Raw genomic sequence first — 57,200 nt, forward strand, 5'->3', positions numbered from 1 at the left:
ACAACGCGCCTGACATGAGCCAGACGGATGAAGCCTGGGCCGAATCTTTCCTCCCGGTGAACGCACCCCAGGAATGCAGAAGTCCTAAATCATAATAGAACTGCAGGCCGCCATCTCAATGCACAGGCACTGAGATGGCGGCCTTTTTATGCGCAGGGAGATTTGACGGTTACGTTCAATACGTTTTCCGCGGTAACACGCGGTTCTAATATGACATAGTGGTTCTTTTTTCGGCGTATCACGGCCTGCATATGTACACTTTTCATCAGGCGGTAAATCCGCTTGTGGTTGTAGTTCCTTTTGAGCCGGCTGTTCACATTCAGCGTCATACGGCGATAACCGTAGATGCCTTTTACTTCGCTGTACAAACGGATGATCTCTTCCAGCAAGCGGGTATTTTCTTTTCCTGAGGTGCTTTCCTTCCGGTGAATCCATTTGTAGTAAGAACAGCGGGGAATCCCGGATAACGTGCATAACGATGCGATCTCATATCCTTTTTCCTGATGAAGCGTATGGATCGCCTCATAGACCTTTCTGCGGCGTGTGAGCCTGTTTACCGCCTCCCATCGAGTTCGTTCAATTTTTTTAAGAAATCGTTCTCCATTTGAAGCCTTCTGTTTTCCGCTTCCAGCTTCCGCAGCTTTGCCGCAGCTTTTTCCTCCACGCTGTATTCGGCAGGAGGGCGGCGTTTCCCACGGCGGTCAAGCAACCCGGTTTCTCCCTGCTCCTGATATTTTTTGACCCAGTTATAGATCTGCTGGTAGGTGATTTTGTACTGCTCGCTGGCCTGCCGGTAATCCAACCGGTGCCCGATGCAATATAACACTGCCTGCAATTTTTCTTCGTACGATAATTTCTTCTTTTCGGCCATACCGCTTTCCTCCTGCGCTCTGCGCGTTTTGAAGTCCCTATGGCCTTGATTATACAACGTAATCCATTGCTGCAAAACCGCATGGGAGGATATCCCGTATTTGCGGCACATGGCGTCCAGCGACCCTTCTCCGCTTAAATAGTCCTCCACGGCCGCCAGCTTGAGCGACGACGGGTAACTGGTAAAACCCTTTTTCGGATGCAGACCCGCAGGCCCCTCCGTCTGATATTTCCGCAGCCATGCCTGGAAAGTGCTCAATCGTATGCCTAACTCTTCCCGGATCTGTGTGGAACCCTTACGGATCGCTAGGTAGTCCTCCACAGCCTGAATCTTTACCTACGGCGGTATTCTGCCTTTTAAACTCATGATAATTGCTCCCTCCGTTTCGACAGTTTTGTTTTTTCGCTGTCTACTTTAAAGGGAGCATATCAAAACAAAAAGCCGCTGTTTCCGAAAGGAAACAGCGGTTTTTTAGATGGCGCGGAGCTGGAAGGCCCTGGTTTACCGATGTACTGACCTCAGTGGGTACGGGCTTTTCGCCTTTTGATCCTGGATTGCCATTTTTATTTGACAGCAGGCTATTATGGCTAAAAATAAGGCTAAAAACTGTTTTGAGCAAAACAAAATCCCCTGAAGCCTTGCGGCTTCAGGGGATTGATCTGGTGGACGATACAGGACTTGAACCTGTGACCTCCCGCACGTCAAGCGGATGCTCATACCAGCTGAGCTAATCGTCCAGACAGCGTAGATTATATTACCACGCTTCTGGACAAGTGTCAAGCCCTCTGGAGAAAAAAGTGAAAAATTTATTTGGGGTCAGCCGCCCATGTAGGAGAAATGCATGTAGTCGTGGTAGCCGTAGGAGATATCGGAGTCCCACTCCCAGGCGTCGCCGCCCCAGCTCCAGCCGTGCTCGGCGAAGATACGCACCACAGAGCTGTCAGGACCGATGGAGTAGGGGTCTGTGCCCGGGGTCCAGTGGCTCCCGGCCAGTACCTGTCCATCCCGGATCTGGCAGTTCTCATTGGCGTTGATGTCGATGGCGGTGCCGCAGTTGTGCTCGCCGGTGGCGGAATCGCCCCGCCAGGAGTAGCCGCCCACATCGTGGATGGGGAACTGCTCGGGGTCGTTGTAGATCTCGGTAAAGATCTCCGTCACGTCCTGGGCCAGAGCGGCGTGGACAGTGAGAGACATGGTGGAGGGGGTCTTGACGCCGTTTGAGAGCTTCCACACCGGCACGGTGATGGTGGTCATGGCGGCCTCGGCATCCTCCTTGCTGGAGAAGCGCCGCTTGTCCTGGCTACCGAAGAGGAGGAGATACTTTCTGGGATTCTCGCCCTGGTAGCCCAGCAGGAAGTCCTGGGTCCAGTAGTCGTCATAACTGGCCTCACCGCGGTCCACCTTCTCCCAGAACTGGGCCTCCTGGATCTCGGCTTGGGTCATGGGAGCGAAGGCCAGGGTGTAGATGTCGCAGGCCGTGCTGATGGAGGTGACGTAACTGCCGTCATAGTTGTAGTAGCCGGGCTCCACCTGGTAGGCCAGATAGGACAGAGAATCGCCCACAGAGACATTCATCTGCTGGTCGGGGAGGATGGACTGGCCGGTGGTTTGATCCACCACCCGGACGGTCACCATCTTCTGCTCGCCGTAGTGGACCTGGTCCACCAGGCTCAGCACCCGCATGAGCAGCACGGCGCCATCCGAGCGCTGGATGGTATCGGCGCAGCCGAAGGAGCCGTCGGTGCGTCCGGAGACCACACCGTGATCGGCCAGAGCCGACACCGCCGCCTGGTGGAAGGGGTCCATCTGGTTCCAGTCGGTGAAGGAGGCGGCATTGGCAGGCTGCCAGCCGTAGACGCCTGCGTTTTCGGGCAGGGCTCTGGAGAGGATGATGGCGGCGTCCTGACGGGATACAGGGTCGGAGAGGCTGCCGCCCTGGAGGACGGGCAGCGGATCACCGCTGTCCAGGTAGCCGGCGTACAGAGCCGCCTGGAGCCCGGCCTGATCCCAGGCCAGACCAGTGCTCAGAGCGGCGGCGTATTCACCGGGGGCAAAGGTGCGGGCGAACATGGTGAGAAACTGCCCCCAGCTCAGGGTTCCGGAGGGGTCGATACGGCCGTTGCCCACGCCCTGGATGATACCCAGATCGGCGGCCTGGGTCATGTCGTCATAGGCCCAGTGGGAGACAGGCAGGTCGGTGTAGGACTGCGCGGAGGCGGCGGCAGGGAGGACAAGAAGAGCAGCCAGGGCAAGGGCACAGACGCGTTTCCAGATCCTCATGATTTCTCTCTCTCTCTTTTCTCTTTTTAATTTTGGGTCACTTCAGTGCCTTGGATACGGTTTTGAAAGCAGGGGTGCCGGAGACCTTCAGCAGGTCGAAAGCGGCGCCCTCGGCGGTGAGGACGCAGGCGCCCATTCGGTCCATGAGGGCCAGACCGCTCTGATAATTGTGGGGGAAGCGGGAACAGATGGCGTCCCCGATGGGGAAAACCTTGTAATCCTGCTCCAGCAGGCTGCGGACCGTCTGGTAGACGCACACGTGGGTCTCGGTGCCGCAGACCATGACGCTGTGCCGGCCCAGCTCCTCCAGCACCGGCAGCATGCCGTCCCGGGCGGCATCAAAGGAGGACTTCTCCAACATGCGGACGTCCGGAGGCAACAGCCCGGCCACCTCAGGCACGGTGGGCCCCAGTCCCTTGGGGTACTGCTCGGTGACCACCACGGGGATGTTCAGGGCCTGGGCGGCGGTGAGGAGGATGCCGGTGTTCCGGCAGACACGGGCCTGCTCCTCCATGGCAACCATGAGCTTGGTCTGAACGTCGATGATGAGGAGAACGGCGTCCTCCGCGTCCAGGTGGAAACGGGTAAGCGGATTGGTTCGATCCATAAGCATGTCCTTTCCGGGGCGCTGCCCCTCTCATATTTGCCCGGATGGTACGGGCGGGTCGGCCTGGGCACCCTCCTCGAAGGGCCCCAGCTCGTCAATGGTGTGCTTGGCCAGACGGACCAGAATGTGCCGCAGCTGGCTCAGGTACTCCTCCGGCGGGATCTGCGCCCCCTCAGTGAGCCAGCGGATGATAGAGATGAGGATGGCGTCGCTGAAAAAGGTGACATAGAAGTCCACATGCTCCACGCCGTCAAAGATGTCTTGGGCGAAGAAGGACATGATGGGAGCGATGGCCTGTCCGAAATACTCCCGGAAGGAGTTCTGGCCGGAGATGAGCAGCGCGCTGCGGTAGAAGGTCTGCTCCCGGTAGAAATAGGCACACATGTCCGCCAGGAGCGCCCAGCCGCTGTGGTAGGCCTCCGGACGGATGGTCTGGAGAAACTCGGAGTCGAAGATCCAGTTCACCAGGTCGTACTTGTCCCGGAAGTGATAGTAAAAGCTCTTCCTGCTCATACTGCAGGCCTGGCAGATATCGCCCACGCTGATCTTGGAGAAGGGCTCGGTGCGCATCAGCTCCTTCATGGCCTGCGCCAGAGCGCGCTTTGTGATGTTGGAATCCGGCATGACATCACCTCCCGGCGCGGCAGCCGCGCCTTTGGCCGGGACCAGACCCGGACGGCGGTCCGTCCCTCCGGATGGTCAGAATCCGGCGGCACAAAAAAGGTGCCGTCAGGAATGATGTGGAAAACAATGAAAAAGAAGCTGCCTGAAAATATGGACGATGTTCCATAAAAACAGCCCCGGACCGCAGGTCTAACAGGCATTATTATAGCAGTCTGGTGTGATTTTTTCAAGCCGCCGCCGGGGAGGGTCAGGCCCGGGTAATGTCGTTGATCCACACGCGGGAGCGAAACCGGCGCACACCGGCGCCGAATTTGGTGACCTGCTCCATGGTGATGCCCACGTAGACCCAGAAGATGCCCCATTTGAGGACCAGGCCGAAGAGGACGGTCAGGGGCAGGGCCACACACCAGAGAGGGAGGGTATCAATGCGCATGGCGGCCCGGACGTCGCCGCCGCCCCGGAGAACCCCCACGGTATTGTTGCTGTTGAAGGCCCGGAGGGCCAGGAAGACGCCGGTAAAGGTGAGCATCATGGTAGCCGTCTGGGAGGCGGTGTCGGAGAGGAGGAAGCGGGGATACACTGCCCAGGGCAGCACCCACCAGGCCGCCGCCGCCAGAAGAAGACCGATGATACCGCCGGCGGCCAGGGCCAGGGTGTCCATGACGGCCCCCACCTGATAGACCGACTCCTTCCCACGGCCGGCGCCGATCTCCCGGCCCACGATGATGGCGGTGGTGCCGCTGATGGCGAAGATGACCACGGTACAGATGTCCTCAATATTGCCGGCCAGGGCACGGGCAGCCAGGATCTCGGTGCTCCCCTCCATGTGGCCCATGACCACCTTATAAAGGGAGGTGCCCAGGCCCCAGAGGGTCTCGTTGACCACCACGGGGCCGGAGTAGCGCAGAAAGCGCCACAGCAGCTCGGTGCCAGGGCGGAGGAGCAGCCCCAGCCGCAGGCGGAAGCGGCGGTTGGCGAGGGCATATACGACCATGACCAGGAATTCCACCACACGGGAGAGGAAGGTGGCCGTGGCGGCGCCGGTGACCCCCAGTTGAGGGGCGCCCAGGTTGCCGAAGATGAGCACCCAGTTGAGGAAGGTGTTGGTGCACATGGAGATGGAGAAGATGATGAGCCCCAGACGGGGATGCTCCATGCTCCGGTGGGCGCCCACGTAGACGCCGGTGATGCTGTTGAGGATGTAAGAGGGCCCTACGATACGGGCGTAGCTCGCCGCCAGCTCCACCAGGGCAGGGTCGTTGGTGAGCAGGCCCATGAGCTGTGTCGGGAAGCCGCTCATGGCCAGGGCGAAGAGGAGCGAGATGGCGCCGGCCACGTAACAGCCCACGCCGATGACCCGGTTGATGCTGTCGGTGTCTCCCTTGCCCCAGTACTGGCTGATGAGGACGGAGGAGCCGCTCTGGAGGCCGAAGATCACCAGCTGTATCACAAAGACGGGGATGTTGGCCAAGGTCACCGCCGCCAGTGGGGCCTCTCCCAGGGCGCCCACCATGAAGGTGTCCACCAGACCCAGGGACGTGGTGATAAGGTTTTGGGCCACGATGGGCAGGGCCAGGGTCACCACGTCCCGGTAAAAGGCCCTGTCCCGCCTCATATGGGCCAGCACGGCCTTACCGGGCGGCGACCCGGGCGGAGGTGATCTCCACCAGGGCCTGCACCAGGGCGTCACACTCCTCCGTTGTGTTCTCCGGAGAGAAGGATACCCGCAGCGCCCCCAGCAGCTCGGCCTTGGGCCGGCCGGTGGCGGCAAAGACGTGGCTGGGCTTGCCCCGGTGGCAGGCCGAGCCGGAGGAGACGCAGATGCCGCGGTCGCTGAGCTCCCGCACCAGCATCTCGCTGGGGTAGCCCGGCAGGGAGACGGCGCAGATGTGGGGGGCGTCCCCGTGGCTCACCACCACGCCCTGGGGCAGAGCGGCGGAAAAGGAGTCCAAAAAGTAATTTTTAGTATCTTCAATCCGCTTTGTATACTCCTCCCGGTGGTCCAGCCAGGCCTGGCAGGCAGCGGCCAGGGCGGCGATCTGGGCGGTGGGCTCGGTGCCGGGCCGCATGCCGCTCTCCTGACCGCCCCCCAGCATCAGGGGTTTGAGCTTCAGGCCCTTGCGGATATAGAGGGCGCCGATGCCCTTGGGGGCCCGGACCTTGTGGCCGCTGATGGTGAGCAGGTCCACCCCCAGGTCCTTGGGGGTGAAGGGCACCTTGAGAAAGGCCTGGACGGTGTCGGTGTGGAGAAGGGCGGGGGAGCCGGAGGCGCGGATGGCCTCCGCGGCCTCCTTCACCGGAAGGATGGTGCCCAGCTCGTTGTTCACCAGCATCATGGACACCAGCACCGTGTCCGGCCGCAGGGCGGCGGCCAGGTCCTGAGGATCGATACGGCCCCACCGGTCGGGACGCAGGTAGGTCACCTCATAGCCCTGATTGGCCAGGGCACGGACCGGCTCCAGCACGGCGGAGTGCTCGATGGCGGTGGTGATGATGTGGCGGCCCTTCCGCTTGCCGTACTCCACCGCGGCCCGGATGGCCCAGTTGTCCCCCTCGGTGCCGCAGGAGGTGAAGAAGAGCTCCTCCGGCAGGCAGCCCACCGCCGCCGCCACTGTGGCCCGGTCGGCCTGAAGCCGCTCCGCCGCTGCCGCGCCGTGGGCGTACCGGGAGGAGGGGTTCCCAAAGCCCTCCGTCATGACGGCCATGGCGGCCAGGGCCGCCTCAGGGCACACCCGGGTGGTGGCCGCGTTGTCCAGATAGATCATGTGCTCCTGCGCTCCTTCTCTTGTCTCAAAACAGATGGTTTTCGGGCCGAAAAGAGGCGTGTGCGGCCCGCAGATAAACAATATTCTACCGCCGCTGGGGAAAACCGTCAAGAGGCGGCGGAACGGGGTCGGTGAAGGGCGGGTTTTTGGTAGATTTGCGGCGGGATAACGGTTGACAGACCGGCTCAGGGAAGATATACTAAATTCCGACGGAATTACAAGGATTTGCAGGGCGGGCCAAGCCCCCGCCCGGGAAAGGAAGGACATTCATGAGCGCAATCAAGCTCCGGGAGAACATCTGGTCTGTAGGCATCCAGAACCCCGCCCTGCGGGTGTTCGACATCGTGATGGAGTCCAAGTACGGCACCAGCTACAACGCCTACCTGGTCACCGGCGGGGAGAAGACCGCCCTCATCGAGGCCGTCCACAGGGACTACTTCGACGAGCTGGTGCTGAACGTGGAGGAGGTCATGCCCATCGAGAAGGTGGACTACCTCATCATGAACCACACCGAGCCCGACCACTCCGGCGGCGTCCGGGCCCTGCTGGACCGCTGCCCCAACCTGACGGTGCTTTGCTCCGCCTCGGCCAAGAAGTTCCTGAGCGCCATCGCCAACGAGACGTTCCCCTGCCAGGTGGTGAAGAACGGGGACACCCTGGACCTGGGCGGCAAGACCCTCACCTTCATCTCCGCCCCCCTGCTCCACTGGCCCGACTCCATGTTCACCTGGGACGAGGCCGACAAGACCCTTTTTACCTGCGACTTCCTGGGCGCCCACTTCTGTGAGCCCTCCATGGTGGACACCGGCATCCACGCCGTCTACCGCCGGGCCTACGAGGGGGAGCTGCGCTACTACTTCGACTGCATCTTCGGGCCCTTCAAGCCCGCCGTGCTGGACGGCCTGGACAAAATGCCCGCCGAGGCCGAGCTGGTGTGCACCAGCCACGGTCCCTGCCTCACCACCGCCACCCTGGCCCAGGTGAAGGAGTGCTACCGCCAGTGGGCCACTCCCGCCCCCCGGCCCGCCGTGAAGACCGCCGCGGTGCTCTACTGCTCCGCCTACGGCTGCACTGCCGCCCTGGCCAAGGCTGCCGCCCAGGCCCTGACCGACGACGGCTGCCAGGTCACCACCGTGGACCTGGTGGACCCCCAGGGCGCCGACGTGGCCGGCCTGGTGAACGGCTGTGACATCGTCCTCTTCGGCGCCCCCACCATCAACCGCTCCGCCCCCGAGGCCATCTGGAACGCCGTCCACGCCGTGGACGCCATCAACACCCGGGGCCGGGCCGCCGGCGCCTTCGGCTCCTTCGGCTGGACCGGCGAGGCCGCCGGCATGGTCCACGAGCAGCTCAAGCAGCTGAAGTTCGCCGTGCCCGAGGCACCCTTCAAGGTCTGCTTCACCCCCACCGAGGACGACCTGGCCGCTGTGGCCGCCTGGGCCAGCTCCGTGGCCGCCCTGGTAAAGGACCCCGCCCCCGCCGCTCCTGCCAAGAACCAGAAGTACATCTGCAAGCTGTGCGGCTACATCTACGACCCCGCTGCCGGTGATCCCGACCGCGGCGTGGCCCCCGGCACCGCCTTTGACGATGTGCCCAGCCTGTGGACCTGCCCTCTGTGCGGCATGGACAAGGCCATGTTCAAGCCCCTTTAAGGATCGAATGACAAAACCGAAAACCGGAGACGCCCCAACAGCGTCTCCGGTTTTTTCGGCGTGAGGGAGGGATACCATGAAGGAGCGAGACGACCGTCTGGTGCTGGACGCGGCGGCACTGGCGGGGGAGATCCTGCTGGAGAGCGGCGCTGAGATCTTCCGGGTGGAGGACACCATTTACCGCATCGCGGCGGCCTACGGGGTGGAGGAGGCGGAGGCCTTCGTCCTCAGCAGCGGCATCTTTCTCACCTCCGAGGGAGAGGGCCGCAAGACTTTTGCCCGGGTCAAGCACATCCCCCTGGTGGGGGCCCGGCTGGACCGTGTGAGCGCCGTCAACCAGCTCTCCCGGGAGATCGAGCAGGGGCTCCACACCCCGGAGGAGGCCATGGAACGGCTGAAGGAGATCCGGGCCATGCCCCGGCTGCCCGCCTGGCTCCAGGTCCTGGCCTCGGGGGTGGGCAGCGGCTGCTTCTGCATCCTCTTCGGCGGAGATTGGGCCGACGCCCTGGCTGCAGCGGCGGCGGGGCTGGTCCTCTACCTCTACCTCCTCTTTGTGGTGAAGGGGCGGCTCTCCAAGATCGCCTCCAACATCACCGGCGGCGCTCTGGTGACTCTGATCTGCGTCCTCCTCTACGGCGCGGGACTGGGCCACCACCTGGACATGATGATCATTGGCGCCATCATCCCCCTGGTGCCCGGGGTGGCCTTCACCAACGGCATCCGGGACATCGCCGACGAGGACTACATCGCCGGGTCGGTGCGGCTGCTGGATGTGCTGCTGGTCACCTTCTGCATCGCCTTCGGGGTGGGCGCCGTCATGGCCGTCCACCACACCCTCACCGGGCTGTAAGGGGGTGGCTGCCGTGTTGGAATGGATCGCCCAGGTCCTCTCGGCGGCGGTGGGCACCGCCGCCTTTGCCCTCCTATTCAGCGTGCCCCCCAACTGCTATCTCCGCTGCGGCGTCATCGGCGGCCTGGGGTGGCTGTGCTACCTGGCCCTGGACCGGCTGGGGCTGGGGACCATCGTCTCCATCTTTGCCGCCACCGCCCTGGTGGTGTTCTGCTCCCGGTACTCGGCGGTGCGCCGCCGGTGCCCTGTCACCCTCTTCCTCATCCCTGGTATCTTTCCCCTGGTGCCCGGCGCGGGCATCTACTGGACGGCCTACTATGTGGTCACCGACCAGATCGATCTGGCAGCCCAGAAGGGCTTCTCTACCCTGAAGGCGGCGGTGGCCATCGTGCTGGGTATCCTGCTCATCTTCGAGCTGCCCCAGGGCGTCTTCCGAGCCCTGGCGGAGCGACGGAGGAAATAAAAAAGCGTGTGGACAGATCGTCCACACGCTTTTTTCTTTTTATTCATCTGAGCATGCTTAACCCTGCTTGGCGGGCACCTTCCAGATGTCACGGGCGTAGTCCCGGATGGAGCGGTCGGCGGCAAAGATGCCGGACTTGGCGATGTTGATGAGGGCCATCTTGTTCCACTGCTTGGGGTCCAGATAGGTCCGGCCGGCCCGCTCATGGGCCTCACGGTAGCTCTGGAAGTCGGCCAGGAGCATATACTCGTCGGCCATACCGCCGTTGGCGCCGAAGAGGAGCCGGTTGGCGATGTCGGAGAAGCTCACCCCGTCGCCGAAGCCCTGGGTGATCTGGTCCAGAACGGCCTTCAGCAGGCCGTCACGCATATAGTACTCGTAGGCGCGATAGCCCTTGCTCTTCTTCTCAGCCACCTCGTGGGCCTTCAGGCCGAAGAGGAAGATGTTCTCGTCGCCCACCTGCTGGTGCATCTCCACGTTGGCGCCGTCCAGGGTGCCGATGGTGAGGGCGCCGTTCATCATGAACTTCATGTTGCCGGTGCCGCTGGCCTCCTTGCCGGCGGTGGAGATCTGCTCGGAGAGCTCGCTGGCGGGCATGAGCTTCTCGGCCAGGCTCACCCGGTAGTTCTCCAGGAAGACCACCTGGAGCCGATCCTTGCAGACGGGATCGCTGTTGACGGCCTGGGCCAGGGAGTTGATGAGGTGGATGATGTCCTTGGCCACGGAGTAGCCGGGGGCCGCCTTGGCGCCGAAGAGGTAGGTCCGGGGGGTGAAGTCGAAGTGGGCGTTGTTCTTGAGCTGCTGGTAGAGGTAGGTGATGTGCATCACGTTGAGGAGCTGGCGCTTGTACTCGTGGAGGCGCTTGACCTGCACGTCGAACATGGCGTCGGTGTTGAGCACCACGCCGGACTCCCGGGCCACATAGGCGGCAAAGTTCCGCTTGTTCTCGGCCTTGATGGCGGCCAGCCGCTCCAGCACGGAGGCGTCGTCCTGGTACTTGAGCAGGCACTCCAGCTGCTCGGGGTGGAGCTGGTAGCCCTTGCCGCCGCAGTCCTGGATGAGGGCGTCCAGCTTGGGGTTGATCTCACTGAGCCAGCGGCGGTGATCGATGCCGTTGGTCACGTTCTTGAACTTGTCGGGGATGCGGACGTACACATCGTGGAAGGTCTCCCGCTTGAGGATGTCGGAGTGAAGGGCGGACACGCCGTTCACCGCGAAGCAGGCGCATACGCACAGGTTGGCCATGCGGACCTCGCCGCCCCAGATGATAGCCTGGTCACGGACCTTGGACTGGTCGCCGTGGAAGTACTCGTTGAGCTGCGCCTGGTAGCGGTTGCTGATCTCCACCAGGATCTGCCAAATGCGGGGCAGCAGGGACTCAATGAGCTGCTGGGGCCAGCGCTCCAGGGCCTCCACCATGATGGTATGGTTGGTGTAGGCCACGGTGTTGGTGACGATGTGCCAGGCCTCGTCCCAGGTGTAGCCCTCCTCGTCCAGCAGGATGCGCATGAGTTCGGGGATCACCAGGGTGGGATGGGTGTCGTTGATCTGGATGACATGCTTCTGGTGGAAGTTGCGCAGAGTGCCGTACTCCGCCTTGTGCTGCCGGCAGATGCACTGCACGGTGGCGGAAACGAAGAAGTACTGCTGCTTCAGACGCAGGGACTTGCCCTCGTAGTGGTTGTCCTCGGGGTAGAGGACCTTGGCGATGGACTCGGCCATGGCCTTCTGCTCGGTGGCCTTCAGGTACTCGCCGCGGGAGAAGAGGGACATGTCCAGGGGAGTGGGGCTCTTGGCGTCCCACAGCCGGAGGACGTTGACGTGGTCGGTGCCGTAGCCGGCGATCTCCATGTCCTTGGGCACGGCCAGCACGTCGTTGCCGCCCTCATAGACCACGGAGTGGCTGCCGTCGGGGTTCCACACGTCCTTCACGGTGCCGCCAAAGTGGACCTTCTCGGTCTCATCCATCTTGGGGATGAGCCAGCAGTCGGAGATGTCCAGCCAGTTGTCGGGCAGCTCTACCTGCTGGCCGTCCACGATCTTCTGCTTGAAGAGACCCAGCTCGTAGCAGATGGAGTAGCCGGTGGCGGGGATCTCCAGGGTGGTCATGGACTCCAGGTAGCAGGCGGCCAGACGGCCCAGACCGCCGTTGCCCAGGCCGGCGTCGGGCTCCACCTCGAAGAGGTCGGGGGCGGAGAAGCCCAGATCCTCAATGGCCTCCTTCAGCTGGGGCAGGACGCCCAGGTTGTAGGCGTTCTTCTCCAGGGAGCGGCCCATGAGAAACTCCAGGGACAGATAGTGGACCTGACGGGCGTGGCTGTCACGGATCTTGCTCTCGGTGGCCAGCTCCCGGGCGGACATGATGTCACGCAGCACCAGGGCGCAGGCCCGGAACATGTGGACAGAAGTAGCCTCCTCCACTTCACGCCCAAAATTGCGGCGGAGCTTGCCGATGATCTGCTGCTCCAGCTCCTTTTTGGTATATTTCGTAGGCATTGGCATACGTCTCCATTTCAATAAAGTTCAAAACGGGACAAGAGGCCGCGGCGGGGGCAAGCCCCCGCCGCGTCTACGTCTCATTCCGTTTGGCTACGGATTGGCGCACAAAGTTTATCACAGCCCATCCGTTCTGTCAATGTTGGAACTGTCTATTTTGGGGAGGATAAACCGCTCACTTTTTGGCCTCTGTCTTGACGGCGGAGACCTCTTTGGCGGGAGTGGGAGCCTCCTCCTTGGCCTTGGGCGCCTCCTTGACAGGGGCGGCGGCCTTCACCTCAGCCTTGGGCGCCTCCTTGACAGGGACAGCGGTCTTTTCCTCGGCCTTGGGTGCCTCCTTGACGGGGGCAGCGGTCTTTTCCTCGGCCTTAGGTGCCTCCTTGACAGGGGCGGGGGTCTCCTCCTTGGCCTTGGCGGCCGCCTTTTTGGCGGTGGGCTTTTTCTCCGCCTTCTCAGCCTTGGGGGCGGTCTTTTTGGCGGCGGGCTTCTTGGCCGCCTTGGGGGCCGCCTTCTTGGCGGCAGGCTTCTTCTCCGCCTTGGGGGCGGGCTCCTCTACGGGCGCGGCTTCCGGCTCAGCCTGAACAGGGGTCTCCGCCGCCGGGACCGGGGCTTCTTCCGGCGACGGCTCAGTAGGGCGGGGGATGCCGGTGACCTGATAGTAGACGTCCTCGTATTCCCGGGCGGGGTTGTTCCAGCTGAAGTCCTTGGTCATACCGTTGCGCTGGAGGACACGCCAGCCGTCCTCGCCGTCCTTGTTGTTGTAGTAGAGGCCCACCGCCTCGCCCAGCACCCACACCATGTCGTGGGCGTTGATGTTGGCAAAGGTGAAGCCGGTGTCGCCGAAGACGCCGTGGGGGATGACGGTGTCCTTGAGGCCGCCGGTCTCCCGGACCACGGGGACGGTGCCGTAGCGCATGGCGATCATCTGGCTCAGGCCGCAGGGCTCGGCCAGGGAGGGCATGAGGAAGAGGTCGGCGCCGCCGTAGATGGCGGTGGAGAGGGCGGCGGAGTACTGGAGCCGGGCGGCGAAGCGGCCGGGGTACTGGGCCTGGGCCTGGCGGAAGGCCTCCTCAAAGTTCCACTCGCCGGTGCCCAGCACCACCATCTGGACGTTCATGCCCATGATGTCGTGGATGGAGTTGGCCACCAGCTCGAAGCCCTTGTGCTTGACCAGCCGGGACACGCAGGCGATGATGGGCACGTCGGGGTCCTCCCGGAGGCCCACCGCCTGCTGGAGGGCCTTCTTGCAGGCGGCCTTGCCGCTCAGATCGTCGGCGCTGAAGGGAGCGGCCAGGCCGGCGCCGTTGGAGGGGTCATAGAGGGCGGTGTCCAGTCCGTTGAGGATGCCCCGCATCTTCCAGCGGTTGTCGGCCACCACGCTCTCCAGGCCGTGGGCGTAGAAGGGGTACTGGAGCTCGCCGGCGTAGGTGGGGGAGACGGTGGTGACGTAGTCGGCGGCATAGATGGCGCCCTTCATCAGGTTCACGTCCCCGTGGTAGGCCAGCATGTGCTCGTTCATGTAGCCGGGGTGGAGGCCCAGCAGGTCCTGGATGATCTGGTCGCCGTAGCGGCCCTGGTACTCGATGTTGTGGATGGTGAAGACGCTCTTGGTGCCCCGAAGCTGCCAGATGCGCTCCCGCTCCTCCAGCAGGTAGATGGGCACCAGAGCGGTCTCCCAGTCGTTGCAGTGGAGGATGTCGGGGTGCCAGTCCAGGTGGGCCGGGGTCTCGATGACGGCCCGGGAGAAGAAGGCGAAGCGCTCGCCGTCGTCGTAGTGGCCGTAGATCTCGGCCCGCTTGAAGTAGTATTCGTTGTCCACGAAGAGGTAGGAGATGTTGCCCTCCCGCAGCTCGAAGATGCCGCAGTAGGGGGTGCGCCAGGCCAGACGGCAGTTCCAGTGGAACAGAAAGCGCATCTTCTCCCGGTACTGCTGGGCGATGCCCTCGTAGAGGGGGAGGATGACCTTTACGTCATGGCCCATGTCGGCCAGCTTCTGGGGGAGGGACCCGGCCACGTCGGCCAGACCGCCGGTCTTGATGAAAGGGGCGACCTCGGAGGCTGCAAACAAAATATTCATATATGACTCCTTTTCTCCATCCTTGATCCGCGTCCGGACACGGTCCGCGGCCGCCATGCAGGGCGGACCCGCGGGTGCCCGGAGGGGGCAGGTGTGGGGCCGCCGTACACGGCGGCCGCATCCCTGCGCCGCTCTGCGCGGTCTATGTACCGTTATACCACGGCGTTTTTGGCGATGGCCAGCGGGTAGGTCTCGTGACCCATGAGCATCCGGCCGGCGTTGACCTGTACGTTCTTATCGGTGATGGCGTATTTGAGCACCGCGCCCTGATGGATCACCGTGCCCTGCATGAGGATGCAGTTCTGCACCTTGGCGCCCTTCTCCACGGTGACGCCGCGGAAGAGGATGGAGTTCTCCACCTCGCCCTCGATGATGCAGCCGTCGGCCACCAGGGAGTTTTTGGACTTGGAACCGGGGCCGTAGTAGGTGGAGGGGTTGGACATGTCCTTGGTCTTGATAGGCCGCAGGGGGTTGAAGAGATCAGCCCGGACGGCGGGGTCCAGCAGCTCCATGCTGCGGGCGTAGTAGCCGGCCACGGACTGGAGCCGGGCGGCGTAGCCCTCGAAGGTGTAGGACACCAGCTTCAGGCGGCTGCCCATATCCAGCAGCACCCCCTGGCTGAAGGAGGGGATGTTGTGGGCGATGCAGTGCTCCACCAGGGACATCAGGAGGTCCTTGCTCATGATGTACACCTCCATGGACTCACAGCCCATGGGGCTCACCGGGTGGACGGACACGTCGGTGATGATGCCGTCCTCCCGGACGGTGAAGTAGTCGGAGCTGCGGGCATCCCCTCTGGGCACCGGGGTGCACACGGCGGTGATGTCGGCGCCGGTGCGCAGGTGGTGCTCAAAGACGTCGTCCAGGTCCAGGTTCACGGCCACGTCGCCGCCGGCCAGGACCACGTAGTCCTGACGGATGCGATCCAGGTAGGAGTAGACGCCGGCCAGGGCGTCCATGCGGCCCCGGTAGTCGCCCTCCCGCTGCTTGTCGGCGTAGCCGAAGGGGGGGAGGATGCGCAGGCCGCCGTGCTTGCGGGAGAGGTCCCAGTCCTTGCCGGAGCCCACGTGGTCCAGGAGGGACTGGTAGTTGGCGTGTACGATGAGGCCCACGTCGGAGATGCCGGCGTTGACCATGTTGGAGAGCATGAAGTCCACCACCCGGTAGCGGCCGCCGTAGGGGATGGAGCAGGTGTTCCGGGGCTGGGAGAGCTCCCGGAGCTGAGGATTGGAGCGGTATGCGAAAATGATCCCGTGCAGCTTGTTGGTCATTTCGCCGCACCCCCTTTCACGTTCCGGGTGACCATGGCCTTGGCCGAGGCCACGGCGTTGTCACCCACCTTGATGCCCTCGGCGACCACGGCGATGCCCCAGTTGTCGTCGGCACCCTCCGCCTCCGGCGGGGCACCCACCTTGGCGCCGGCGCCGATGACGGCGTTCTCCGCCACGATGGCGTACTCCACGTCGGCGCCCTCCTTGACCACGGCACCGGGCATGAGGATGGAGTAGCGCACCTTGGCGCCCTTCTCCACCGTCACGGAGTGGAAGAGGACGGAGTTCTCCACCTCGCCGTCCACCACGCAGCCGCCGGTCATCAGGGAGTGGTGGACCACGGCGTCAGGGCCGGTGAAGTGGGGGGGACGGGTGGGCGTGCGGGCGTAGATGGGCCACTCGGTGTCGTAGGGGTCGATGCCGCTGTGGACGGAGAGCATATCCATGTTGGCGTCCCACAGGGAGTCGATGGTGCCCACGTCCTTCCAGTAGCCGGAGAAGCGGTAGGCCGCCATCCGCTCGTTGTTGGCCAGCATGGCGGGGATAATGTTCTTGCCAAAGTCGTTGGCCGACTTCTCGTCGGCCTCGTCGGCGATGAGGTACTCCCGCAGCTGCTTCCAGTTGAAGATGTAGATGCCCATGGAGGCCAGGTTGCTCTTGGGCTTTTTGGGCTTCTCCTCAAACTCGTAGATCATGTCGTCCTGGTCCACGTTCATGATGCCGAACCGGGGCGCCTCCTCCATGGGGACCTCCATGACGGAGATGGTGCAGGCGGCGTTCATGGCCTTGTGGTGCTCCAGCATCTGCTCGTAGTCCATCTTGTAGATGTGGTCGCCGGACAGGATGAGGACGTAGTCGGGGTCATACAGGGAGATAAAGCCGATGTTCTGGTAGATGGCGTTGGCGGTGCCCTTGTACCAGGTGCCCTTGTCCCCCTCCTTCACGTAGGGGGGCAGGATGTGGACGCCGCCGTCCGAGCGGTCCAGGTCCCAGGGCTGGCCGTTGCCGATGTAGCCGTTGAGCTCCAGGGGCTGGTACTGGGTGAGGACGCCCACGGTGTCGATACCGGAGTTGACGCAGTTGCTCAGGGGAAAGTCGATGATGCGGTACTTGCCCCCGAAGGGAACGGCGGGTTTTGCTACTTTTGACGTCAGAGCTTTCAGACGGCTGCCCTGTCCGCCTGCCAGCAGCATGGCGACACATTCTTTTTTCATCTCTATCACCTCTTGGTCAAAGTGGAGATCACAGGAGAACAGCGGGAGGGGGGCTCACCCCTCCTTGGGGGACTTCTTTACGGCGGGGTGCTGGGCCTTGGGGCGCACCGCCGGGTGGGGGGACTTCTCCTTCGCCGCCGGCTTGGACGCCGGGGCCTTTACGGCCAGCTTGGCCTCCTTCTTCCGCTGGGCGGGGAACTTGCGGGTGCACTTGTAAATCACCGCGCTCATGGGCGGCAGGGTGATGATGATGGACTGCTCCCGGCCATGGCAGGGGTTATAGGTGCTCTTCACCGGCTCCTTGTCCCCCCGGCCCTCGCCGCCGAAGGCCTCGTCGTCGGTGTTGAAGATGCAGGTGTAGGCGCCCGGCACCGGCACGCCGATGCAGTAGCCCGTCCGGTCCACCGGCGAGAAGTTGCAGACGATCACCAGAGCGTCCCCCTTGTCATCCTTGCGGAGGAAGGAGATGGTGTTGGCCTGGTTGTCGTCGGCATAGATCCACTCGAAGCCCTCCCAGGAGAAGTCGTCCTGCCACAGCTCCGGGTGCTCCAGGTAGAGGTGGTTGGCAGCCTTGAAGAAGGCCTGGGTCTTCCGGTTGATCTCGTTGTCCATCAGGTGCCAGTCCAGAGAGTACTCAAAGTGCCACTCGTTCCACTGGCCGAACTCGCTGCCCATCATCAGCAGCTTCTTGCCCGGATGGGTGAGCATATATGTATAGAAGGCCCGGACGCCGTGGAACTGCTCTTCGTAGGTCCCCGGCATCTTGTTGAGGAGGGAGCCCTTCATGTGTACCACCTCGTCGTGGCTGAGGGGCAGGATGAAGTTCTCCGAAAATGCATACATAAAGGAAAAGGTGATGTCCCGGTGGTTGAACTGCCGGAAGTAGGGGTCCAGCTTCATATAGTGGAGCACGTCGTTCATCCAGCCCATGTTCCACTTCAGGTTGAAGCCCAGGCCGCCCTCGCTCACCGGGTGGGACACCTTGGGCCAGGCGGTGGACTCCTCGGCGATCATCAGCACGTCGTCATGCTCGGCGAAGATGCGCTCGTTGAGCTTTTGGATAAAATCCACGGCCTCCAGGTTCTCATTGCCGCCGTGGATGTTGGGCACCCACTCGCCGCCCTGTCGGCCGTAGTCCAGGTAGAGCATGGAGGCCACCGCGTCCACCCGCAGGCCGTCGATGTGGTACTTCTCCAGCCAGAAGAGGGCGGAGGAGAAGAGGAAGGAGCGCACCTCGTTGCGCCCGTAGTCGAAGACCCGGGTGCCCCAGTCGGCATGCTCGCCCTTGCGCATGTCCTGGTACTCGTAGCAGGGCTCGCCGTCGAACTCATAGAGGCCGAAGGCGTCCTTGGGGAAGTGGGCGGGCACCCAGTCCAGGATGACGCCCACCCCGGCCTGGTGGAGCTGGTCGATGAGGTACATGAGGTCGTCGGGGGTACCGAAGCGGCTGGTGGCGGCAAAGTAGCCGGTGCACTGGTAGCCCCAGGAGTCGTCCAGGGGGTGCTCGGTGAGGGGCATGAACTCCACGTGGGTGAAGCCCATCTCCTTCACGTAGGGGACCAGGTAGTCGGCAATCCCCCGGTAGGAGAGGAACTGCCCGTCTCCCGTCCGCCGCCAGGAGCCCAGGTGGACTTCATAGATATTCAGCGGACGGTGATAAATCGGGTTTTTCTTCCGATAGTCCAGCCAGGACTGGTCGTTCCACTGGTAGGACCCCAGCTCATAGAGCTTGGAGGCGGTGCCCGGTCGGGTCTCGGCGTGGAAGGCATAGGGGTCGGCCTTCAGAAGGGTCCGGCCGTCTTTGGTGCGGATGGAATACTTATAGATGTCGTAGCGATCCAGACCGGGGACAAAGCCCTCCCACAGTCCCCCGCCGATGGGAGAGAGGGGATTGGCCTCCTCCTCCCAGCGGTTGAAGTCTCCCACCACGGAGACCTCCGCGGCGTGGGGCGCCCACACGCGGAAGGTATAGCCCCACTGCCCGTCCCGCTCCTGGGCGTGGGAGCCCATGAATTCCCAGGCATGGATGGCCTCTCCGCTGGTGTACGCCCTGACGTTTGCTTCCCCGGCGGCGGCGGGTTTGTTCGTGCGATCCATGGTCAGCGCCTCATTTCATTGGTAATATTATCCAAATGTCCCCTGGGGACACCGTCGAAGCTTGTCAATAACGCTAATTGACCAAAATCATAGGTCATGTTATTTGTATGAATTATACAACACAAACAGCACTCAGTCAAGGTGCGGGGGCAGGAGGATTCATAAATTTTACGCATATTTTTCCGTTTCTTTCCTGGAAAAAAGTCAGCGTCCCGTTACCCGGCCAGGAAGAGGTTCCGCACCAGCCGCAGGAAGAGGCCGGGGACGGTGATGCGCGCCACCGCCTGGTCGGCCACCAGGGGGATGGTGCACAGCCGGGTATCGCCGGCGGAGACGGTCAGCTCACCCAGCTTCTGGCCCTGCTCCACGGGAGCCTCCACGTCCTCGGAGAGCTGGAGGGAGGTGGTGATCTGGTTGAGCTGGCTCTTCTCCAACAGGATGCGGCTGCCGTTTGCCAGCACGGGCTGGACGGTGTCGGTCACCCCCAGGGAGACGGCCACCGGCGGGATGGCCTGGTCGGGGCGGACGTCCACCAGGGTATAGTTGGCAAAGCCGTAGGTGAGCAGGGCCTGGGCGGCACTGAAGCGCTGGGCGGAGGTGGGGGATCCCAGCACCACGGCGATGAGCTCCATACCCTCCCGCTCGGCGGTGGCGGAGAGACAGTAGAGGGCGGAGTCGGTGGAGCCGGTCTTGAGGCCGGTGCAGCCCTCAAAATAGCGCACCAGCTTGTTGGTGTTGGCCAGCTGGAACTGTCCGCCCCGGATGGTGTCCATCCAGATGGTGCTGTACTGCCGGATGTCCGGGTGGTTGAGGATGAGCTCCCGGGACATGAGGGCGATGTCGTAGGCGGAGGTCAGGTGGCCCGCCGCAGGCAGGCCCGTGCAGTTGACGAAGTTGGTGTCCGCCATGCCCAGCTGGGCGGCCCGCTCGTTCATCCGGGCCACGAAGGCCTCCTCGCTGCCGGCGATATGCTCGGCCAGGGCCACGGCGGCGTCGTTGCCCGACACCACCGCCACGGCCTTGATGAGCTCCTCCGCGCTCATCTGCTCCCCTTCCTTTAAATAGACCTGGGAGCCCCCCATGGAGGCGGCGTGGGCGGAGACGGTGACCTGGTCGGTGAGGGCCATACGGCCCTCGTCCAGAGCCTCCATCACCAGCAGCAGGGTCATGATCTTGGTGACGCTGGCGGGCTCCCGCTTGTCGTGGGCGTTCTGCTCACACAGGACGGTGCCCGTCTCCTTTTCCATCAGGACGGCGGCGGCGGCCTCCACCTGGGGACTGTCGGCGGCGGCAGCGGCGGCGGGACAGACCAGCAGCCCGGCGCAGAGCAGAACAGCGAGGGTTCGTTTCATCATGGCGCTTCTCCTCCATCATCGAAGATTCCTGTAAGAAAGAGGATGTGGAGGGAGAGAGGATTCTATACTGGAAAGAATGGGAAGGCAGGAACGGTGGTTTCTGCTGAAAAAAAGAAAGTACGATCGGAATAGAGGGATTTCGAGCGGGACCGGCCCTTCTGTGCCGGTTCTGCAACGGTCAGAGCTCTTTTTTCATGGCGATGTCGGAGAGCTCGAAGGCCACGTGGTCGTGGTCCTCATAGCGGAAGCCGTAAGACTCATAGATATGGAGGGCGGCCTTGAGGCTGTGGTGGGAGGTGAGGACCAGGGTGTGGACCCCCATGGCCCGGGCGGCGTCGATGGTGGCCTCCATGAGGGCCTTGCCGATGCCGTGGTTCCGGTAGGCCTCCAGCACCCCGAATTTGAAGGGCTCGGCCACACCGTTGCCGAAGGGCTCCAGCATCATCATGCCCACCGGACGTCCCTCCGCCATGGCCAGAAAAATGCGCCCGCCCGCCGCCAGCACCCGCTCCGGGTGGGTGAGCTGGTCGATGTCCGCCGGCTCCAGGAGGTCGTTGCCCTCCAGCCAGGGCAGGGAGATGTCCATGAGGGCATCCTTATATTGGTCGTCATAGTCCTGAATGGAAAAGTCAAACGGCATGACAGCCCCTCCTCTTTTGCTTCCATCATCCTACCACATCTGTCTCCATTTGGCAATCGGACAACGGGTGTGCAAGGCCGGAAAACAAAAATTACCGGGGTGAAACCGTTCACATTTAATTTACAACCTACCCTATTGACTTTTAACCGGGGTGGTGGTAGATTTACATTAGCACTCATGGAGAATGAGTGCTAAAACCACAGAGAAGAAGGTGAGCGGGGATGGATCTGACAGAACGGAAGAAAAAGATCCTCCGCGCCATCATCGAAAATTATATCCAGACGGCGGAGCCGGTGGGCTCCAAGGTCATCGCCGCCACGCCGGGGCTCAACGTGTCCTCGGCCACCATCCGCAACGAGATGGCCGATCTGGAGGCCCTGGGCCTGCTGGAGCAGCCCCACACCTCCGCCGGACGCATCCCCTCGCCGGGGGGCTACCGGGTGTACGTCAACGAGCTGATGGAGGACTACCGCCTGTCGGCACAGGAGACCCGGAAGCTCAACGAGGCCCTGCACCTGAAGATGCGGGAGCTGGACCAGGTCATCGACCAGGCCGGCCGGGTGATCTCACAGCTCACCCAGTACCCAGCCTTCGCCCTGGCTGCCGGGTCCAGCCGGGTGACCATCCAGCGTTTCGATCTGCTGATGGTCTCCAGTGACTCCTTTATTATTGTGGTGATGACGGACACCAATGTGGTCCACAACCGTCTGGTGCGGCTTCCCTCCGACCTGAGCGAGGCCCAGCTCCAGCTTCTGAACACATTGCTGAATACCACCTTCACCGGCCTGACCCTGGACGAGATCACCCCTGAGCTCATGCGGGTGGCCTCCCACGCGGCAGGCGAGGCCTACGGCCTCATCAGTTTGGTAGTTTCCTTCGCCATGGATGTGCTGGAGAGTCTGGAGCAGCGCAGAGTCCACACCGCCGGCATCGCCAGTCTCCTCTCCCACCCGGAGTACCGGAGTCTGGACCGGGCCGCCCCCCTCATGAGCTATCTCAGCGAGGACCAGGACGCCGCCCGCTTCCCGGTGCCCCAGGGGGACCCCATGGAAATCCTCATCGGCCCGGAAAACGTGGCCGATGCCCTGAAAGACACCAGTGTGGTGGTGGCCAGCTACGACATCGGCGACGGCATGCGAGGCGTCATCGGTGTGGTGGGTCCCACCCGGATGGATTACGCAAAGATCACCGCCCGTCTCTCCTATTTCGCCGCCGGCCTGAGCCGCCTCTTTGAACAGGGCAGCCTGCCGCCGGGGGAGGAACCGGAGAAGTAGGACGATCCACTTAGGAGGTAATCGCTTGAGCAAGCAGGAAAAGAAACAGCAGGACCCGGCCGTGGAGGAGGTCCCCGTGGAGGAGACCCAGGCCCAGACCGAGCCCCAGGCCGCTCCCCAGCAGGAGGCGGCGGCCGATCCGCTGCTGGAAGAGCTGGAAAAGCTGCGGAAGCAGATGGACGAAAAGGAGGAGCAGTACCTCCGCCTGGCCGCCGAATACGACAATTTCCGCAAGCGCTCCCAGAAGGAGAAGGATGGCATTTACCAGGGCGCCAAGAGCGACGCCGTGGCCGCCTTCCTGCCCGTGTACGACAATCTGGAGCGGGCCCTCAAGCAGGAGACCGCCGATGAGGCGTACAAGAAGGGCGTGGAAATGACCATGACCGGCCTGAAGGAGATCCTCTCCAAGCTGGGCGTGGAGGAGATCCCCGCCCTGGGCGAGACCTTCGACCCCGCCCTCCACAACGCCGTCATGCATGTGGAGGATGAGAACGCTGGGGAAAACACCGTGGTGGACGTCTTCCAGGCCGGCTTTAAGCTGGGCGAGAAGGTCATCCGGTTCGCCATGGTTAAAGTAGCAAATTAACTTTATCCCGTAGGCGGCCTTTGGCCGCCCGCACGACCATCGTTAAAAATAAGTTTTCAATATATTGGAGGAATCGTTTATGTCTAAGATCATCGGTATCGACCTTGGTACCACGAACTCTTGCGTAGCCGTCATGGAGGGCGGAGAGCCCGTCGTCATCGCCAACGCCGAAGGCAACCGCACCACCCCGTCCGTGGTGGCCTTCTCCAAGGACGGCGAGCGTATGGTGGGCCAGGTGGCCAAGCGCCAGGCCATCACCAACCCCGACCGCACCATCATGTCCATCAAGCGTCAGATGGGCACCGACCATAAGGTGAACATCGACGGTAAGGCCTACACCCCCCAGGAGATCAGCGCCATGATCCTCCAGAAGCTGAAGGCCGACGCCGAGGCCTATCTGGGCCAGCCGGTCACCGAGGCCGTCATCACCGTCCCCGCCTACTTCAATGACGCCCAGCGTCAGGCCACCAAGGACGCCGGCAAGATCGCCGGCCTGGAGGTCAAGCGTATCATCAACGAGCCCACCGCCGCCGCTGTGGCCTACGGTGTGGATAAGGAGAAGCAGGACCAGAAGATCATGGTCTACGACCTGGGCGGCGGCACCTTCGATGTGTCCATCCTGGAGATCGGCGACGGCGTCATCGAGGTCCTCTCCACCTCCGGCGACACCCATCTGGGCGGCGATGACTTCGACGAGGCCATCATGAACTGGATGGTGGCCGAGTTCAAGAGCTCCAACGGCATCGATCTCTCCGGCGACAAGGTGGCCATGCAGCGCCTGAAGGAGGCCGCTGAGAAGGCCAAGATCGAGCTCTCCGGCGTCACCTCCACCGCCATCAACCTGCCTTATATCACCGCCGACGCCACCGGCCCCAAGCACCTGGATCTGACCCTGAGCCGCGCCAAGTTCGACCAGCTCACCGCCAATCTGGTGGAGCGCACCGCCGGCCCCGTCCGTCAGGCCATGAGCGACGCCGGCCTCACCGCCAACGACATCTCCAAGGTCCTGCTGGTGGGCGGCTCCAGCCGTATCCCCGCTGTGCAGGACATGGTCAAGAAGCTCACCGGCAAGGAAGGCTTCAAAGGTATCAACCCCGATGAGTGCGTGGCCATCGGCGCCGCCATCCAGGGCGGCGTTCTGGTGGGCGACGTGAAGGGCCTGCTGCTGCTGGACGTCACCCCCCTGTCCCTGGGCATCGAGACCATGGGCGGCGTCATGACCAAGCTCATCGAGCGCAACACCACCATCCCCTGCAACAAGAGCCAGGTCTTCACCACCGCCGCCGACAACCAGACCTCCGTTGAGGTCCACGTCCTCCAGGGCGAGCGTGAGATGGCCCAGTACAACAAGACCCTGGGCCGGTTCAACCTGGACGGCATCGCTCCCGCCCGCCGCGGCGTGCCTCAGATCGAGGTCACCTTCGACATCGACGCCAACGGCATCGTGAACGTCTCCGCCAAGGACCTGGGCACCGGCAAGGAGCAGCACATCACCATTACCTCCTCCACCAACATGTCCAAGGAGGACATCGATAAGGCCGTCCGTGAGGCCGAGCAGTTTGCCGCCGAGGACGCCAAGCGGAAGGAAGAGGTGGACGTCCGCAACCAGGCCGACCAGGTGGTCTACCAGACCGAGAAGGCCCTGGAGGATGCCAAGGACAAGATCGACGCCAATGACAAGGCCAGCGTGGAGGCCGCCCTGGGCAAGCTGAAGGAAGCCCTGAAGGGCACCGACGTGGAGACCATCAAGGCCGCTACCGAGGAGACCACCAAGGCCTTCTACCCCATCGCTGAGAAGATGTACCAGCAGGCCAATCCCCAGGGCGGCCAGGCCGGCCCCGACATGGGCGGTTGCGCCGGCGGCGACTGCGGCGGCTCCTGCGGCACCGATCCCAACGTGGTGGACGCCGACTACAAGGTCGTGGACGACGACAATAAGTAAGATTCTTTTGAATTCAGAAAGGGCTCCGGCGGTCAACCCGGCGCCCATGGAAAGTGCAGGCGGGGTCGGAGACCCCGCCCCTTTCCGCGTAAAGAGGTGAGAACCAATGGCGGAACAGAAACGAGATTATTATGAAGTCCTGGGCGTCAGCAAGGGCGCGTCGGACGATGAGATCAAGAAGGCCTACCGCAAGCTGGCCAAGAAGTACCACCCCGACCTCAACCCCGGCGACAAGACGGCCGAGGCCAACTTCAAGGAGGTCAACGAGGCCTACGAGATCCTCTCTGATAAGGACAAGCGGGCCCGGTACGACCAGTTCGGCCACGCGGGGGTAGACCCCAACTTCAACCCCAACGGCGGCGGCTTCGGCGGGTTCGGCGGCTTCACCGATATGGGGGACATCGACCTGGGCGACCTGTTCGGGTCCTTCTTCGGCGGCGGCTTCGGGGGCGGCGGCGGCAGCCGGCGCAACGCCCCCCAGAAGGGCGAGACCATCCGGGCCGGGGTCACCATCTCCTTCGAGGAGGCGGCCTTCGGCTGCGAGAAGGAGGTCACGGTGAGCCGCACCGAGCAGTGCGACGTCTGTAAGGGCACCGGCTGTGCCCCCGGCACCACCGCAGAGGTCTGCCCCGACTGCCACGGCAGCGGTACGGTGCGCATCCAGCGGGGCGGCGGCGGCTTCTCCTTCTCCACCACCACCTCCTGCCCCAAGTGCCGCGGCACCGGTAAGATCATCCACCAGCCCTGTAAGACCTGCAACGGCGCGGGCACCGTCCGCAAGCAGAAGAAGCTGGCGGTCACCATCCCCGCCGGCATCGACAACGGCCAGGCCGTCTCCCTCCGGGGCCAGGGCGGCGCGGGACGCAACGGCGGCCCCGCCGGCGACCTGCTCATCGGCGTCACCGTCAAGCCCCACCCCATCTTCCGTCGGGAGGGCACTGCGGTCTATATGGACCAGCCCGTCTCCTTCGTCCAGGCTGCCCTGGGCGCCGAGCTGGAGATCCCCACCATCGACGGCAATGTGAAGTACGAGATGCCTGAGGGCACCCAGTCCGGCACCACCTTCCGGCTCCGGGGCAAGGGTATTCCCGGCCTGGGCGGCCGGGGCAGGGGCGACCAGTATGTCACCGTGAAGGTGAAGGTCCCCACCGGCCTCAACAAGGAGCAGAAGGAGGCCCTGCGTGCCTTTGCAGCCACCATGGGTGAGGAGCACGGCGGCGGCGACCCCATCAAAAATTTCTTTGAAAATCTGGGCAACAAAAAGAAGAAATGAATCCTTTTTAACCCCGGTCCCCATGGGACCGGGGTTGTTTTGTTCCGGGGGGTGGACTTCTGATGAGGAGGGGGCTATACTGTGGGTGAGAAACGCGTTTTCAGGCGCGAAACAGAGAGGAGTTTGTCTGCAATGAATTGGAAACAGATCCTGGCGGCCGGATGCATCGGAACGGCGCTGCTCACCGGCGGACTGTCCGCCGGCGCCTTTTCCGATACGCCTCCTGCCTGGTCGGCGACACAGCTGACCCATCTGGAGGAAAACGGAGTTCTGGAGGGACTCAACACCGAAGTTGCCACGACCGATCCCATCCGCCGCGGCGACTTCTGCCAGCTTCTGGTGAACCTGGTCCAGAAGGAGATGACTCCCTCCAGTTTTGCTGCTGTCCCCGCCAAGGAGAGCGGCTATTTTACCGACATCGCCGACACGGTGAACGAGTACAACCTCGGTGGAAAGAACGGCATGTATTACGCCGCCGCTTACGGCATTACCGAGGGCACCCTGGTGAACGGACAGCGCCGGGCGGACACCGAGGCTCTCCTCACCCGGGAGCAGGCGGCCAAAATGATGTGCTCAGCCATCGACTTCCTGGAGCAGTCGGTGCTGGAGGGCTCCGTGGCCCAGCGGGGTACGGCCAAGACCTTCACCGACGTTGCCTCCATCAGCTCCTGGGCCGCCGCCTATGTGGACCAGGCTTCTGCCATGGGCATTATGGAGGGAGACGAGATGGGGCGGTTCAACCCCAAGGGCACCATTACCTGGAACGAGGCAGCCGTTATGGTGGACCGGGCCTTCACCTCGGCCACTGCCCTCCGAAGTGAGCAGCTGGCAGGAGCCGGGATGACCCTCCTCCAGAGCCAGGCCCCCGTGATGGCCACCAGCTCCGTCTACCTGGAGAACACCGCCCTGTGGCTGATCCCCGGCGCCGACGGCGGCTATGCCGTGGCCTCCGTGGATGAGGCCCAGCTCAAGGTGGAGACCTTCTCCAAGGACGGTGTCTCTCAGGGTATCCGTACCCTGCCCGCCGAGTTGTCCATATTCGGCGGCTTCTACGTGGGCGAGGACGGCTACTATGCTGTCTACGGCCAGAGCAACATGGAGGAAAACGACGGCAAAGAGGTCTACCGCGTCGTCAAATACGACCGGAACTGGAACCGGGTGGGCGCTGCCTCCATCACCGGCGGGGAGAGCTATACCATCCAGCCCTTCCGCGCCACCGCCAACACCGCCATGGTAGAGGAGGACGGTACCCTGGTCCTCCATACCGCCCGGCTGCGCTACACCAGTGAAGATGGCATCAACCACCAGTCCAACTTCACCGCCCATATCCGCACCTCCGACATGTCGGTGCTGGAGACCAGCAGTGAATTTCCCGACAACCATGTGAGCCACTCCTTTTCTCAGGACGTGATCTTTGCCGACGGCGCGCCTGTCTACGCCGACCTGGGCGACGCCTATCCCCGTGCCTTCGCCATTTCCCAGTCCAGCGGCACCCAGGCCGAGGTGCTGCCCTTCTATGGCGCCATCGGCAACAACACCACCTGCGCCACCCTGGGCGGACTGGCCGCCTCCGACGGCTACTATCTGCTGGCCGGCGCCTCTGCCCCCCAGACCGATGCCGCCTCCTGGCGGGCAGACCGGATGAACGCCATGCTGGCTGTGGTGCCCAAGGACGGTTTCCCCAAGGGCGAGGCCGACATCCAGTGGCTGACCAACTATACCGACGGCAGCGAGTGGGTGGAGAATGTCCGCCTGGTGACCGTTAACGACAACACCTTCGTGGTCATGTGGCAGACCCGTGATGCCGCCGGCAAGGTGGGCGACTTCAGCTACGCCCTCTTTGACGGCCAGGGCCGCCAGATGGGGAGCACCCAGACCGTGGCAGACTATCAGATGCCCACCGGCAATGTGGTGGTGGACCGGGAAACCCTTACCTGGGTCCGGGCCGACTTTGGTGTGATCGGCCGGAGCTATACCGAGAACAACCGGGGTCTCCTGATCTACACCCTCCAGGTGGACGCCAACCAGGCCACCGGCAGCACCGATGTCTCCTTTGACCTGACACCCTCCACCCTTGAGCTGATGACGGGCGGGAAGAGCGAAAAGCTGACCGTCAGCAGCAGCGGCGTCTCCGGCACTCAGCCCCAGATCACTTATCGCTCCAGCGACTATGCCGTGGCCTATGTGGATGCCGAGGGCACCGTCACCGGCCGCAGCGCCGGTACCGCCACCATCACTGCCTCCATGACCTACCGCGGCAAGACCTATACGGACACCTGTGCCGTCACCGTCACCCAGGCGCCCGACCTGACCGGGCTGAAGCTCACCCCCTCCTCCGCCACCCTGAAGGTGGGGGAGACTCTGGACCTGACGGTGGAGACCGTCCCCGCCGGACTCAACCCCACCATCATCTGGAGCTATCGCGGCTCTCTGCGGGCCACGGATAACCTCCACGCCATTTACACCGCCGAGAAGGTGGGCACCGATACCATCACCATTTCGGCCACTACCGCCAATGGCCGCACCGTGACCGCCAGCTGCACCGTTACGGTTACCGACGGTACCACCACGGAGGAGCAGCCCGGCGCCGGCACCGGGAGCGAGACGCAGCCCGGCACCGGTACGGGGAGTGAGACGCAGCCCGGTACCGGCCCCAGCGGCCCGGCCTCCGACCAGCCCTACGACACCGATTATTACCGTGAGGACTTCGGCTCCGGCCGCTATCTGGAGATCCGGGCAGTGGACGGTTCCACCGTGGAGATCAGCGGCTGTCTGGACCAAAGCCAGGCGTACTACAACTACGTAGTGGCATGGGCTCCCGGCGGCAACAAGGCGGAGGTGCCCTATGTGGAGGGACAGCCCTTCCAGACTACGGTGCAGGTGGATACCTCTTCTGTCCGGAAGTCGGCCCAGGAGGGGAAGGTGCCCTACCTCACCGTCATGATTTGCCAGCACTATACACCGGGCGATAGCTCTCTGGCCGGGTTCAGCTTCCAGGATGCCGACATCGGCCTGGTCCCCGGCGGCGACGGATTTTTGTTCCATGTCATGCCCCGGTGAGCCGCCGGCAAGAATCTTTTGACATCCATAGGGAAAAGAAATACAATAGGGGACGGGCATGCGTGCCCGCCCCCTATTTTTGTGTTGCGCCGGAGGTGCCTCATGACCCAGCTGCAAACCATTGTGGACCAATATATCCTGCCCTGTCTGCCGGGAATGCTCATCGCCCTGGCCGTGCTGACGGGGGTATTCTTCTTTTCCGCCCACTGCTGCGCCGCCGCGCGGCCCAGGAAGGGGAGCCTGGAGTGGGTGGCCCTCCAGGAGCAGACACCCTTCTCCTTCACCCTGCCCCGCCACCCGGTGGGACGGGCGGACCTGCTGCCCATGCTCCTCATCACGGCGGTCTACGCCGCCACCGCCTTTTTCCGTCTGGGCTCCTTTTCGGCGCCCCAGTCCGCCCTGGACTTCGGGGAGGACCAGACCGTCACCGTGACCCTCTCCCAGGAGATCCATCTCACCAAGCTGGTCTACTTTTCTAACCTGGGCACCGGAGACTACAATGTGGAGATCTCCCAGGATGGTCAGACCTGGTATACCCTCTGGCAGAAGGAGGAGGACGGCAAGGATGTGTGGTACTGGGCCGACGCCGAGGGCTACGATCCCAGCTACGCCCTGCCCCAGGAGTATAATGACCTCTTCAAGTGGCAGACGGTGGAGCCCACCAACCCACAGGACATAAAGTACCTCCGCATCACCGGCCGGGCTGACAAGGGCCTGCTGGAGCTGGGGGAGCTGGCCCTCTGTGATGAGAACGGCCTCATCGATCTCACCGGCCTCACCACCGGCGGAGAGGCCCTCTTTGACGAGCAGGACACCGTGCCGGAGCTGTCCACCTGGTACAACTCCACCTACTTTGACGAGATCTACCACCCCCGTACCGCCCTGGAGCACATCGAGGGGGTCTATCCCTACGAGGTCTCCCACCCGCCCCTGGGCAAGCTCACCATGAGCCTGGGCATCCTGCTCTTCGGCATGACCCCCTTCGGCTGGCGCTTCATGGGCACCCTCTTCGGCGTGCTCATGCTGCCCATCCTCTATATCTTCCTCAAAAATCTCTTTGGCAAGCGAGTGGTGGCCACCTGCGGCACCATTCTCTTCGCCGTGGACTTCATGCACCTCACCCAGACCCGCATCGGCACCATCGATACCTACGGGGTCTTTTATATCCTCCTCATGTACTACTTCCTCTACCGGTGGCTGACTCTGGCCCCGGGGACTCCGTTCCGCCGCTGCGCCCTGCCCCTCTTCCTCTCCGGCCTCTTCTGGGGCATCGGCGCCGCCAGCAAGTGGACCGTCATCTACGGGGCGGTGGGCCTGGCCGTCCTCTATTTCATCGGCCTCTTCTCCAAGCTTAGGGACTGGCCCGCCGAGGCCACGGGCAAGCTGCCCTGGCTGTGGAAGACCCTGGCCTTCTCGGTGCTGTGCTTTGTTCTCATCCCAGCCCTCATCTACACCCTCTCCTACTGGCCCTATGCCGCTGCCCGGGGCAACGACGCCGGGCTGTGGGGTATCCTGGCCGAGATCTTCACCTGGCCCTTCACCCAACTGCCCCAGGTCCTCAGCGGCGAGCGGGAGCTCTTCATCAAGGACAGCCAGAACGTGGTGGACATCATACTCCAGAACCAGCACTTCATGCTGACCTACCACGAGGGGGTCACCGCCTCCCACCCCTACTCCTCCCGGTGGTACCAGTGGATCGTGGACGCCCGCCCCATCCTCTACTACCTGGACAACACCTCCGGCAAGGCTGAGGGGCTCAAGGCCGCCTTCGGCTGCTTCAACAATCCGGTGGTCTGCTGGACCGGCCTGCTGGCCATTCTTGCCTGCGGTGCCCAGGCCTTCCGCAGAAAGCGGTCCCGGGCCATTTTCTTCCTGGCTGTAGCCGCTGTGGCCGTGGTGGCCTGCCTGCGGACCGAGGCTACCTTCCAGTCTGACGCCGGCACTACCCTGCTGGTGGGCGGCATCCTGCTGCTGATTCTGGGCGTGGTCCTCTGGCTGGGCGGCGGCGCCCTAGCCAGCTGGGCCTTCCCCCTTCGCTCCCGCCAGGCCCTTTTCATTGTCATGGGCTACCTCTCCCAGCTGGTGCCCTGGATGTTCATCGGCCGCACCACCTTCGAGTACCACTACTTCCCCTCCACCCTCTTTCTGGTGCTGGCCATCAGTCTGCTCTTTGACGGCCTGATAGAACGCAGCCGCCGCTGGAAGAACGGGGTGTACGGCCTTACCGCCCTGGCTGTGGGACTCTATATCGCCTTTTATCCCGTGCTTGTCGGCCTCATGGTGCCCACCTGGTATACTTCCAGCTTCCTGAAGTGGTTCCCCTCCTGGCCGTTCTGATTTCCACATAGGAGGTCCCCTTTTATGTATTATATCGACTATCACACCCACACCAAACTCTCCCCCGACGGGGAGGTGCCCCTCATGGAAATGGCCGAGGCCGCCGTGAAGGCCGGCCTTGCCGAGCTGTGCGTCACCGACCACTACGACCTGGTGGACCAGGATGGCAAGCCCGAGCCCAACGCCTACGACTGGGCCCCGGCTCTGGAGCAGTGGCGGGAGGCGGCGGAGCGGTACCGGGGGCGGCTCACCATCCGGCTGGGGATGGAGTTCGGCAGTGCCAACCGCTATCCCGACCGGGCCAGGGCCACCCTGGACCAGCCGGAGCTGGACTTCGTCATCGGCTCCCTCCACAACCTGACCCCCGAGGCCGGCGCCAGGGACTTCTACTTTGTGGACTATACCGCCCCGGAGGTGTGCTACGCCTGCCTGGACGACTACTTTGCCCAGATGCTCCGCCTGGCGCCCCTCCCGGACTACGATGCCCTGGGCCACATCATCTATCCGCTGCGGTATATGTGCATGCGGGATGGGCAGACTGTATCCTTGGACCGGTACTGGGAGCAGATCCGGGAGATCCTGCGCACCGTGGTCCAGACCGGCCACGCCATCGAGCTCAACACCTACAATGGCCGCACCACGACCGACTGGCTGCCGGTGCTGAAGAGCTACAAAGAGGTGGGGGGAGAGCTCATCACCGTGGGCTCCGACGCCCACCGGACGGAGAATGTGGGCAAGGGGGTACCGGAGGCCTATGAGCTCCTGGCCCAGGCCGGATTCCGGTATGTGACCCTTTACGAGAAGCGTCAGCCCAGACCCGTCAAGCTGTGAGGTAGATTCGGAAGAGCTTATCTTACACAAAAGGTTATATTAAAATAGAATACAACAAAAAGTATTATATTTTAGACAAGAGGCTTGGACAGCGTGACCGCCGGACGCCGCTGTGCGGCGGCGGAAACCCGCTGCAGGATGTAAAATCACGTTGAAATATAACAAGGAGGTATCAGTATGATTGCACTTGGTTCCGACCACGGCGGCTTGTGCCCCGCAGAGCCCGGTGCGCTCTGCGGGGACCCCCCTACTGGAATTGCACGGGGCGGAATAGATCCGCCCCATGCCAAGGTTTTGCCCTTCGGGCAAAACGCTTGAACGGCGTGACCGCCGGACGCCGCTGCGCGGCGGCGGAAACCCGTTGCAGGATGTAAAAATCACGTTGAAATATAACAAGGAGGTATCAGTATGATTGCACTTGGTTCCGACCACGGCGGGTTTCCGCTGAAGCAGCACGTCAAGGAGTACCTGGATTCACACGGGCTGGACTACGTGGACTACGGCTGTGCCGACACCACCAGCTGTGACTACCCCGTCTATGCCAAGGCAGCCGCCGAGGCCGTGGCCTCCGGCAAATGCGAGCGGGGCATCGTCATCTGCACCACCGGCGTGGGCATCTCCATCGCCGCCAACAAGGTCAAGGGCATTCGCTGCGCCCTGTGCACCGACCCCTATGTGGCCGAGATGACCCGCCGTCACAACGACGCCAACATGCTGGCCATGGGTGCCGGTGTGGTGGGTCCCAACCTGGCCGACCGGATCGTGGAGGCCTTCCTCACCACCGAATTCGAGGGAGGACGCCATCAGCGCCGGGTGGACCTCATCACTGAGATGGAGCGGTAACACACAACAAAAAAGGGCCCTCCAGGCATTGAACTGCCCCAGATTGTGCGGACAGTACAAAAAAGAGCCCTTAGTAGGAAAGATTAAGTTTTAAGCGGAGAGGCGTCGCGCCAGCGGCGCCTCTCCAGTTTTTAACTGGATGCGCTCATGGTTATAGAAGTAAATATAGCGGTCAATCATCTCATTGGCTTCGGAAAAGGTCGCCGGTTTGTGGCGGTAAATACATTCTGTTTTGAGGATAGAGAAGAAATTTTCCGCCATGGCGTTGTCGTACGGGTTTCCTTTCCTTGACATGGATGGTGTGATTCCGTATGCTTGAGTCAGATTGAAGTATGCTGCAGAGGTGTACTGAAATCCTTGGTCGCTGTGGAGCTGCAACTCCGCAGCGACCCTCTTTTTCTCCTGTTTCATTGCCAGATGAACGGTATCCAGAACCAAATTCACTGTCTGCTGGGTTCCAGTCTTGTAGGCGATGATGCTGTTGTCATAGAGGTCCCGGATTATGGAAAGGTACAGCACACCCTGCCTGGTGTGGATGTAGGAGATGTCTGTTACCCATTTGCTGTTAGGTTTGTCCGCATGGAACTCCCTGTTCAGCAGATTCCTGTATTTGTGTGCCTGCCGCCCCATCTGCTGCCATTTCCTGCGGCGGCGGATCTCCGAGAGCAGATCATATTTCTTCATGATTCGCAGCACAGTTTTGGGATTGCAGAAGATATTCCGGCTTTTCAGCCACAGCCACATCCGCCGGTAGCCGTAGGTGCGGAAGCTGCGTTCCCGCTGCTGTGCGATGAGCCCCGCAAGAGCCGCATCCTTTTCTGGCTTGCCTAGGCGATGGACAAAAGCATAGTAGCCGCTTCTGGACACTCCAAAGAATTTGCACATGACTGCCACTGGATACTCTGTCCTGTGACGATAGATGATATGATACTTTACCTTTGCTCTCACTTCCTTTCTGTGAAGCGCAGAAAATCCCGCAGTAGTTTATTTTCCATGCGAAGCCGTTGGATCTCACAGGCCTGCTCTGCCACAACGTCTCCTGGCGCAGCATCTTTTCTCGGCCGTCCTTTCGGTCGTGGGCGGATTCCGGCTTCCAGTTTTCGTTCTTTACGGCGCTCACGCTCAAGTAGTCTTTTTACCACCTGCTTATTCCGGAAGCCATAGTATTCTGCGACTTCCCGCTGTGTTTTCCCCTCTGCCAACATGGCCTTGATCTCTGGTAAAAGCATTTGAACGTGTGTGTAATTTCGTTTCTTCATGACAAAACCCCCTGATGTAGTCTATTTTCCTACATCAGGGGGGCTTTTGTCACTGTCCGTTTTTACTGGATCTGTTCACATTGCCTGGAGGGCCCTCATTGTATCTTTGGGTCAGCCCTGGAGGATCATATAGTTCTTGATGAGCCGGACAGCCCCCTCCACCCCGATCTTGTCGGTGTTGATGATGAGGTCGTAGGTCTCCCCGTAGCCCCAGCGGCAGCCGGTATTGGTGCCGTAGTAGGCGGCGCGCAGCTTGTCCATCCGCCGGACCTCACGAGCGGCCTCGCTCTCCTTGAGTCCGTAGACCTCCACCGCCCGGCGTGCCCGGACCTCCGGGGAGCCGCAGATGAAGAGGTGGACACAGTTGGGCCGGTCCCGCAGCACGTAATTGCCGCAGCGGCCCAGGAAGATGGCGGGACCGCGGTCGGCCAGCTTCCGCAGCGCCGTAGACTGAGCCTCGAAGATGCGCTCACCGTAGGTGAGCGGCTGGGACTCGCAGTGGGGGGTGATGTCCGAGAGGGCGTATATGAACTCGGAAAAGCGCATATTCTCCGCCATGGAGAATTCCCACGCGCCGATGTCGCTCTCCTGAGCGGCTTTGGAAATGACCTCGTTGTCGTAACAGGGAATGTTCAGATCCTTGGAGAGCTGCTCGGCAATGGCCCGCCCTCCGCTGCCGTACTGACGGCTGATGGTAATGGTCAGGGCATTCATGGCGTACCTCCTTGCTCCGTAACGGCTTCCGCTCCCTTCAACCATATTATACCACGAGCCTTGGATATTTTCAATGAAATACAGAGAAAAGTTAAAGTAAAATTAGGAAATTTAACAATACGGTTCAGCTCCCCAGCGTCATGCCGGAGTTGCCCAGGCCGTCTTTTTCCAGCATCCGCTCCAGCACTGCCACATCGCTGGTGATGTCCATGGCGTCATCCTGGAAGAGCCGGTCCAGCTGCTGCTCGAAGCCCTCCACCACCTTGTCCATCATGCCCTCGATGCGCTCCTTGGCGGCGGAGATGTTCTCGCCCTCCACCCCCTGGGCTTCCAGCTGGGCATAGGAGCCCAGGATCTTCAGGGTGGTTGGCAGATAGTAGCTCAAAAAGCTGCGGAGCTTGCCCTCCTTGTCCGGCTTCTCACGCAGATAGGCAAAGATGTTGCCGGTGATCTCCCCGATGCGGTCGATCTTCCGGCTCATCTCCGGGTCCTCGATGGCGTCGTTGAGGGCGCGGATCTCAGTGAGCACCGCCTCGGCGCCCTCCACCTCCTTGGGAGGCGCAGGCGCCTTCTCCGGCTCCTCCTTGGGCCGGTCCTGGATGCCGTCGTCGGTGAGGAAGAGCTGATCGCTGCCCAGGTCCAGATAGCCCATGGGGAAGATGCCGTCATCCAGCATGTCCTGGAGGTCCTCCCGGATTTTCCGGGGGGCGAAGCCGGTGGCCTCCGCCAGGGTGGTCACGGAGATGGACTTCCGCCGTCCGATGAGGGAGAGGTACTGCCGGTAACGCTTGAGCCGCCGGCCCTTCCGCAGGCCGTACCACAGCATGCACAGGCCGCCGCCGCAGAAGGCCAGAGGGACGAAGATATCCTGCAGGTAGAAAAGGAAGTCACCCCAATAGAGGGCCTCCAAAAGCTCACTGAAGCCGATAAACCCAAAGACGGCGGCCACGATGGCCCCGGCGATGGTGAGCAGCCGGCCGTTGCCCTGCTCCTCCAGCTTTTTCCCGGCCTTGGACCGGGCGGAAGCCTTCCGACGCCGGGCGGCGCCGGTCTGGGTGGACGCGGCGGCGGCTTCCCCCTGGGTGGTGCCGTCCTGAGCGGCGGCCTCTCGCTGGAGATCGTAGGGATGGCGGCCCACCTGCCCCCGGCGGCGGCCGGTGACGCCGACCAGCCGCAGAATCAGCAGGAATAGCCCCAGGGGCGGAAAGCAGAAGAGAAAGATCACAATGGGGATCCAGGAGAGCAGATCCCTGTTGTTCCGGTCCTGGCCGGAGCGGTTGAATTGGCGTGGGTCAGACATGTCGGATCCCTCCGAATCGAGATCTGGAAGATGCAGAAGATAGACAGGTGGATTTACGCTGTTCAGTATCCAACATCATACAACGAACGGAAGAAAAAGTAAAGCCGCCGGGGGCTTGAGCGAAGCACGGCCAGGGAGCCGGCGCAGGCCCTGTCCCGACGATGTAACCGTTCTGTAATTGCTTTTTTCCCCTATGGAACATATAATGTATCATGGTTTCTTGTAAACAGCATTCAACGACCGGCCGGTCCTCCAACGGGTATGGACCGGGAAGCGTGTAATTGGAGGCATCCGTTTATGGAAGAGAAAAAGTCCGGTAAGCGGCTGGCAAAGCCTGACGGCGAAGCCAAGAAGGGCCGGCGGGGACTCCTCGCCGCCGGGATATTGGTGGCGGTGCTGGTCGCCGGCTATCTGGGGCTGTGCACCTGGGTAGGGGCCAGCGGCACCACCCTGCCCGGCACCACCGCCGGGGGCGTGGAGCTGGGCGGACTGACCCGGGACCAGGTGGAGCGCCGCCTGGATGAGGAGCTCAAGCAGAGCTATACCGGGAAGGAGATTACCCTTCAGGTGGACGGCACCAGCCAGAGCTATACCGTCAGCGGCAGCGTGCTGGACGTGGATACCAGCGCCGTCACCGACGCCGCCTGCGGCCTGAGCCAGGGGAATTTCTTCAGCCGGGGCTGGCGGCTCATCCAGTCGCTGCTGGGCGGCAATGACATCGAGGTCCCCCTCAGCTATACCCAGGAGGGGGAGTCCCAGGTGGACGCCCTGCTGACCCAGATCGAGTCCGAGCTGGGCGGCGGTGTCCAGGAGACCACCTGGGAGGTCCAGGGAGATCAGCTGGTCTTCCACATGGGCACCCCAGGCCGTGCCTTTGACCTGAGCAATACCAAGGCCGACATTCTGGAGGCCTTTGCCGGGGAGAGCCAGGAGCCTCTGGTCCTCTCCACCGTCACCACCGACCCCGCCGACGTGGACGTGGAGGCTGTCCACGACCAGGTCTACGCCGAGGTGCAGAATGCCGCCCTGGACAAGGAGACCTTTGAGATTACGCCCAGCGTCACCGGCCTGGACTTCCAGGTCGCCGACGCCCAGGCCGCTCTGAAGGACGCCGACTGGGGCAGCGACGTGTCGGTGGCCCTCACCGTCACCGAGCCCACCGTCTCCACCGAGAGCCTGAAGGAACTCCTCTTCCGGGACGTGCTGGGCGAGGCCAGTTCCAGCGTCTCCGGCTCCTCCAACCGAAAGAGCAACGTGAAGCTCTCCGCCTCGGTGTGCGACGGCATCATCCTGCTGCCGGGCGAGGTCTTCTCCTACAACAACACCACCGGCAGCCGCACCGCTGACAAGGGCTACCTCCCCGCTCCCTCCTATGTGGGCGGCAAGTCCACCGACGAGGTGGGCGGCGGTATCTGCCAGACCTCATCCACCATCTACTACGCCGCCCTCAACTCCAACCTGAAGATCGTGGAGCGGCACAACCACATGTTCGCCGTGGGCTATGTCCCCGACGGCATGGACGCCACCGTGTGGTACGGCGCCTCCGACTTCCGCTTTGAAAATGACACCGACTACCCCATCAAGATCGTCACCGAGTACAAGAACAGCCGCCTCACCGTCCAGATCTACGGCACCAAGACCGACGATCTGTACGTAAAGATGACCAACAAGGAGCTCTCCTCCACGGCCTGGAGCACCGAGTACAAGGTGGACCCCTCCCTGCCCGCCGGTACCACCAAGACCGAGCAGACCCCCTATCGGGGCCGGGTGGTGGAGGCCTACCGCAATGTCTATGACGGCAACGGCAACCTGGTGAGCTCCACCCTGGAGAGCAAGAGCACCTACAAGATGCGCAACCAGATCATCCTGGTGAGCCCCTATGATGCCGCCCAGTACGGCCTCACCGAGGCCGACGGCGCCATCATCACCACGCCGTCGCCCTCTCCCACCACCACAACCCCGGCGGAGACGACACCCGCCACCGCCGCTCCCAGTGCCACACCGGTGCTGCCGGCGGAGCCCCAGCCGTCGGCCACCCCAAGCGCCGCGCCTTCGGAGACCCCGGCGCCCAGCGCCGCACCGTCGGAGACTCCGGCCGCCAGTGAGACCACTCCCGATATCGGCATCCCCCTGACCACAGCGCCCCAGAACACAGAGGAGGCCCAGGCATGACAGAACATCCCAGCCAGCAGCGCAGAGCCCTGAAGTTTCGGGCCAAGCGTACCTTCTTCCGCTTCATCCGGCCCTGCCTGGTGTGTACCTTTTTCCTCATCCTGCTCTCCCTGCTGGCGCAGCTTTTTTCCGTGGTGAGCGGAGGAACCTTCTTCTACACCATCATGGATGTGCGGCAGTTCCCCATGTCCACCGGCATCTGGAAGGCCGATGCCACCGCCATGACCAACCTGCTGGCCCTGCTGGGCCTGGAGAGACTGGGAGACCTGGGCGGACTGGTCTTTTCCATCCGCTATGAGGATGCGGGCCAGGTGCTGGTGTTCCCGGTGGCCTGGCGTCAGGTGGTGGACGTGGTGATCATCCAGGGCATCGTGCTCCTGGTCACCGCCCCCCTGAGCTACGGAGTGCTCAGCCATTACCGGGGCTTCCTGGAGGGCCGGGTCCGGCCCTTCCGGGCCCTCTTCGGCTGGTATGTTGACCTGCGCCTCACCGCCAAGGCACTGGCCGTCCAGGTCATCCTGACCGTGTGGCGCCTGCTGGCCACCCTGCTGTGCCTCCTGCCCGGTATGTTCTGCGTCGTGGCCGGGACCATCGTCCCCAACGGCAAGATCATACTGCTGTTGTCCAGCCCCGCACTCCTGCTGGGGCTGCTGGCGGGGTACTACCTCTATGTGCTCCTCCTCCCGGCCCGCTATGTGCTGGCCCGGGACCCGGCAACCTCCGTACCCCAGGCCTTCTCCAAAGGGCTGGGCCTGCTGGCCGGACGCCACCTGGAGTATTTCAAGCTCAATTTCTCCTTCCTGCCCTGGCATATCATCTCCATGCTCCTCTACGGCGTCCCCGACCTCTTCGTCATTCCCTATGTGCAGATGTCCAACTTCCTCTTCCTGGACCCGCCGCCGGTGCCGGAGAATCTGTAAGAATAGGACGAGCTTTGTGAAAACAACGGCGTGCCGCGAACGCGGCGCACAAAAAATGCCGTTACTTTTCCGGCCGGTATCCGACCGGAAAAGTCCTCGCTCTGCTCGCCGCACCGCCCCGGAAGGGCGGGTGCGGGGCATTCGATCCCATGCGAGGCGGGCGGCTGCCCCCTCGCACTCCCCCGCAGGAAACGAAGGAAAATTCTCCTGGGGATAGGCTTTGGAGAAAGCGAAGACGGCGCGCCGCTGATGCGGCGCGCCGTCTGTCCGCAGCCCGGGTCAAAGGGTGCAGACGCCCTCCCGTACTTCACCGGCGAAGGTGTAACGATAACGCAGACCGATGGCCTGAGCGGTGGCGCCGGCCGGTTCCCGCCAGGTGAGCAGGGCCTGCCCGCCGGCGTCCAGACCGGGCAGCACCGGCTCCTCCGCCGGACGGCCCTCNGCGGCGCGCCGTCTGTCCGCAGCCCGGGTCAAAGGGTGCAGACGCCCTCCCGTACTTCACCGGCGAAGGTGTAACGATAACGCAGACCGATGGCCTGAGCGGTGGCGCCGGCCGGTTCCCGCCAGGTGAGCAGGGCCTGCCCGCCGGCGTCCAGACCGGGCAGCACCGGCTCCTCCGCCGGACGGCCCTCGATGCGCAGGCTTCCCGGCTCTATGGTGCCGTCGGGGGCCACCTCCACCCGGTCCATGGGCAGGGAGGAGTGGTTATACACCGTCACCGCCCGGACAAGACCCTCCCCGTCGGGCCAGGTCCGGGTCTCGCCCCCCAGCTCCACAAAGTGGAGCAGGGAGGTCCCCTGGGGGGAAAATACCCCCAACAGACGCCGGGGACCATCCACGGCCTCCAGCCGCAGGTCCCCTTCCCACCGGCAGAGCAGCGGCTCCGGCCGGTGGAGACAAAACGCACATTGATCCATGCAGTATCCCTCCGTCCCATCTTATGCCGCCGGACCGGCGGTGTGTCCGGGAGCGGAGGGGAGAGGAGTTTACCATGTTTCAGGGATTTTCCGACCGGACCATTGACTTTATGTGGGGGATCCGGTTCAACAACGAGAAAAGCTGGTTCGAGGCCAACAAGGAGACCTATCTCCGGGACTTCTACCAGCCTATGCGTGAACTCAACCGGGAGGTGTGGGAACGGCTCAACGCCGCCGCGCCCGACCTGGGTCTCTTCGGCAAGGTGAGCCGCATCTACCGGGATGCCCGGCGGCTCCACGGCCGCGGCCCCTATAAGGACCACCTGTGGTGGAGCATCCAGCGGCCCACCGACGAGGAGTTCGCCCGGCGGCCGGTGCTCTGGTTCGAGCTGGAGCCGGAGGGCTGGTCCTACGGCATGGGCTACTACCAGGCCCCGCCGGTCACCATGGCCAAGCTGCGCCACCGGCTGGACCACGACCCCGCCCCCTTTGAGAAGCTGGTCCGGCAGATCAAGAAGCAGGACCGCTTCACCCTGGAGACGGAGGACTACAAACGGCCCAAGGGCCATCTGAGCGCCCTGCTGGACCCCTGGTACAACGCCCGCAGCTTTGCTCTGAGCCGGGATCACAAGGGCCATCAGCCCGTTCTCTACTCCCACGACCTGGTGGATCTGGTGGGAGAGGACCTGGAAACGCTGCTGCCCATCTATCGCTATATCCTGTCGGTGGAGGCCGACCCCGACCCTCGGAACTGATACGAAAAAATTACCAGAAAAACAAGACCGCCCGCCGGACATACTGTTTGGGAACGAACAGCAGATGGGGGGCGGTCATGTTGTCGAGAGGGAGGAAGTACCGCGCGGCGGCGGCCCTGGTCCTGCTGCTGCTCATCGCCTGGGCGGCGGCCCCATGGATGGCGACCGCGTCGGTGCCGGCGGCGGCCTGGACGGCGGCGGAGACCCCCAAGCTCATCGCCCTCACCTTTGACGACGGTCCCCGCCGCTCCACCACCACCGCCCTGCTGGACGGTCTGGCAGAGCGGGGGGTGAAGGCCACCTTTTTCCTCATCGGCAAGCAGCTGGAGAACAACGAGGACCTCATCCGGCGCATGGACGCCGAGGGCCACCAGATCGGGATTCACACCTACGACCATGTCTCTCTCACCGGTCTCTCCAAGGCCGACTTCGATGCCCAGGTAGCCGTCACCCGGCAGAAGCTCATGGACATCCTGGGCCACGACGGCTTTCTCCTCCGCCCGCCCTACGGCGCGGTGGACGATGCCGTCCGCAAAAATGCCGGCTGTCCCATCATCCTCTGGTCCATCGACCCGGAGGACTGGGGAGACCAAAACGCTGCCCGGGAGATCGAGCACGTGGTGGCCAACGCCAAGGATGGCTCCATCATCCTTCTCCACGACATTTTTTCCCCCAGTGTGGAGGCCGCCCTGGCCATTGTGGACCGGCTCCACGCCCAGGGATATCTCTTTGTTACGGTGGAGGAGCTCTTCGCCGCCCGGCACATCACCCTGGAGGCTGGGGAGGTCTACCGCGACGCGTACCCGTAAAAAAAGACCGGAGGTCCTGTTTGAAGGTGAACTGCCCCAGATTGTGCGGACAGTACAAAAAAGAGCCCTTAGTAGGAAAGATTAAGTTTTAAGCGGAGAGGCGTCGCGCCAGCGGCGCCTCTCCAGTTTTTAACTGGATGCGCTCATGGTTATAGAAGTAAATATAGCGGTCAATCATCTCATTGGCTTCGGAAAAGGTCGCCGGTTTGTGGCGGTAAATACATTCTGTTTTGAGGATAGAGAAGAAATTTTCCGCCATGGCGTTGTCGTACGGGTTTCCTTTCCTTGACATGGATGGTGTGATTCCGTATGCTTGAGTCAGATTGAAGTATGCTGCAGAGGTGTACTGAAATCCTTGGTCGCTGTGGAGCTGCAACTCCGCAGCGACCCTCTTTTTCTCCTGTTTCATTGCCAGATGAACGGTATCCAGAACCAAATTCACTGTCTGCTGGGTTCCAGTCTTGTAGGCGATGATGCTGTTGTCATAGAGGTCCCGGATTATGGAAAGGTACAGCACACCCTGCCTGGTGTGGATGTAGGAGATGTCTGTTACCCATTTGCTGTTAGGTTTGTCCGCATGGAACTCCCTGTTCAGCAGATTCCTGTATTTGTGTGCCTGCCGCCCCATCTGCTGCCATTTCCTGCGGCGGCGGATCTCCGAGAGCAGATCATATTTCTTCATGATTCGCAGCACAGTTTTGGGATTGCAGAAGATATTCCGGCTTTTCAGCCACAGCCACATCCGCCGGTAGCCGTAGGTGCGGAAGCTGCGTTCCCGCTGCTGTGCGATGAGCCCCGCAAGAGCCGCATCCTTTTCTGGCTTGCCTAGGCGATGGACAAAAGCATAGTAGCCGCTTCTGGACACTCCAAAGAATTTGCACATGACTGCCACTGGATACTCTGTCCTGTGACGATAGATGATATGATACTTTACCTTTGCTCTCACTTCCTTTCTGTGAAGCGCAGAAAATCCCGCAGTAGTTTATTTTCCATGCGAAGCCGTTGGATCTCACAGGCCTGCTCTGCCACAACGTCTCCTGGCGCAGCATCTTTTCTCGGCCGTCCTTTCGGTCGTGGGCGGATTCCGGCTTCCAGTTTTCGTTCTTTACGGCGCTCACGCTCAAGTAGTCTTTTTACCACCTGCTTATTCCGGAAGCCATAGTATTCTGCGACTTCCCGCTGTGTTTTCCCCTCTGCCAACATGGCCTTGATCTCTGGTAAAAGCATTTGAACGTGTGTGTAATTTCGTTTCTTCATGACAAAACCCCCTGATGTAGTCTATTTTCCTACATCAGGGGGGCTTTTGTCACTGTCCGTTTTTACTGGATCTGTTCAAGGACCTCCGGTCTTTTTGCATTTCTTCAGAAGAAAAAGTATTTGAGGATAAAGAGCACGGCCAGCACACACAGGGCGGGATTGAGGGAACGGCGCTTCTCGCCGCCGGCGGCCAGGTGGATGACCACATAGGAGATGACGCCCAGAGCGGTGCCCTCGGGAGATGGAGTAGAGGAAGGGCATGGCGGTCACACACAGGAAGGCGGGGATGGCCTGGGCGTAGTCGGAGAAGTCCACCTTCAGGATAGAGCCCATCATGAGGAAGCCCACCACCACCAGAGCGGGGGCGGTGGCGAAGGAGGGGATGGCCAGGAAGATGGGGGAGAGGAAGAGGGACAGGCCGAAGAGGGCGGCGGAGAAGAGACCGGTGAGGCCGGTGCGGCCGCCCTCGGCCATACCGGCGGCACTCTCGGCGAAGGTGGTGACGGTGGAGGTGCCCAGCACGGCGCCGGAGAGAAGGGCGCACTTCAGCCGGGGCAGTCTCCCCTTTTCGTCCAGCAGGTCGGACTGGGCGGCCATGCCCATGATGCCGCCCAGAGTGTCAAAGAGGTCCACAAAGAGGAAGGCAAAGACCACTAGGGCGAAGTCTGGGGTGAGCAGCTGGGAGAAATCCATCTGTCCCAGGGTGGGCATCAGGCTGGGCACGCCGAAGCCGCCGGAGAAGTCGGGGATGAGGCTCCCCTTCACCGACGGGTCGTAGAGCCCCACGAGCTGGCAGAGGATGCCCAGGGCCCAGGTGGCCAGCATGCCCCAGAGGATGTGGCCCTTCACCTTCCGCACCATGAGCACAGCGGTGAGGAGGATGCCCACGATGGCCAGAGCCACGGTAATGCCCACGGTGGAGAACTCTCCGGCGTTGGCGGAGAAGTTGTACATGGCCACCAGGGTGGAGGAGTCCACCACCAGCCCGCAGTTCTGGAGGCCGATGAAGGCGATGAAGAGGCCGATGCCCGCCGACACGGCGTGCTTGAGGCTCATGGGAATGGCGTTGAAAACGGCTTCCCGCACCGGAGTGAGGGAGAGGAGAATGAAAATGATACCCTCCACAAAGACGGCGGCCAGGGCCATCTGCCAGGAGTAGCCCATCTTCAGCACCACGGTATAGGCGAAGTAGGCGTTGAGGCCCATGACCGCCGAGAGGACGAAGGGGTAGTTGGACAAAAGGCCATGAGCACCGTGGCCACGATGGAGGCAAGGCAGGTGGCGGTAAAGACGGCTCCCCGGTCCATGCCGGCGTCGCTGAGGATGAGGGGGTTGACCGCCAGGATGTAGGCCATGGTCATAAAGGTGGTGACACCGGCTGCCGCCTCAGTGCGGACGGTGGTGTGCCGCTCCTGGAGGCGGAAGGTCCGCTCTAGGAACCCGCTGTGGGAGGAGGACATGGTCAATGCGCTTCCTTTCTGATGCCCCGATGGGGCAGATGATTGGCTCAGCCCAGAGCCAGCCAGAGGAGGAGGGCGATTTGGAGGACGGTGAGCAGAGGGAAGCCAAAGCGGAAATACCAGTGGCGGGTCTTGTGGCGGAAGACCTGCATGGCCAGGGTGCCCCCCAGAGCGCCGCCCAGGAGGGCAAAGAGCCACAGGGTGGACTCGGGGATGCGCCAAGCATCCCGCCGGGCCTTCCACTTGTCCACACCCATGAGGGCAAAGTCGATGGCGCTGGTGAAGCACAGCCACAGGGCAACCACCGCCCAGTGGTCTGCCAGGAAGGCCCTCATACGCCTACCCCCGGCGCCACCAGGCCGCCACCCAGCTTGGTGGTCTGGAACCACAGCCGGAAGTCCACGGCGTACTCCTTGCCGCTGTCAAGAAGGGTGCACAGCTCGGTACCGTCCCGGCGCTCCTCTAGGGCGATGATGGTCACCCAGTGCCAGTCATCCAGGCCCTCCACCTCGCCGCTGTGGAGGTTGAGCCAGGCCACCGGCTGGTCGGCGCCCAGAGCGGAACGGAGGAAGGCGGTGCACTGGTCCACGGTGGGCCGGGCCAGCCGCAGCCGGGGGATGTCCAGCTCCCGCAGGGGCAGCGTGACCCCTTTGGAGGCGGCAAACGCACCAAGCCCCTTGGTGAAGAGATGGGTGGTGTTGACCCCGTGCTTGCCGGGGGTGACAAACTTCCACATCTCCTCCATGAGCGCCAGGACGTCCTTCTGCGCCCAGCTCCCAGAGGGATACAGGGGGGCGCAGTCCTTCCGGGTCTGGGCCAGATAGCTGGTCATCACGCTGGCGGTGGTGGGGCCGCAGCCGGCCTTCTTCTGCCACTCGTCGGAGTACCAGAGCTGGTCGGCCCCCTGCCAGGATCGGCTGCCCTGGGTGACGGTGAGCAGTTCGGGACGGCTGATCGAATAGTTGGTTTCCATGACGGTCTCCCTTCAGACGCCCATGCGGCGTCCCATTGGACATGATGTTCCATTTTACATCACCTTTTTTGGAAACGCAAGGGAGGGGACATTTGGCGAGAAAAACCACCAAATTCTTTTTGCAATTTTCCACAGTCTGGATTATAATAAATGCTGAATACGTATGCGCGGACGCCGCGCAGAAGATCAAGTATGGAAATGTTAGGTGGTGTGGGCCTTGAAACAGTCTGCAACGCCAGAGATCGTGAAGACCGTCTCAGTATCCCTGCTGGGCGGCTTTGCCCTGGAAGTGGACGGGGCCTCTCTGACGGACGATATCAATCGCTCTTTGAAGCTTTGGAGCGTGCTGGCCTATCTGACGCTGCACCGGGAGCGCGCAGTGCCCCAGTCGGAGTTCATCGAGCTCTTCTGGCCGGATGACCACAGCTCCAACCCGGTCAACGCGCTCAAAACGCTGCTCTACCGCATCCGTGCCATGCTGGAGCCGCTGTTTGGGCAGGAGATCCAGCCCATCCTGTCCCAGCGCGGAGCCTACATATGGAACCCGGCGGTGGGATGTACCCTGGACATCGACCGCTTTGAGGAGCTGTGCCGCCTGGGCGGTGACACCCAGCGGACGGCGGAGGAGCGCATGACCTCTTACCGGGAGGCGGTAGAGCTCTACAAGGGGGATCTGCTGCCCAAGCTCAGCCACCAGATGTGGCTGGTGCCCATGGCCGTCCGGTACCATACGGCCTATATCGCGGCCGTGAAGGACTTTGCCGTCCTGCTGGATGAGGCCGCGCTCTACGAGGAGATGCATGAGGTCTGCGCCCGGGCCAGCGACCTGGACAACCTGGACGAGGGGCTGCACACCCTCATCGTCCGCGCCCTTCTGCGCCAGGGCAAGGATGCCGCCGCTCTGGAGCACTACGAGAAGGCCACCGACCTCCTCTACCGCAACCTGGGGGTGCGCCCCTCTGAGGAGCTGCGGTCCCTCTACAAGGAGATCATGGCCACCGAGAAGACCCTGGAGACCGACCTGGGGGTCATCATGAACGACCTGCGGGAGGCAGCCGCCCGGCCGGGAGCCTTCGTGTGCGAGTATGGCTTCTTCAAGGAGGCCTACCGGCTGGAGGTCCGCCGGGCCATCCGCAGCGGCACCTGCGTCCACCTGTGCCTCATCACCGTCTCCCTGCCTGACGGAGGCATGCCCCAGCTAAAGGTGCTCTCCAACACCATGGATCAGCTCCTGGATGTGCTGGTGAACAACCTGCGCCGGGGGGATGTGGTGTCCAAATTCAGCGGCGCCCAGTATGTCATCATGCTCCCCGCCGCCAACTATGAAGACAGCAACATGGTCATGGACCGGGTGGTCCGGGCCTTCTATCAGCAGCACCGGAGGAGCTTTTTGAAGCTCACGGTCCGGGTGCGGGAACTGGAGTTAAACTGAGCCTATGAACAAAAAAACGAGAAGCGTACTCATCGCGGTCCTGGCGGTGGTGGCCGTGGTCTGTCTGGCCGTGGCCCTCTGGTCCTTTAACGGCGGGGAACCGGAGCCCACCCCCACGCCCACGCCGGTGGTTACCCCCAGCCCCACGCCCACGCCGGAGCCCACCGAGACGGGGGACCCCGACCTGGTGGACGGCCTGCCCGTGGGAGCCTGGCCCATCACCGAGGAGCGCAAAAACTATGTGGAGGACAGCCTGACCCTCTACATCCCCTGCATCGGCATCACCCGTGCCGTCCACGACGGCACCGACGAGGCCACCCTCAACCGGGGCGTAGGCCTCTATGAGTACGCCCAGCTGCCCGGTGAGGGCAACCGCAACGTGTCCATGGCCGGACACCGCAACGGCATCGACAAGAACGGCAACATCACCCCCTATGCCCCCTTCTATTACATCGATCAGGTGGGGGAGGGCGACTACCTCTATCTCTACGACAGCGAGCACGTCTACCGCTACATCTATGACAGCACCTGGGTGGTGGAGCCCGACGACTGGAGCCCCATCGCCACCACGGGCTACTCCTGCATCACCATCACCTCCTGTGAGCCCATCGGCATCTCCGACCACCGGATTATCTGCCGTGGGGTGCTGGACCAGATTTTTGACTACACCGAGGACTTTGACTTTATCGCCAACGCATCTGAGGAGGGCGAGACTACATGAGCATGAAACGAAATATCCTGAAGCGGGTGGGCGCCCTGGCGCTGGCCCTGGTGCTGCTGGGCGCCGCCGCCCTGGTGGTGGGCGCCGCCGGGCAGGACGCCAAGGCGGAAAAATCCGCCACCCTGCCCCAGAAGGCGGCACCCAAGACCGGCGTCACCGTCTACTCCAATGAGAAGGCCAGCGTGGACGCCTCCAACCTCTCTGAGGGCTGCCTCATGGTGAAGTACACCGGCGGCAAGAACGTCCGCATCAAGGTGCAGATCACCAAGAGCGGCGGAGTCACCTATACCTATGACCTCAACAACGCCGGGAATGTGGAGACCTTCCCCCTCACCGAGGGTGACGGCACCTACACTGTGAAGGTCTTTGAGAACACCTCGGGCACCAAGTACGCCCAAGCCTTCTCCACCTCGGTGACCATGACCCTGCGCAACGACTTCCTGCCCTTCCTCTACCCCAATCAGTACGTGAACTACACCATGGACTCCCAGACCGTGGCCGTGGGCACACAGCTGTGCACCAACAAGACCGACGACCTGTCCAAAGTGACCGCCGTCTTCGACTGGGTGGTGGACAACTTCACCTACGACTATGACAAGGCCGCCACCGTCCAGTCCGGCTATCTGCCGGTGGTAGACACGGTCCTGGCCGCCAAGAAGGGCATCTGCTTCGACTATGCCGCGGTGATGACCGCCATGCTCCGCAGCCAGAACATCCCCTGCAAGCTGGTGGTGGGCTACGCCGGTGAGACCTATCACGCCTGGATTAATGTGTATGTAGATGGTGTGGGCTGGATCGACAAGGCCATCTACTTTGACGGCCAGAACTGGACCCTGATGGACCCCACCTTCACTTCTACCGGCAACCGCAGCCAGTCCATCATGCAGTACGTCACCGACTCCACCAACTACACCCAGAAGTACGCCTACTGACGGCCGCCTGAAGGCGCCGTGCACCTTCCCGCATCGCCACCGATCTCGGGCGGCCCCGTCCGGGCCGCCCGACGCTATTTTCCCACCAATGTGAAAGAGGGGAACGCCATGAACGGAACCACCGACAAGACCCTCACTGCCGACGAGCTCTCCGCCCTGTGCTGGCAGCTCTCCCAGCTGGGCAAGGCCGGTGTGCCCTGGAGCGAGTGCGCCGCACTGCTCCTGGAGGACAGCCAGCCGCCCCGGCTCAAGGCCGCCCTGGAGAAGCTCCGGGAGCCCCTGAGCATGGGGGAGCCCCTGTCCGACGCCATGGAGGCGGCGGGGGATTACCCCCCCTACCTGCTGCGCATGGTCTCCATCGGCCAGGCCTCCGGCCGGCTGGACCGGGTCCTCGCCGCACTGTCCGACTACTACCGCCGGGAGGCGGACACCCTGGACGCCATCCGCCGGGCGGTGACCTATCCCGCCGTCATGGCCGCCCTCATCGCCCTGGTCTTCCTGGTGCTGGTGTCCCGGGTGCTCCCCGTCTTCTCCCGGGTTTTTGCCCAGATGGGAGCCGGCCTCTCTCCCACCGCCGCCGTGCTGCTGGGGTCCGGCTCCGGGGTGAAGTACGCCGCCTATGCCATCTCCATCCTGCTCCTCCTGGCCGCCGCCGCCCTGATCCTCTTCTTCCGGGGCGAGCGGGGCGTCCGCCTGCTGGGCAGGGGCAAGGTGGCCGAGGCCATCGCCAAGGGCCGTTTCACCTCCGCCATGGCCCTCATGCTTCAGAGCGGCCTGCCTATGGATGAGGCCCTGGAGCGCACTGGGCAGCTCCTCTCCGATTCCCCCCTGGCCGGGCGCTTTGCCGACTGCCGCCGCCGGGCCGAGGAGGGCACCTCCTTCCCCCGGGCGGTAGAGGAGTCCGGGGTGCTCACCGGCCTCCAGGCCGGGCTTCTCTCCGCCGGCTTCCGTACCGGCACGCCCGAGGAGACCATGGCCGAGATCGCCCGCCGCTGCCAGAAGGAGGCCGACGAGAGCCTGAGCCGCCTGCTGGGGCGGTTCGAGTACGGCCTGGTCATCGCCCTGTGCGCGGCGGTGGGCTTGGTCCTGCTCTCCGTGATGCTCCCTCTGCTGGGGGTGCTCTCCGCCATTGGAGGGTGAGGCCATGAGGCATCTGCTGCGTTTTCTGCTGCCCGCCGTGGTGCTGGTGGTGGGACTCCCCCTGTGCCTGGGGGCCCTCAGCCAGACCCTGGGCAACCGGGCGGCGGCGGAGTCCCTGTCCCTGGTGGAGGAGAACGTCCGCCGGGCTGCTGTCCAGTGCTATGCCCTGGAGGGGGCCTATCCGCAAGACTTTGACTACCTGGCCGAGCGCTACGGCGTGGCGGTGGACGAGAGCCGCTGCCGGGTGGACTATATCTACATCGGCTCCAACCTGATGCCGGATATCACCGTGGTCCCCCTGGAGGGGAGCGCGTAAAGGAAAGGGGGCGTGCCCCGGATGGATCGTGAACACAGCGGACTGCGCTCTGCCGCCGTCCTGGCCCTGTGCGGACTCTTTGCCGTGCTGGCGGTGGGACTGGCCCTCCTGTCCAGCGGCGTCTACCGGACGGCCGCCGGGGCCTCGAACGAGAACGACACCCGCCGCACCGCCCTCTCCTACCTCATCAACCAGGTCCGCCGGGCCGACCGGACCGGCGGTGTGGCGGTGGAGACCTTCGGGGGCGGCGACGCCCTGGCCCTCACCGAGACGGTGGAGGGTACCGACTATGTGACCATTCTCTACTGCCTGGACGGTCAGCTCATGGAGCTCTATGCCGAGGCGGGGAGCGGCCTGGGGCCCGCCGACGGTCTGGCGGTGCTGGCGCTGGAGGACCTGTCGGTGGAGACCGACGGAGCCATCATCACCTTTACCGTCACCGCTCCCGACGGCACCGTGTCCACCGCTTCGGTGTCCCCCCGGTGCGGCTATGAGGAGGTGGGGGAGCTGTGAGAACCGTGCCCAAGTCCCGCCTGCTCCTGCTGGAGCTGGTGGCCGACCTCTTCATCTTTGCCCTGTGCGCCGTCGTGTGTGTGGCTCTGCTGGTCCAGGCCAGGTCCATGAGCGCCGAGAGCACGCAGCTCACCCAGGCGGTCTACATCGCCCAGGACGCTGCCGAGCGGCTCCGAGCGGGAGAGGAGATCTACAGCGGCTATACAGCCGACGGCACCCCCGTCACCACTGTTCCGGCGGTGGGGCCCGGCTCCCTGGAGCCGGCGGTCAGCTCTGCCTGGCTGGACTATGTGGTCTATTATGAAGTAGGGGAGGAGACCGTGGAGATCTCTGTGGTGCCCATGCTGGAGATCGGAAGCGATCACGCCGTCTACACCCTCACCGTCTGGAAGGAGGCCGTGCCATGAGCCGCAGGGAAAATTCCCCCGTGGGGGTGGGTGTGCTGACGGTGCTCACCATCCTGTTGGTGGTCATCCTGGCCGTCTTTTCCGCCCTGACGTATGCCTCAGCCCGGGCCGACCGGAACCTCTCCCGGATCAACGCCGACACCGTGACGGCCTGGTATGCCGCCGACGCCCAGGCCGCGGCGCTGCTGGAGGAATTTGAGGCGGGGAGCGAGGAGACCCTGGAGGCCACCCTCCCCATGACGGAGCGACAGAGCCTCTATGTCCGCTTCCAGCGGGAGGCCGACGGCACCGTCACCGTGCTGGACTGGCGGACCGTGACGGCGGAGGAGGAGACCGATGTGGGTTCCAACCTGCCGGTCTACGGCTCTGAGGACCGCTGAGGGCAATACTTTTTATGAGAAGGAGCTGCGTGCGCCATGCCGCTCATTGACATTCTGAAGGAGGCCGTGTCCCGGGAGGCCTCCGATGTACTCATCATCGCCGGCCTGCCCGTGTCCTACAAGGTCAACGGCCGCATCGACCGGGTGGGGGATCGCCTTTTCCCCGACCACACCCAGGCTCTGTCCGAGGAGCTCTACGATCTGGCCAAACGGTCCATGAACCGCTTCCTGGAGACGGGAGACGACGACTTCTCCTTTGCCGTCCCCGGCCTGAGCCGTTTCCGGGTCAACGCCCTGCGGCAGCGCGGCTCCATGGCCCTGGTCATCCGGGTGGTGTCCTTCGTGCTGCCCGACCGGAACGCGCTGGGCATCCCGGACAACGTCATGGCCTTCGCCAACGCCCCCCACGGTCTGGTCCTCTTCACCGGTCCTGCGGGCAGCGGCAAGACCACCACCCTGGCCTGCATGGTAGACGCGGTGAACGAGAGCCGGGAGGCCCACGTCATCACCATTGAGGACCCCCTGGAGTATCTCCACCACCACAAAAAGAGCGTGGTCACCCAGCGGGAGCTCTATACCGACACCCTGTCCTACGAGGCCGCCCTCCGGGCCGCTCTGCGGGAGGCGCCGGACATCATCCTGCTGGGAGAGATGCGGGACGCCGAGACCATCAAGGCCGCCGTCACTGCCGCCGAGACCGGCCATCTGGTTATCTCCACCCTCCACACCATCGGCGCGGCCAACACAGTGGACCGCATCGTGGATTCCTTCCCGCCGGGACAGCAGCAGCAGATCCGCACCCAGCTCTCCCAGGCCCTGGAGGGCGTGGTGTCCCAGCAGCTGCTGCCCACCGTGGACGGCGCCCTGGTGCCCGCCTTTGAGGTGATGAACGTCACTCCAGCGGTGCGGAATATGATCCGGGAGTCCAAGGCCTTCCAGCTGGAGAGTGTCATCTCCACTTCGTCTGCCCTGGGCATGATCACCATGGACCAGAGCATCCTGGCCCTGCTGAAGGCGGGGCGGATCACCCGGGACACTGCCCTGCGCCACGCCTCCAATCCGGACTGGATGGAGAAGCGCTTTGCCACCCTTTGAGTTGAGAAAGGACGGGATCATAGCCATGACCACCACCAAGATCGACCATCAGAATGGGGTGCTCCGCATTTGTGTGGACCGGCTGGAGGGGAACCGGGCCGGCGGCCGGGTCTTCAGTCAGCGGCTCACGGCGCCCATGTCCTTTTCCGACCTGGGCGGTCTGCTGCTCCAGTTAGAGGCGCTGTTGGAGCGGCAGAATTTCCCACAGGCCTTCCAGCGTATGCGCTCCTTTACCAGTGAGGCGCCGGAGTACCCGGCGGGCCTGCTGCCCACCGGCGCCATGTCGGCGGAGACGGTGGCGGAGGCCAAGGGGGAGAAAGCCACCTTTGTGCTGCGCATCCTCACCCGGCAGAACGCCACCTGGCAGGGGGTGCTGGAGTGGCTGGAGGGGGAGCAGCGGAACAACTTCTCCAGCGATCTGGAGTTCCTCAAGCTGCTGGAGCAGGACCTTCGGCAGAGCGGTGGGGAAGCGTCTCAAAATAACTGAAAGAGAAATCAAAAGCGGGCGGACCAGAAGGTCCGCCCGCTTTTTGTTATGCTTCCGCCCGTTTCAGGAGCCTGCCCTTCCGGCAGGCGGTGAGGTCCAGCCGCCGGATACCCACCTGCTCGAAATCAATGACGGCGATGCTGCCGGTGCGGCTCTCAATGACGCCGGGCCCAAACTGGCGGTGGACCACTGCCGCCCCGGGGGCGAAGTCCAGCTCCCACTGGGCGGCGGGCACCTCGGCGGTGGGGGAGGACTGGTCCGGCTCCCCCAGCAGCTCCGAGACGAAGGGGAAACGGACCCGGTCCGGCTCCCCGAATTTTTCCTGGTAGGTGAGCAGCTCCAGGGTCTCCCTGGCCCGGGTGGCTCCCACGTAGAAGAGCCGCCGCTCCTCCTCCAGGGCCTGCCGGGCCTCAGCGGGGGAGGCGTCCTCCTGCCGCCGGGCGGGGAAAAGCCCCTCGGCGGCGTCGATGAGGAGGACCCGGTCGTACTCCAGGCCCTTGCTGGCGTGGATGGTGGAGAGGACGAAGGGACAGGAGGGGTCCGACCCGCCCCCGGAGGAGAGAATTCCCTGGAGCTCCTCCAGCCGCCGGAGCAGCTCCGCCGGGTCTGGGTTTTGAAGGGCCAGGGCCAGCAGCACATCCAGCCGACCGGTGTCCATCCGCTCCTCCCCCAGGTAGTCGCCATAACCCATGTACTTCACGATGCGGCGCAGGGCGGCAAAGCTGCTCATCTGGGGCAGTTTGGAGAGGTGGGTGCCGAAGGCCTTCACCCGGCCCACCTGCCAGGGTGCCAGGCCGGTGCCGGAGAGGAGACAGTCCACCACCGTCTGCCCCGGCTTCTGACGGCTCAGGAGATTGGTGAGGAGGGCCTTTTTGATCTTCAGGTCCAGCTTCCAGCACACCCGCAGGAACCGCTCCCGGTCGTCGGGTTGGTAGGTCAGGGTGAGAACGTCGGTGAGGTCCCGGACGATGGGGCTGGTGAAGAAGAACCCCTCCCGCTGGCGGCAGGCGTAGGGCACCCCCTCCCGCTCCAGCAGATCGATGAGAGGGAGAGCGCTGTCGTTGTTGCGGTAGAGGACGGCGGTGGACCGCCGGCAGTCCTTGGCCGCCTGGAGGAGATACCGGGCCTGACGGCTGTAATCGGACAGCACCACCCGGCGGATGGGCTCCCCCTCCCGGTTGTCGGTGCGCATGTGCTTGTCCCGGCGGTCCCGGTTGCCTCGGATGAAGGCGTCCGCCCGGGTGACGATGGCGCCGGTGGAGCGGTAGTTGGTCTCCATCAGCAGCACCTTTGCCCCGGGCCAGTTCTGTTCGAACTCCAGCAGGGCCTGGGGCCAGGCCGCCCGGAAGCCGTAGATGCTCTGGTCCTCGTCCCCCACCATGAAGAGGTTCCGGTGCTCCCCCGCCAGCAGGGCCAAAATGACATGCTGGATCTTGGAGGTGTCCTGGGCCTCGTCCAGGCAGAGCCAGCGGTAGCGTGTGCGGTAGTAGTGTAAAATTTCCGGTTCCCGGCGGAGGATGCGCAGGGCAAAGACCATCTGGTCGTCAAAGTCCATGAGGCGGCTGCGGCGCAGATAGTCCTGGTACTCGAAGTAGACGGCGGGGAAGTCCATCCCCTCCACCGTATGGCGGTGGATGTCGGCTTCCGAGAGCATCATGTTCTTGCAGTAGGTGATGTGGGTCCGGGCCTCCTTGATCTGCTGCTCGGTGGGGAAGTCGCTGCCGGTGCGCTGGAGCAGGTCCCGGAGGACGGCATTCAGGTGGGCGTCACTGTCGGCCAGGGCGAAGGGCTCAGAGCCCTTCCACCGGGCATAGGTGTGGATGATGGAGGCGCACAGGCCGTTGATGGTGCGGAAAGAGAGCTGCCGGGCCAGGTCCTCGCCGAAGAGAGCGGCAAACCGCCTGGCCATGTCTCCGGCGGCGGAGACGGTGTAGGTGACGGTGAGGATCTCCTTTGGGGAGACACCCCGGCAGCGGATAAGGCAGCCCAGTCGGGCCACCAGCACAGTGGTCTTGCCGCTGCCCGGTACCGCCAGCAGCAGCACGGGGCCCGCTCCGGCCAGCACCGCCGCCTTTTGCTGTTCGCTCAGCGCCAGGGGCAGTGAGGCCAGAAACTCCTCCTCGGTCATGGGCGCACCTCCTCTCGTCGTAAAATATTATTATATCGGTCCGGCGGAAAAAAGACAAGCCGGACGGGCACCGGCGGACCGGGCGGCGCATAGACTGGTCCAGACTGACCGTTTGGAGAGAGGGGGCGTGGTCCGTGCAGGAGCAGCAGCGGAAGACGGAGAGCGGCCGGGAACGGCGACCGGAGGATGTGGATGATCTCATTTTCCGGGAGGAACCGGCATCCGGCAGCAGTCAGAGATAAGCCCGCCCGCCTTTCGGGCGGGCTTACCGCTGTTTTACGTGGTTTGGGGCGGGTTTTCCTTTACATAGTGGAAAGATTCGGGTATAATAGATAAGCTATTTGAACGGAAGTGAGCGTGCAAGCGATGCTGCAATTCGACGAGTATAAGGTAAAACTCAACAACATCAAGCCGTCCCTGGACGAGCTCTCCCAGGCCCTGGACCTGCCCGCCGCCGAGCGGGAGCTGGATATGCTCAACTCGGAGAGCGCCGCCCCCGGCTTCTGGGACGATCTGGAGAAGTCCCAGAAGGTCACCCGCCGGATGCGCCAGCTGGAAAATAAGCTGGAGGCCCAGCGGAAGCGGGAAAGCCAGTGGGACGATCTGGTGGCCCTGTGTGAGATGGGCAACGAGTTCGAGGACGAGTCCCTGGTGCCTGAGCTGGAGGAGGGCTTTGCCAAGCTGGAGGAGGAGATCGGTGAGGCCAAGCTGGCCACCCTGCTCACCGGCGAGTACGACAACTCCAACGCCATCCTCACCTTCCACGCCGGCGCCGGCGGCACCGAGGCCCAGGACTGGGCCCAGATGCTCTACCGCATGTATACCCGCTGGGCTGAGCGCCACGGCTTCACCTACCAGATCATCGACTACCTGGACGGCGACGAGGCCGGCATCAAGTCGGCCACCATCATGATCGAGGGCGAGAACGCCTACGGCTTCCTCAAGAGCGAGCACGGCGTCCACCGGCTGGTCCGTGTCTCCCCCTTTGACGCCAACGCCCGCCGTCAGACCTCCTTCGCCGCCCTGGAGGTCATGCCCGAGATCCCAGACGACGTGGAGGTGGACATCCGCCCCGAGGACATCGAGATGCAGGTCTTCCGCTCCTCCGGCGCCGGCGGCCAGCACATCAACAAGACCTCCTCCGCCGTCCGCCTCATCCATAAGCCCACCGGCATCGTGGTCTCCTCCCAGCAGGAGCGGTCCCAGTTCCAGAACAAGGACACCTGTATGCGGATGCTCCGGTCCAAGCTGGTGGAGCTCCAGATGCAGGCCCACGCCGAGAAGATCTCCGATCTGAAGGGCGTGCAGATGAAGATCGAGTGGGGCAGCCAGATCCGCTCTTACGTCTTCATGCCCTATCAGCTGGTCAAGGATAACCGCACCACCTACGAGACCAGCAACATCAATGCCGTCATGGACGGCGATCTGGATGGCTTCATCAACGCCTACCTCACCGCCGAGGCCACCGGCAACTGGGCCAGTAAATAAAGGCACAAACCGGAGACGAGCATGCTCGTCTCCGGTTTTTTATTACCAGATACAACCCTCAAATGTAAAATTTTCTTTTACATTGTATTGTATTCTTCTTCCTGCCTTGGTACTATAAAAAGGATTAGGGGAAGGAACTGAGGAAAACCCTAAAAAACGAGNGACGCCGCCGACGTGGCCGAGTGGGCCGCTGACGGCATGGCCGTGGCCGTGGGCT

At 63.0% G+C, this 57,200-nt stretch carries 51 protein-coding genes, 1 tRNA gene and 1 pseudogene (1 of these 53 cut by a window edge); 27 read left to right on the forward strand and 26 right to left on the reverse strand.

Going from position 1 to position 57,200, the window contains the following annotated elements:
- Positions 1-146 precede the first annotated feature (146 nt).
- The 8 genes from E0E29_RS17965 to E0E29_RS02835 form a co-directional block, all read right to left on the reverse strand.
- Positions 147-389, reverse strand: a complete 243-nt coding sequence (locus E0E29_RS17965) for an IS3 family transposase (protein WP_165449767.1) — start codon at positions 387-389, stop codon at positions 147-149.
- Between the two features lie 164 nt (positions 390-553).
- Positions 554-1,192 carry a helix-turn-helix domain-containing protein gene (locus tag E0E29_RS02805; protein WP_130848545.1) on the reverse strand — a complete coding sequence of 213 codons (639 nt, stop codon included), beginning with the start codon at positions 1,190-1,192 and terminating at the stop codon, positions 554-556.
- 339 nt (positions 1,193-1,531) lie between these two features.
- Positions 1,532-1,608 (reverse strand) — tRNA-Val (locus E0E29_RS02810).
- 79 nt (positions 1,609-1,687) lie between these two features.
- Positions 1,688-3,151 carry an S-layer homology domain-containing protein gene (locus E0E29_RS02815; protein ID WP_130848546.1) on the reverse strand — a complete coding sequence of 488 codons (1,464 nt, stop codon included), beginning with the start codon at positions 3,149-3,151 and terminating at the stop codon, positions 1,688-1,690.
- Between the two features lie 37 nt (positions 3,152-3,188).
- Positions 3,189-3,758, reverse strand: coding sequence for an isochorismatase family protein (locus E0E29_RS02820; protein WP_130848547.1), 570 nt, complete (start codon positions 3,756-3,758; stop codon positions 3,189-3,191).
- A gap of 30 nt (positions 3,759-3,788) precedes the next feature.
- Positions 3,789-4,382 carry a TetR/AcrR family transcriptional regulator C-terminal domain-containing protein gene (locus E0E29_RS02825; protein ID WP_130848548.1) on the reverse strand — a complete coding sequence of 198 codons (594 nt, stop codon included), beginning with the start codon at positions 4,380-4,382 and terminating at the stop codon, positions 3,789-3,791.
- Positions 4,383-4,629: 247 nt separating this feature from the next.
- A complete protein-coding gene (locus E0E29_RS02830; RefSeq protein ID WP_130848549.1) occupies positions 4,630-5,997 on the reverse strand; it encodes an MATE family efflux transporter in 1,368 nt (455 codons plus the stop codon).
- A gap of 16 nt (positions 5,998-6,013) precedes the next feature.
- Positions 6,014-7,147: a cysteine desulfurase family protein gene (locus tag E0E29_RS02835; protein ID WP_130848550.1), complete on the reverse strand. Its 1,134-nt coding sequence runs from the start codon at positions 7,145-7,147 to the stop codon at positions 6,014-6,016.
- Between the two features lie 269 nt (positions 7,148-7,416).
- Between E0E29_RS02835 and E0E29_RS02840 the strand changes: the two genes are divergently transcribed.
- The 3 genes from E0E29_RS02840 to E0E29_RS02850 all read left to right on the forward strand — a co-directional run bounded on the left by E0E29_RS02840 (position 7,417) and on the right by E0E29_RS02850 (position 10,112).
- Positions 7,417-8,799, forward strand: coding sequence for an oxygen-binding di-iron domain-containing protein (locus tag E0E29_RS02840; RefSeq protein WP_165449768.1), 1,383 nt, complete (start codon positions 7,417-7,419; stop codon positions 8,797-8,799).
- A 76-nt stretch (positions 8,800-8,875) separates the two neighbouring features.
- A complete protein-coding gene (locus tag E0E29_RS02845) occupies positions 8,876-9,649 on the forward strand; it encodes a threonine/serine exporter family protein (RefSeq protein ID WP_130848551.1) in 774 nt (257 codons plus the stop codon).
- 13 nt (positions 9,650-9,662) lie between these two features.
- On the forward strand, positions 9,663-10,112 hold the full coding sequence (locus tag E0E29_RS02850; protein WP_341273092.1) for a threonine/serine exporter family protein: 450 nt from the start codon (positions 9,663-9,665) through the stop codon (positions 10,110-10,112).
- A gap of 57 nt (positions 10,113-10,169) precedes the next feature.
- On the opposite strand, the gene glgP is transcribed toward E0E29_RS02850, so the two are convergent.
- From glgP to E0E29_RS02885, 7 genes are all read right to left on the reverse strand, one after another.
- The gene (gene glgP / locus E0E29_RS02855; RefSeq protein WP_130848553.1) at positions 10,170-12,608 is read right to left on the reverse strand and encodes a glycogen/starch/alpha-glucan family phosphorylase; all 2,439 of its coding nucleotides are present in this window, start codon (positions 12,606-12,608) and stop codon (positions 10,170-10,172) included.
- Between the two features lie 175 nt (positions 12,609-12,783).
- Positions 12,784-14,685, reverse strand: a complete 1,902-nt coding sequence (locus E0E29_RS02860) for a glycogen synthase (protein WP_130848554.1) — start codon at positions 14,683-14,685, stop codon at positions 12,784-12,786.
- 152 nt (positions 14,686-14,837) lie between these two features.
- Complete coding sequence (gene glgD / locus E0E29_RS02865) at positions 14,838-15,956, reverse strand: glucose-1-phosphate adenylyltransferase subunit GlgD (protein ID WP_130848555.1); 1,119 nt, start codon at positions 15,954-15,956, stop codon at positions 14,838-14,840.
- The gene (locus E0E29_RS02870) at positions 15,953-17,170 is read right to left on the reverse strand and encodes a glucose-1-phosphate adenylyltransferase (RefSeq protein ID WP_130848556.1); all 1,218 of its coding nucleotides are present in this window, start codon (positions 17,168-17,170) and stop codon (positions 15,953-15,955) included. Before E0E29_RS02870 ends, glgD begins: the two co-directional genes overlap by 4 nt.
- A 54-nt stretch (positions 17,171-17,224) precedes the next feature.
- Positions 17,225-19,267, reverse strand: coding sequence for a 1,4-alpha-glucan branching protein GlgB (gene glgB / locus E0E29_RS02875; protein WP_130848557.1), 2,043 nt, complete (start codon positions 19,265-19,267; stop codon positions 17,225-17,227).
- Positions 19,268-19,482: 215 nt separating this feature from the next.
- Positions 19,483-20,619: a D-alanyl-D-alanine carboxypeptidase family protein gene (locus E0E29_RS02880; protein WP_130849060.1), complete on the reverse strand. Its 1,137-nt coding sequence runs from the start codon at positions 20,617-20,619 to the stop codon at positions 19,483-19,485.
- 181 nt (positions 20,620-20,800) lie between these two features.
- Complete coding sequence (locus E0E29_RS02885) at positions 20,801-21,262, reverse strand: GNAT family N-acetyltransferase (RefSeq protein ID WP_130848558.1); 462 nt, start codon at positions 21,260-21,262, stop codon at positions 20,801-20,803.
- A gap of 221 nt (positions 21,263-21,483) precedes the next feature.
- Here E0E29_RS02885 and hrcA point away from each other — a divergent pair, with 221 nt between their 5' ends.
- From hrcA to rpiB, 8 genes are all read left to right on the forward strand, one after another.
- Positions 21,484-22,536 carry a heat-inducible transcriptional repressor HrcA gene (hrcA, locus tag E0E29_RS02890; RefSeq protein WP_130848559.1) on the forward strand — a complete coding sequence of 351 codons (1,053 nt, stop codon included), beginning with the start codon at positions 21,484-21,486 and terminating at the stop codon, positions 22,534-22,536.
- Positions 22,537-22,561: 25 nt separating this feature from the next.
- Positions 22,562-23,122, forward strand: coding sequence for a nucleotide exchange factor GrpE (gene grpE / locus E0E29_RS02895; RefSeq protein ID WP_130848560.1), 561 nt, complete (start codon positions 22,562-22,564; stop codon positions 23,120-23,122).
- A gap of 79 nt (positions 23,123-23,201) precedes the next feature.
- Entirely contained in the window at positions 23,202-25,064 is a 1,863-nt protein-coding gene (dnaK, locus tag E0E29_RS02900) for a molecular chaperone DnaK (RefSeq protein ID WP_130848561.1), read from the forward strand.
- 106 nt (positions 25,065-25,170) lie between these two features.
- On the forward strand, positions 25,171-26,337 hold the full coding sequence (gene dnaJ / locus E0E29_RS02905) for a molecular chaperone DnaJ (RefSeq protein WP_130848562.1): 1,167 nt from the start codon (positions 25,171-25,173) through the stop codon (positions 26,335-26,337).
- Between the two features lie 132 nt (positions 26,338-26,469).
- Positions 26,470-29,397, forward strand: a complete 2,928-nt coding sequence (locus tag E0E29_RS02910) for an Ig-like domain-containing protein (RefSeq protein WP_130848563.1) — start codon at positions 26,470-26,472, stop codon at positions 29,395-29,397.
- A 102-nt stretch (positions 29,398-29,499) separates the two neighbouring features.
- Positions 29,500-31,734: a glycosyltransferase family 39 protein gene (locus tag E0E29_RS02915; RefSeq protein ID WP_242622347.1), complete on the forward strand. Its 2,235-nt coding sequence runs from the start codon at positions 29,500-29,502 to the stop codon at positions 31,732-31,734.
- Positions 31,735-31,758: 24 nt separating this feature from the next.
- A complete protein-coding gene (locus tag E0E29_RS02920; protein WP_130848564.1) occupies positions 31,759-32,565 on the forward strand; it encodes a histidinol-phosphatase HisJ family protein in 807 nt (268 codons plus the stop codon).
- 408 nt (positions 32,566-32,973) lie between these two features.
- Positions 32,974-33,408, forward strand: a complete 435-nt coding sequence (gene rpiB / locus E0E29_RS02925; protein WP_130848565.1) for a ribose 5-phosphate isomerase B — start codon at positions 32,974-32,976, stop codon at positions 33,406-33,408.
- Positions 33,409-33,498: 90 nt separating this feature from the next.
- Here the strand turns inward: rpiB and E0E29_RS02930 are convergent, their stop codons facing one another.
- From E0E29_RS02930 to E0E29_RS02945, 4 genes are all read right to left on the reverse strand, one after another.
- Positions 33,499-34,356, reverse strand: coding sequence for an IS3 family transposase (locus E0E29_RS02930; RefSeq protein ID WP_130848459.1), 858 nt, complete (start codon positions 34,354-34,356; stop codon positions 33,499-33,501).
- Positions 34,353-34,667: an imidazolonepropionase gene (locus tag E0E29_RS02935; protein ID WP_130848458.1), complete on the reverse strand. Its 315-nt coding sequence runs from the start codon at positions 34,665-34,667 to the stop codon at positions 34,353-34,355. Before E0E29_RS02935 ends, E0E29_RS02930 begins: the two co-directional genes overlap by 4 nt.
- 111 nt (positions 34,668-34,778) lie before the next feature.
- Entirely contained in the window at positions 34,779-35,381 is a 603-nt protein-coding gene (locus E0E29_RS02940; RefSeq protein ID WP_165449769.1) for a cytidylate kinase-like family protein, read from the reverse strand.
- Between the two features lie 124 nt (positions 35,382-35,505).
- Positions 35,506-36,681: a 5-bromo-4-chloroindolyl phosphate hydrolysis family protein gene (locus E0E29_RS02945; protein ID WP_130848567.1), complete on the reverse strand. Its 1,176-nt coding sequence runs from the start codon at positions 36,679-36,681 to the stop codon at positions 35,506-35,508.
- A 297-nt stretch (positions 36,682-36,978) separates the two neighbouring features.
- On the opposite strand from E0E29_RS02945, the gene E0E29_RS02950 reads away from it, so the two are divergent.
- Together E0E29_RS02950 and E0E29_RS02955 are read left to right on the forward strand one after the other, a co-directional pair.
- Positions 36,979-38,853 (forward strand): VanW family protein, encoded by a 1,875-nt coding sequence (locus E0E29_RS02950; RefSeq protein ID WP_130848568.1) that lies wholly within the window; start codon positions 36,979-36,981, stop codon positions 38,851-38,853.
- Positions 38,850-39,773 (forward strand): DUF975 family protein, encoded by a 924-nt coding sequence (locus tag E0E29_RS02955; RefSeq protein WP_130848569.1) that lies wholly within the window; start codon positions 38,850-38,852, stop codon positions 39,771-39,773. Before E0E29_RS02950 ends, E0E29_RS02955 begins: the two co-directional genes overlap by 4 nt.
- 470 nt (positions 39,774-40,243) lie before the next feature.
- Here E0E29_RS02955 and E0E29_RS02965 read toward each other — a convergent pair whose 3' ends face one another.
- Positions 40,244-40,690: a hypothetical protein gene (locus E0E29_RS02965; protein WP_130848571.1), complete on the reverse strand. Its 447-nt coding sequence runs from the start codon at positions 40,688-40,690 to the stop codon at positions 40,244-40,246.
- A gap of 74 nt (positions 40,691-40,764) precedes the next feature.
- On the opposite strand from E0E29_RS02965, the gene E0E29_RS02970 reads away from it, so the two are divergent.
- Positions 40,765-41,445, forward strand: coding sequence for a DUF2461 domain-containing protein (locus E0E29_RS02970; protein ID WP_130848572.1), 681 nt, complete (start codon positions 40,765-40,767; stop codon positions 41,443-41,445).
- Positions 41,446-41,522: 77 nt separating this feature from the next.
- The gene (locus E0E29_RS02975) at positions 41,523-42,254 is read left to right on the forward strand and encodes a polysaccharide deacetylase family protein (RefSeq protein ID WP_130848573.1); all 732 of its coding nucleotides are present in this window, start codon (positions 41,523-41,525) and stop codon (positions 42,252-42,254) included.
- A gap of 88 nt (positions 42,255-42,342) precedes the next feature.
- Here E0E29_RS02975 and E0E29_RS02980 read toward each other — a convergent pair whose 3' ends face one another.
- The 5 genes and pseudogenes from E0E29_RS02980 to E0E29_RS03000 all read right to left on the reverse strand — a co-directional run bounded on the left by E0E29_RS02980 (position 42,343) and on the right by E0E29_RS03000 (position 45,944).
- Positions 42,343-43,200, reverse strand: coding sequence for an IS3 family transposase (locus E0E29_RS02980; protein WP_130848459.1), 858 nt, complete (start codon positions 43,198-43,200; stop codon positions 42,343-42,345).
- A complete protein-coding gene (locus E0E29_RS02985) occupies positions 43,197-43,511 on the reverse strand; it encodes an imidazolonepropionase (protein WP_130848458.1) in 315 nt (104 codons plus the stop codon). Before E0E29_RS02985 ends, E0E29_RS02980 begins: the two co-directional genes overlap by 4 nt.
- A gap of 104 nt (positions 43,512-43,615) precedes the next feature.
- Positions 43,616-44,971 (reverse strand): annotated as a pseudogene (locus E0E29_RS02990) (NCS2 family permease).
- Between the two features lie 47 nt (positions 44,972-45,018).
- Complete coding sequence (locus E0E29_RS02995; protein ID WP_130848574.1) at positions 45,019-45,306, reverse strand: DUF1294 domain-containing protein; 288 nt, start codon at positions 45,304-45,306, stop codon at positions 45,019-45,021.
- The gene (locus E0E29_RS03000; RefSeq protein WP_130848575.1) at positions 45,303-45,944 is read right to left on the reverse strand and encodes a hypothetical protein; all 642 of its coding nucleotides are present in this window, start codon (positions 45,942-45,944) and stop codon (positions 45,303-45,305) included. The genes E0E29_RS02995 and E0E29_RS03000 overlap by 4 nt, the downstream gene beginning before the upstream one ends.
- 217 nt (positions 45,945-46,161) lie before the next feature.
- Here E0E29_RS03000 and E0E29_RS03005 point away from each other — a divergent pair, with 217 nt between their 5' ends.
- The 10 genes from E0E29_RS03005 (at position 46,162) to E0E29_RS18565 (ending at position 53,367) form a co-directional block, all read left to right on the forward strand.
- Complete coding sequence (locus E0E29_RS03005; protein WP_165449770.1) at positions 46,162-47,376, forward strand: AfsR/SARP family transcriptional regulator; 1,215 nt, start codon at positions 46,162-46,164, stop codon at positions 47,374-47,376.
- A gap of 4 nt (positions 47,377-47,380) precedes the next feature.
- A complete protein-coding gene (locus E0E29_RS03015; RefSeq protein ID WP_165449771.1) occupies positions 47,381-48,097 on the forward strand; it encodes a class E sortase in 717 nt (238 codons plus the stop codon).
- Positions 48,094-49,029: a transglutaminase-like domain-containing protein gene (locus E0E29_RS03020; protein ID WP_341273094.1), complete on the forward strand. Its 936-nt coding sequence runs from the start codon at positions 48,094-48,096 to the stop codon at positions 49,027-49,029. The genes E0E29_RS03015 and E0E29_RS03020 overlap by 4 nt, the downstream gene beginning before the upstream one ends.
- Positions 49,030-49,137: 108 nt before the next feature.
- Positions 49,138-50,169 carry a type II secretion system F family protein gene (locus E0E29_RS03025; protein WP_130848579.1) on the forward strand — a complete coding sequence of 344 codons (1,032 nt, stop codon included), beginning with the start codon at positions 49,138-49,140 and terminating at the stop codon, positions 50,167-50,169.
- Between the two features lie 4 nt (positions 50,170-50,173).
- Entirely contained in the window at positions 50,174-50,485 is a 312-nt protein-coding gene (locus E0E29_RS03030; RefSeq protein WP_130848580.1) for a hypothetical protein, read from the forward strand.
- Positions 50,486-50,506: 21 nt separating this feature from the next.
- Positions 50,507-50,998: a DUF4860 domain-containing protein gene (locus E0E29_RS03035; protein WP_130848581.1), complete on the forward strand. Its 492-nt coding sequence runs from the start codon at positions 50,507-50,509 to the stop codon at positions 50,996-50,998.
- Positions 50,995-51,405: a type IV pilus modification PilV family protein gene (locus E0E29_RS03040; RefSeq protein WP_130848582.1), complete on the forward strand. Its 411-nt coding sequence runs from the start codon at positions 50,995-50,997 to the stop codon at positions 51,403-51,405. Before E0E29_RS03035 ends, E0E29_RS03040 begins: the two co-directional genes overlap by 4 nt.
- Complete coding sequence (locus tag E0E29_RS03045) at positions 51,402-51,785, forward strand: hypothetical protein (protein ID WP_130848583.1); 384 nt, start codon at positions 51,402-51,404, stop codon at positions 51,783-51,785. Before E0E29_RS03040 ends, E0E29_RS03045 begins: the two co-directional genes overlap by 4 nt.
- Before the next feature lie 36 nt (positions 51,786-51,821).
- Positions 51,822-52,880 carry a type IV pilus twitching motility protein PilT gene (locus E0E29_RS03050; RefSeq protein WP_130848584.1) on the forward strand — a complete coding sequence of 353 codons (1,059 nt, stop codon included), beginning with the start codon at positions 51,822-51,824 and terminating at the stop codon, positions 52,878-52,880.
- Between the two features lie 25 nt (positions 52,881-52,905).
- Positions 52,906-53,367: a hypothetical protein gene (locus E0E29_RS18565; protein WP_242622348.1), complete on the forward strand. Its 462-nt coding sequence runs from the start codon at positions 52,906-52,908 to the stop codon at positions 53,365-53,367.
- 46 nt (positions 53,368-53,413) lie between these two features.
- On the opposite strand, the gene E0E29_RS03060 is transcribed toward E0E29_RS18565, so the two are convergent.
- Positions 53,414-55,495, reverse strand: a complete 2,082-nt coding sequence (locus E0E29_RS03060) for an ATP-dependent helicase (RefSeq protein WP_130848585.1) — start codon at positions 55,493-55,495, stop codon at positions 53,414-53,416.
- Positions 55,496-55,861: 366 nt separating this feature from the next.
- Here E0E29_RS03060 and prfB point away from each other — a divergent pair, with 366 nt between their 5' ends.
- Together prfB and E0E29_RS03070 are read left to right on the forward strand one after the other, a co-directional pair.
- On the forward strand, positions 55,862-56,983 hold the full coding sequence (prfB, locus tag E0E29_RS03065) for a peptide chain release factor 2 (protein WP_130849064.1): 1,122 nt from the start codon (positions 55,862-55,864) through the stop codon (positions 56,981-56,983).
- A 174-nt stretch (positions 56,984-57,157) separates the two neighbouring features.
- On the forward strand, positions 57,158-57,200 hold the 5' end (the start) of the coding sequence (locus E0E29_RS03070; protein ID WP_130848586.1) for an alpha/beta fold hydrolase. The gene runs 1,979 nt beyond the window's last position; 43 of the gene's 2,022 nt are visible here — the first part of the coding sequence; the start codon lies at positions 57,158-57,160; its stop codon lies off the right edge, out of view.

The sequence above is a fragment of the Intestinimonas timonensis genome (genome assembly GCF_900626145.1).
GTDB classification, from domain to species: domain Bacteria; phylum Bacillota; class Clostridia; order Oscillospirales; family Oscillospiraceae; genus Intestinimonas; species Intestinimonas aquisgranensis.

What these genes read in the sequence shown, in the direction of transcription:
- E0E29_RS03035 (WP_130848581.1), top strand. Translation starts at nt 50,507, where the DNA reads ATGGATCGTGAACACAGCGGACTGCGCTCTGCCGCCGTCCTGGCCCTG.
- E0E29_RS02840 (WP_165449768.1), top strand. Translation starts at nt 7,417, where the DNA reads ATGAGCGCAATCAAGCTCCGGGAGAACATCTGGTCTGTAGGCATCCAG.
- E0E29_RS02975 (WP_130848573.1), top strand. Translation starts at nt 41,523, where the DNA reads ATGTTGTCGAGAGGGAGGAAGTACCGCGCGGCGGCGGCCCTGGTCCTG.
- E0E29_RS03050 (WP_130848584.1), top strand. Translation starts at nt 51,822, where the DNA reads ATGCCGCTCATTGACATTCTGAAGGAGGCCGTGTCCCGGGAGGCCTCC.
- E0E29_RS02820 (WP_130848547.1), bottom strand. Translation starts at nt 3,758, where the DNA reads ATGGATCGAACCAATCCGCTTACCCGTTTCCACCTGGACGCGGAGGAC.
- E0E29_RS03000 (WP_130848575.1), bottom strand. Translation starts at nt 45,944, where the DNA reads ATGGAAACCAACTATTCGATCAGCCGTCCCGAACTGCTCACCGTCACC.
- prfB (WP_130849064.1), top strand. Translation starts at nt 55,862, where the DNA reads ATGCTGCAATTCGACGAGTATAAGGTAAAACTCAACAACATCAAGCCG.
- E0E29_RS02965 (WP_130848571.1), bottom strand. Translation starts at nt 40,690, where the DNA reads ATGGATCAATGTGCGTTTTGTCTCCACCGGCCGGAGCCGCTGCTCTGC.
- E0E29_RS02870 (WP_130848556.1), bottom strand. Translation starts at nt 17,170, where the DNA reads ATGAAAAAAGAATGTGTCGCCATGCTGCTGGCAGGCGGACAGGGCAGC.
- E0E29_RS02970 (WP_130848572.1), top strand. Translation starts at nt 40,765, where the DNA reads ATGTTTCAGGGATTTTCCGACCGGACCATTGACTTTATGTGGGGGATC.
- E0E29_RS02860 (WP_130848554.1), bottom strand. Translation starts at nt 14,685, where the DNA reads ATGAATATTTTGTTTGCAGCCTCCGAGGTCGCCCCTTTCATCAAGACC.
- glgP (WP_130848553.1), bottom strand. Translation starts at nt 12,608, where the DNA reads ATGCCTACGAAATATACCAAAAAGGAGCTGGAGCAGCAGATCATCGGC.
- E0E29_RS18565 (WP_242622348.1), top strand. Translation starts at nt 52,906, where the DNA reads ATGACCACCACCAAGATCGACCATCAGAATGGGGTGCTCCGCATTTGT.
- E0E29_RS03045 (WP_130848583.1), top strand. Translation starts at nt 51,402, where the DNA reads ATGAGCCGCAGGGAAAATTCCCCCGTGGGGGTGGGTGTGCTGACGGTG.
- E0E29_RS03060 (WP_130848585.1), bottom strand. Translation starts at nt 55,495, where the DNA reads ATGACCGAGGAGGAGTTTCTGGCCTCACTGCCCCTGGCGCTGAGCGAA.
- E0E29_RS02815 (WP_130848546.1), bottom strand. Translation starts at nt 3,151, where the DNA reads ATGAGGATCTGGAAACGCGTCTGTGCCCTTGCCCTGGCTGCTCTTCTT.
- E0E29_RS02825 (WP_130848548.1), bottom strand. Translation starts at nt 4,382, where the DNA reads ATGCCGGATTCCAACATCACAAAGCGCGCTCTGGCGCAGGCCATGAAG.
- E0E29_RS02910 (WP_130848563.1), top strand. Translation starts at nt 26,470, where the DNA reads ATGAATTGGAAACAGATCCTGGCGGCCGGATGCATCGGAACGGCGCTG.
- hrcA (WP_130848559.1), top strand. Translation starts at nt 21,484, where the DNA reads ATGGATCTGACAGAACGGAAGAAAAAGATCCTCCGCGCCATCATCGAA.
- rpiB (WP_130848565.1), top strand. Translation starts at nt 32,974, where the DNA reads ATGATTGCACTTGGTTCCGACCACGGCGGGTTTCCGCTGAAGCAGCAC.
- E0E29_RS02935 (WP_130848458.1), bottom strand. Translation starts at nt 34,667, where the DNA reads ATGAAGAAACGAAATTACACACACGTTCAAATGCTTTTACCAGAGATC.
- E0E29_RS02945 (WP_130848567.1), bottom strand. Translation starts at nt 36,681, where the DNA reads ATGTCTGACCCACGCCAATTCAACCGCTCCGGCCAGGACCGGAACAAC.
- E0E29_RS02885 (WP_130848558.1), bottom strand. Translation starts at nt 21,262, where the DNA reads ATGCCGTTTGACTTTTCCATTCAGGACTATGACGACCAATATAAGGAT.
- glgD (WP_130848555.1), bottom strand. Translation starts at nt 15,956, where the DNA reads ATGACCAACAAGCTGCACGGGATCATTTTCGCATACCGCTCCAATCCT.
- dnaJ (WP_130848562.1), top strand. Translation starts at nt 25,171, where the DNA reads ATGGCGGAACAGAAACGAGATTATTATGAAGTCCTGGGCGTCAGCAAG.
- E0E29_RS02880 (WP_130849060.1), bottom strand. Translation starts at nt 20,619, where the DNA reads ATGAAACGAACCCTCGCTGTTCTGCTCTGCGCCGGGCTGCTGGTCTGT.
- E0E29_RS02985 (WP_130848458.1), bottom strand. Translation starts at nt 43,511, where the DNA reads ATGAAGAAACGAAATTACACACACGTTCAAATGCTTTTACCAGAGATC.
- E0E29_RS03020 (WP_341273094.1), top strand. Translation starts at nt 48,094, where the DNA reads ATGAGCATGAAACGAAATATCCTGAAGCGGGTGGGCGCCCTGGCGCTG.
- E0E29_RS02830 (WP_130848549.1), bottom strand. Translation starts at nt 5,997, where the DNA reads ATGAGGCGGGACAGGGCCTTTTACCGGGACGTGGTGACCCTGGCCCTG.
- E0E29_RS02920 (WP_130848564.1), top strand. Translation starts at nt 31,759, where the DNA reads ATGTATTATATCGACTATCACACCCACACCAAACTCTCCCCCGACGGG.
- E0E29_RS02950 (WP_130848568.1), top strand. Translation starts at nt 36,979, where the DNA reads ATGGAAGAGAAAAAGTCCGGTAAGCGGCTGGCAAAGCCTGACGGCGAA.
- E0E29_RS02940 (WP_165449769.1), bottom strand. Translation starts at nt 35,381, where the DNA reads ATGAATGCCCTGACCATTACCATCAGCCGTCAGTACGGCAGCGGAGGG.
- E0E29_RS02995 (WP_130848574.1), bottom strand. Translation starts at nt 45,306, where the DNA reads ATGAGGGCCTTCCTGGCAGACCACTGGGCGGTGGTTGCCCTGTGGCTG.
- glgB (WP_130848557.1), bottom strand. Translation starts at nt 19,267, where the DNA reads ATGGATCGCACGAACAAACCCGCCGCCGCCGGGGAAGCAAACGTCAGG.
- E0E29_RS02955 (WP_130848569.1), top strand. Translation starts at nt 38,850, where the DNA reads ATGACAGAACATCCCAGCCAGCAGCGCAGAGCCCTGAAGTTTCGGGCC.
- E0E29_RS02915 (WP_242622347.1), top strand. Translation starts at nt 29,500, where the DNA reads ATGACCCAGCTGCAAACCATTGTGGACCAATATATCCTGCCCTGTCTG.
- dnaK (WP_130848561.1), top strand. Translation starts at nt 23,202, where the DNA reads ATGTCTAAGATCATCGGTATCGACCTTGGTACCACGAACTCTTGCGTA.
- E0E29_RS03025 (WP_130848579.1), top strand. Translation starts at nt 49,138, where the DNA reads ATGAACGGAACCACCGACAAGACCCTCACTGCCGACGAGCTCTCCGCC.
- E0E29_RS02845 (WP_130848551.1), top strand. Translation starts at nt 8,876, where the DNA reads ATGAAGGAGCGAGACGACCGTCTGGTGCTGGACGCGGCGGCACTGGCG.
- E0E29_RS02835 (WP_130848550.1), bottom strand. Translation starts at nt 7,147, where the DNA reads ATGATCTATCTGGACAACGCGGCCACCACCCGGGTGTGCCCTGAGGCG.
- E0E29_RS03015 (WP_165449771.1), top strand. Translation starts at nt 47,381, where the DNA reads ATGAACAAAAAAACGAGAAGCGTACTCATCGCGGTCCTGGCGGTGGTG.
- E0E29_RS03030 (WP_130848580.1), top strand. Translation starts at nt 50,174, where the DNA reads ATGAGGCATCTGCTGCGTTTTCTGCTGCCCGCCGTGGTGCTGGTGGTG.